Source organism: Streptomyces sp. NPDC014991 (genome assembly GCF_043080665.1).
In the GTDB taxonomy this organism is placed as follows: Bacteria; Actinomycetota; Actinomycetes; order Streptomycetales; family Streptomycetaceae; genus Streptomyces.
The window spans coordinates 120,315-176,585 of sequence record NZ_JBIBVY010000015.1 but is presented as its reverse complement, the minus strand read 5'-3'; the positions used below and the strand labels follow the sequence as shown (position 1 = coordinate 176,585).

Sequence of the window (56,271 nt, the reverse complement as noted above, 5' to 3'; positions counted from 1 at the left end):
AGGTGCCGGCGTCCGGTCCGGTGATCTTCGCGGTGAACCACTCCCACAACGTCGACGGCCCCATGGTCATGGGCGTGGCGCCCCGGCCGACGCACTTCCTGATCAAGAGGGAGGCGTTCATCGGCCCGCTGGACCCCTTCCTGACCGGCATCGGCCAGCTGAAGGTGGACCGCGCCACCCCCGACCGCGCCGCGATCACCCAGGCCCTCGGCGTGCTGGCGGCCGGGGGAGTGCTGGGCATCTTCCCGGAGGGCACGCGGGGTGAGGGCGACTTCGCCGCGCTGCGCGCCGGGCTGGCCTATTTCGCGGTCCGCGGCGGGGCGCCGATCGTGCCCGTCGCCGTACTGGGAAGCGCCGAGCGGCGCGGGCGACTGGTCAAGGCGCTGCCACCGCTGCGCTCGCGGATCGACGTCGTCTTCGGTGACCCGTTCGACGCGGGCGACGGCACCGGGCGGCGTACGCGCGGCGCGCTGGACGAGGCGACCGAGCGGATCCGCAAGCGGCTCACCAGCCACCTGGAAAACGCCAGGCGCCTGACCGGGCGCTAGGCGACACTTGAGTAGTGGATCAGCCCACGGAGGGCCGCTCCACCGATCACCACGAATGAACGACGAGGTACGGACTTCATGAACGACGACATCCAGCCCGACGGCTCGGCCGAGCACGAGTACGAGCACGGGGCTCTCGGCGACGCCGAGTACGCGGAGTTCATGCAGCTCGCCGCGGAAGAGGGCTTCGACATCGAGGACGTCGAGGGCGCCATCGAGGCGGCGGGCCACGGCCCGCTGCCCGTGCTCGCCGTCGTCGGCCGCCCCAATGTCGGCAAGTCGACCCTGGTGAACCGGATCATCGGCCGCCGCGAAGCGGTCGTCGAGGACAAGCCGGGCGTCACCCGCGACCGTGTCACCTACGAGGCCGAGTGGGCCGGCCGCCGCTTCAAGGTGGTCGACACCGGCGGCTGGGAGCAGGACGTCCTCGGCATCGACGCCTCCGTGGCCGCGCAGGCCGAGTACGCGATCGAGGCGGCCGACGCGGTCGTCTTCGTCGTCGACGCCAAGGTCGGCGCGACCGACACCGACCAGGCGGTCGTCCGGCTGCTGCGCAAGGCGGGCAAGCCGGTCGTGCTGTGCGCCAACAAGGTCGACGGCCCGAGCGGTGAGGCGGACGCGACCTACCTGTGGTCGCTCGGCCTCGGCGAGCCGCACCCGGTCTCCGCCCTGCACGGCCGCGGCACCGGCGACATGCTGGACGCCGTCCTGGAGGCGCTGCCGGAGGCGCCCGAGCAGACCTTCGGCACGGCCGTCGGCGGCCCCCGCCGCATCGCGTTGATCGGCCGCCCGAACGTCGGCAAGTCCTCGCTGCTGAACAAGGTGGCCGGCGAGGAGCGCGTCGTCGTCAACGAACTGGCGGGCACCACCCGCGACCCGGTCGACGAGCTGATCCAACTGGGCGGCGTCACCTGGAAGTTCGTCGACACGGCGGGCATCCGCAAGCGGGTCCACCTCCAGCAGGGCGCCGACTACTACGCCTCGCTGCGCACGGCGGCCGCCGTGGAGAAGGCCGAGGTCGCGGTCATCCTGATCGACGGCTCCGAGAACATCTCGGTCCAGGACCAGCGCATCGTCACCATGGCCGTGGAGGCGGGACGCGCGATCGTCCTCGCCTTCAACAAGTGGGACACCCTGGACGAGGAGCGCCGCTACTACCTGGAGCGGGAGATCGAGACGGAGCTGGGCCAGGTCGCCTGGGCGCCCCGGGTCAACGTCTCGGCCCGCACCGGCCGGCACATGGAGAAGCTGGTTCCGGCCATCGAGACGGCGCTGGCGGGCTGGGAGACGCGCGTCCCCACGGGCCGCCTGAACGCCTTCCTCGGCGAGCTGGTCTCCGCGCACCCGCACCCCGTCCGGGGCGGCAAGCAGCCGCGCATCCTCTTCGGCACCCAGGCCGGCACCAAGCCGCCGCGGTTCGTGCTCTTCGCGTCGGGCTTCATCGAGGCGGGCTACCGGCGCTTCATCGAGCGCCGCCTGCGCGAGCAGTTCGGCTTCGAGGGCACCCCGATCCACCTCTCGGTGCGGGTGCGCGAGAAGCGCGGCGCGAAGAAGAAGTGACGCCGGTACGACGAGAAGGGCGCCCCCTGGCTCTCCAGGGGGCGCCCTTCGCCGTTCGCGCGTCCGTCACGCGCCCCGGCGAGGTCCCGGCGGCAGGGCGGCCGGGCCGTACTGCGTGCCGGTGTCCTGCTGCCGCCCGAGCGTGCCGACCCGCTGCCACTGCGACTGCTGCCGGGCGCTGTAGGCCCCCGCGCTGTAGGCGCTGTAGGAGCTGCTGAACGACCCCGCCCGGTGTCCGCCGTACCCGCCCGTGCCGTCCGGGAATTCGCCGAAGGCACTGAACCTCAGCTCCTCCTCGCCGCTGCGGTCCCCCGGCAGCGTGCGGAAGGTCCTGACCCACTCCGCGTAGAGCGCGTCGTAGATCGGCGTGGCCGACGGTCCGCCGGACGGTTCGTGGGCCGTCCGGGCGGACGGCACGGAGGAGAGGGACCGGCGGAGGGGAGTGTCGTATGCGTGCACGTATGTCCCAACGACCGGATGTGCAAAGGGATGCGGCCGACGGGGTCGTAGGGCTCTGCCCGGGCGGTTCTCAGGTACCCGCGAGCGGAAGCGCCGCGGCGACCAGCCTGCCGTGGGCGGCGGCCCTGTCCAGCGCGCCGCGCAGCAGGTCCTCCCGGGGCTGGCGCCCGATCGACCCCACCGGCGCCGCGAACAGGAGCACCTGCTGGTGCTTGTTGGCGGCGGCCCGCCAGCTGTCGGTCACCTGGAGCGGCTGGTGCGCCTGCCACCAGGCCACCGGCCGGCCCCCGTCGGCCGACGGCTGGAGCACCGCGTGCAGCTGCCCCGCGGCCAGCAGGACGGACCAGCCGTGCAGCACCGGCGGGACGGACGCCAGCTCGGTCACCGGCGCGAAGCCCTGCTCGACGAGCAGCGGAAGGAAGGCGTCACCGGTCCCGGTGGTGCCCGGGCGCGCGATCGCCGACGTCGGCTCGACCACGAGCGCGGGGTGCAACTCCCCGTGGATCAGGACCAGTCCGCTGGTCACGCCGAGCACCGCCTGCTCGGGGAGGGTCGCGTGCGGCACGCCGGCGGCATCGGCACCGGTCATCTCACCGGCGGCGCCGATGGACCGGACGGCGCCCTGCAACTGCTCCTCGGTGACCTGGACGACCTGCGAGGGCAGGCAGCCGGCGTGGGCGAAGGCGAGGACGGCGGTCTCGTCGCCGACGAACAGGACGGTGCTGGTGCGCTCCTGCTCGGAGTCGCCCGGGGTGCGGCAGGACGTGCAGTCGTAACTGCCCGGGGCGTTCTGTCCGGCGAGCAGCCGGTCGGCTTCTTCGTCGCCGATCTCGGCGCGTACGGCGTCACTGACGTCGAGCATGCGCGGCACGGGTGGCTCCCTCGGAATGCGGTGCTGGGGGTCGGCCGGGTGGCTCCCGGCCGATGAGCCCCGGGGTTCCGGGCTCATGAAGAAGACAACGGGCGTCCTGTGGTGGGGGTCACGCCCCGGAGCGCACCGGTTCGGACTGCCCGCCGCGCACGGTGACGGCGGGTGTCCGTACGGGTGCCCAGCGTGAAATTCGCACCGGATGGAGGGGCTTGATCCGGTGAGGTGGGTCACAGGCCGTTCGGCCCGGTGGTCGACTCGTCCGGAAATAAGCGGACGAGGTGGGTGTCCGGAAATCGCCGCTACCTCCGGTAACCATCAACTGGCCTGGAGCGACGATGAGTTGGTTGATTCCGGTGGCCCGCCCTCCCTACATTCCTCCGCCGTGTGCAACGAGCACCGCTCGGGTACGTCCGCAGGCCGGCACCAGGCAGAGCACGACCGCCGCACCGGCGGCGGCGGACGGGGCGGGCGCGACGAACCGCGGCCATACGCGGCAGGACGCGCTCCGTCCGGGGGAGCCCGGGTTCGTGGAGAGGGAACCACATGTCCGACTGTGCTGATACCACCCGCAACACCGACCGCCCCGGCAGCACCCGCAAGGGCCGCACGACGGCCGCGCTGGCCGGAGCCGCCCTGCTGGCCCCGCTGGGACTGCTCGCCGCGACCGGCAACGCCGCCGCGGCGGACAACGGGGTGTGGGACCGCATCGCCCAGTGCGAGAGCGGCGGCAACTGGCACATCAACACCGGCAACGGCTACTACGGCGGGCTCCAGTTCTCCGCCGGCACCTGGCGCGCGTACGGCGGCACCGCCTACGCCCCGACGGCCGACCAGGCCTCCAGAAGCGCGCAGATCACCGTCGCCACCAAGGTCCAGGGCGCCCAGGGCTGGGGTGCCTGGCCGGTCTGCTCGGCCCGCGCCGGGGCCGCCGGAGCCGCCCCGGCGACCGCCTCGGGCACGTCCTCCCGGAACAGCGCGCCCCACAGCGGCGCGACGGGGAACGGCTCGACCCGGAACAACGCGACGCCGAGGAGCGCGACGACGCCGTCCGCCCCGGCCGTGACACCGGAGCGCCCGGCTGCCACCACCGGCCGCAGCGCGTCCCGCGGCGCCTACACGGTCCGCGAGGGCGACACCCTGAGCATCATCGCCGCCCGGTACGGAACCAGCTGGCAGCGGCTCTACGCCGCCAACAAGGCCGTCATCGGCGCCGATCCCGACCTGATCGTGCCCGGCCAGCGCCTCGCGCTCTGAGCCCCGCGCTCCGAGCCCCGCGCTCCGAGCCCCGCGCTCCGAGCCCGGGCCACCACGGCAGGCGGCCGCTGTCCTGACGAGGACAGCGGCTGTCCGCATCCGCAGGCAGACTGGGCCCCATGTTGGAGACCTCGGCACGCCTGCTGCGCCTGCTCTCGCTGCTCCAGGCCCACCGCGAGTGGTCCGGCGCCGACCTCGCCGGCCGGCTGGGCGTCACCCCGCGCACGGTCCGCCGCGACGTGGACCGGCTGCGTGAGCTGGGCTACCCGGTGAACGCCAGCCCCGGCACGGGCGGCGGCTACCGACTGGGCCCGGGTGCGGAACTCCCGCCGCTGCTGCTGGACGACGACGAGGCCGTCGCCGTGGCCGTCGGCCTGCGCACCGCCGCCGGCCAGGGCATCGAGGGCATCGGTGAGACCTCCGTACGGGCCCTGGCCAAGCTGGAACAGGTGCTGCCGCACCGGCTGCGCCGCCGGGTGAGCGCCCTGAACGCCTTCACCGTGCCGATGCTGCGCGGCGGACCGCCGGCGACCCCGGTCGACCCCGCCCTGCTCACCGAACTGGCCCACCTGTGCCGGGACGCCGAGCGGCTGCGGTTCACGTACCGCGACCACGACGGCGCCACGAGCCGCCGTACCGTCGAGCCGCACCGGCTGGTGTGCACCGAGCGGCGCTGGTACCTGGTCGCCTGGGACGTCGACCGGGCCGGCTGGCGCACCTTCCGCGTCGACCGCATCACCCCGAGGCCGCCGCACGGACCGCGCTTCACCCCCCGCGAACCGCCCGCCGAGGACCTCGCCGCCTATGTGTCACAAGGCGTCTCCACGGGCGCCTACGCCACCCACGCCGCCGTCCGGCTGCTGGTGCCGCTGCACGAGGCCGCCGAGCGGATCTCGCCCTCCGCCGGGACGCTGGAGGCCGACGGTGCCGACGCGTGCGTCCTGCGCGCCGGGGCCGTGAGCCTGGACGTGATGGTCGTCCACGTCATGATGCTGGGCCTCCCGTTCGAGGTACTGGAGCCCGCGGAGCTGACCGAGGCGGTCACGAGGATCAGGGACCGGCTTGATGCCGCTCTGGCTCGGGCTGCGGAGCCCGGCCCGCGTACTGCGGGTGGTGCAGGTCGAACGCCGGGGACTCCGAGCGGATCCGGGGCAGGGTGACGAAGTTGTGCCGGGGTGGCGGGCAGGAGGTCGCCCACTCCAGTGAACGGCCGTAGCCCCAGGGGTCGTCGGTCTCGACCTTCGCGCCGTGCACGGCTGTCGTCCAGACGTTGTAGAGGAACGGCAGCGTGGACACACCCAGCAGGAAGGCGCCGATCGTGGACACCGTGTTGAGCGCCGTGAAACCGTCGGCCGACAGGTAGTCGGCGTACCGGCGGGGCATGCCCTCGGCGCCCAGCCAGTGCTGCACCAGGAAGGTGGTGTGGAAGCCCGTGAACAGGGTCCAGAACTGGATCTTCCCGAGCCGCTCGTCGAGCATCCTGCCGGTGAACTTGGGCCACCAGAAGTAGAAGCCGCCGAAGACCGCGAAGACGACCGTGCCGAAGACGACGTAGTGGAAGTGGGCGACCACGAAGTACGAGTCCGTGACGTGGAAGTCCAGCGGCGGCGACGCCAGGACCACCCCGGACAGCCCGCCGAACAGGAACGTCACCAGGAAGCCCAGCGACCACAGCATGGGCGTCTCGAAGGACAGCGAGCCCTTGATCATCGTGCCGGTCCAGGTGAAGAACTTCACGCCCGTCGGCACCGCGATGAGGAACGACGTGAACGAGAAGAACGGCAGCAGCACCGCGCCGGTGGCGAACATGTGGTGCGCCCACACCACCACCGACAGCCCGGTGATCGTCATGGTCGCGCCCACCAGCGTCAGATAGCCGAAGACCGGCTTGCGGCTGAACACCGGGATGATCTCCGTGACGATCCCGAAGAACGGCAGCGCGATGATGTACACCTCGGGGTGCCCGAAGAACCAGAACAGGTGCTGCCACAGCAGCGCGCCGCCGCCGGCCGCCTCGAACACCCGGGCGCCGAACCGGCGGTCCGCCTCCAGCACCAGCAGCGCCGCCGCCAGCACCGGGAAGGCCAGCAGGATCAGGATCGAGGTGAACAGCGTGTTCCAGGTGAAGATCGGCATCCGGAACATCGTCATCCCGGGTGCGCGCATCCCGATGACGGTGGTGACGAAGTTGACCGCGCCGAGGATCGTCCCGAAGCCGGACAGCGCCAGGCCCATGATCCACAGATCCGGGCCGAGACCGGGGGAGTGGGCGGAGTCGTTGAGCGGGGCGTAGGCGAACCAGCCGAAGTCGGCCGGCCCCTCCGGCACCAGCAGCGAGCCCAGCACGATCAGCCCGCCGAACGTGAACAGCCAGTACGACAGCATGTTCAGCCGGGGGAACGCCACGTCCGGCGCGCCGATCTGCAACGGCATCAGCTCGTTGGCGAAGCCCGCGAAGCTGGGGGTGGCGAACAGCAGCAGCATGATCGTGCCGTGCAGGGTGAACAGCTGGTTGTACTGCTCGTTGCTCATGACCTGGAGTCCGGGCCGGGCGAGTTCCGCGCGCATCAGCAGGGCCATGACCCCGCCGATCAGGAAGAAGCAGAACCCCGTGATCAGGTACAGATGACCGATCCTCTTGTGGTCGGTGGTGATGAGCCACTCCACGACCAGCCGGCCGCCCCGGCCGGTGCGCACCGGGCGTGCCGTCGTCCCCGCGGCCTCGGTCCCCATCGCTCGCTCGCCCCTTCGCGTCGTCGCGCCCGGACCCGCCGCGGCACGCGGCGCGCGGGCCCGCGAGCTGCCGTCACGCCGCTCGCCGGGCCGTGCGCCCGGCACGGGGCGTACGGCGGTTGTGTGCTGAATCCGTGAAATCTCCTATGCGGCGTCAGCTTCCGTGGCACCGCGCGGGATTGCCGGGGAATCGCGCCGCGGGCCCGCCCCGATCCCCACTGGGGGCACTTTCTGACGGATAATTCGAAGCGGTCCGCCGACACGCGTGAATTCGGCTCGATTACCCCGGTAAGCCGAACAGAAACGCCCGTTCGGGTGACGGCCGGGCGTGATGTCAGCCGATGTCAGGATGGCTGAATCCGGGCCGGGAGGCTGTGACAGAGGTGTGACCGGAACCGCATACGGCTCTTACCCTGCTGTGCCCGCTTCCGTCGCCGCCCGATGCGGCCTAGCGTGGCGGCATGGCACCGATTCCCACTCCGCCAGCGGAGCCCCAGGACAGTCCGGACGGGTACGTCGGCCTCGACGCCGCACACGCCGAGCGGCTCGCCCGGGAGCGCGGTTGGCCGTCGGTACGGTCACTGCCGCCGGGCGCGGTCATCACCATGGAGTACCGCGCGGGCCGGCTGAACTTCGAGGTGCGGGACGGCCGGGTGTCCCGCGCCTGGAAGGGCTGACCCCGGGCCGGGGAACGGCCCCGGACACGGCGAAGGCCCCGCTTCCCCTCAGGGAGCGGGGCCTTCGCCGTGGCGCGGGGTGGTGGTGCGTACCGGACCCCGTCGCCGGTTCCCGCCGTCAGCCGCCTGTCAGGGGGCGGGCCGGCTGGGAAGTACCCCGGGGGAGACGGTCGGCGTGCGGCGGGCGGCGGCTGCCCACCGGGGTGACCGGGGTGCGTTCCGAACGGGCCGTGTGCGGCCCGGGGGCCAGGTGGGCCGGGCCCCGGGAGGCGCGGGTCGCGGACACCGGCTCGCGGAGCGGCGCCGGTTCCGCCGGGGTGCCGCGCGGCCGGAGCGCCACCGGCCGGACCGGGACGGCCGGCTCGGGCGCGGGCAGGCCGCCGCGGGCGCGCAAGCGGTCGCGCAGGACGAAGAGCCACAGCTCGGCGCGGGCGATCAGCGGCTCGAACCAGGGCAGGGCGAGCAGGATCAGCAGGCCCGCGGCCCAGCCGAGGAGCACGTCGCTCAGCCAGTGCGTACCGAGGTAGACCGTGGTGAGGCCGACGCCGAGCGAGGTGACCGCGGAGAGGGCCGACAGCCAGCGGCGCGCTCTCGGGGTGGAGGCCAGATACGCCAGGATTCCCCAGGTCACGACCGCGTTGGCGGTGTGGCCGCTGGGAAATATATCGCCGCCCAGACCCATCTCGTTCGAGCCGATCACGGTCGCGTAGTGCGGACCGAGCCGCCCCATGCCGAGCTTGGCGGCGCCGACGGTGATGTTCAGCAGCAGCAGCGAGGCGGCCAGGGTCAGCAGCGGGCGGAGAGTGTGCTGCCGCCAGGAGCGCCAGCCGAGCCAGGCCGCGACCATCACCGCGGTGGGGCCGCGCTGGCCGAGCACCACGTAGTAGTCGAGGAAGGCGTGGATCTGCGGCCACTGCTGGTACGGCCGGAAGAACATGACCTGCCAGTCCAGCCGGACCAGCCAGGAGGTGGTCACCACGGCCCACACGATCGCGAGGTAGAAAGCCAGGGTCGCCGAGAACAGGACGACCCGGTGCCGGCTCATCCTCGGCACATCGATGTGAGCCGGTCGTTCCGGCTCACGGTCCAGTCTGGTGAACACCCGGTCCAGACGCCGGATGAGGTCTCGTTCGGTACGCACCCAATCGACGTTACAGCGAGTGAGCTGTGTCCCCGGTCGAAACAGCGGCTTTGTGATGACGATGTGATGTGGCAAACCTCTCAAGGGCGCCCCGAATTCCAGGGATTCCGCAATCGAGCGAGGCCACTCGCGTCAATTCCTTTGATCATGCCGGGTGTTGTTTATATGGCGCTTATGAATGTGTTAACCCGGGCCTCGTGCGCATTTCTCCCGGCCGTCACCGGGGACGGGGGCCGGTCACGGCGGACCGGAGCCGTTCAGCCAGAACGCGCCGTAGACCGCCGCCGCGACCGCCGACCCCGCCGTGACCAGGGCGGCTCGCGAGGTGCGCAGCCGGGCCAGGGCGCAGGCGAGCGGCAGCAGCACCGGGAACGCGGGCATCAGCAGCCGGGGCTTGGAGCCGAAGTAGCTCGACGCGCACAGGGCGAGGGCGAGGACGGTTCCCGTGTACACCAGCAGTCCGACGGGCTGACGCCCGCGGACGCCGGTGACGTACAGCCAGATCAGCAGGGCGACGCCGATGATCAGGCCGAGGCCGGCGAGGGCCGACGGGAAGGACGTGAACTTGCCCGCCACGAAGCGGGCGAAGGCGTAGCCGCCGTCGAACCCGTTGCGCCACCCGGCCTGGACGTCCAGGTATCCGAGCGGCCCGCCGCCGGTGCGCCGCCCGACCCAGAGGACGTAGCCGGCGGCACCGAGCGGAGCGATCAGCATGCCGAGCGCGCGGCGCCAGGCGGGGGCGCACGGGATGGGCGGGGCGCCGGGTGGGCCGGGTGCGGTCGCGGGGGCGCGGATGCCCGTCGGCGCGCCTGGTGTGAGCGCCGGGGCGTGCGGGTCGGTTCGCCCGCCCGGTGTGCGCGCCGCGGCTCGCGAGGCCGTGGACGCGCCCGGCGCGCGCACCGTGCCGCGCGCTCGCACGAACGAGACCACGCCCGCCACCCACACCGCGGCGACCACCGCCACGCCCACCGGCCGGGTCAGACCCGCCAGCGCGGCGAGCGTGCCCGCGGTCAGCCACCGCCCGGCCAGGACCGCGTACAGCGCCCAGGCCGCCAGCGCCGTGAACAGCGACTCGCTGTACGCCATCGACTGCACGACTCCGACCGGCAGCACCGCCCACAGCAGCACCGCACAGACCCCGGCCCGGGGCCCGTACACCCGGTCGGCGACCGCGAAGATCCCGGCCGCCGCGGCCGTCGACGCCAGCAGGCTCACCGCGAGGCCGGCGCCCGCGTACGACAGCGGGGTGACCGTGTGCAGCAGCCGCTCCAGCCACGGCAGCAGCGGGAAGAACGCGAGGTTGGAATGGACGTCCCCGTTCGGCAGCCGCACCTCGTAGCCGTACCCCCGTTCCGCGACCCGGGTGTACCAGAGCGAGTCCCAGCGCGCCGTCAGCAGGGTGTACGCGCTCCTGCCGCGTGCGGCGCTCCACGCCGCCAGCACGGCCAGCCCCAGAGCGCGCACCGCCGCGTAGCCCAGGAGGGCGGGGGTCGCCCGGCGCAGGAGGGAGACGGGAGGCGCGGCTGCGCGCGTGGCGAGATCGGTCACGGGCTCGATTATCGACGGCCCCCGGAACGGCGACGGCCGCCGGGCGCGCCCAGGGGAGGAAGGCGTGGCGTACGCCACACGGGCCCCGTCGCGCGGGTGAGATGTCCGCCACGTGACCGCGCGGCGGACTCGCGTACGCTGACGAGTCACTCGCACGGGTTCGCGCGGGCCGGGGACACCGCTCCTCCCCGGCCGTACGGCAGGGAGTCCCCACCCTGCCGGTCCGCCCCACACGAGGGATCTTCTGGGAGGTACGTACATGTCCGGGACGACCACGGCTGCCGCAGGGCCGCGCCGTCGGGCGCCCGGAGCGGATGCCCACCCCTGGGTCGTCCTCGTCGTCCTCTGTGCCAGCCTGCTGCTCGTCGCCCTCGACGCCACCGTGCTGCACGTGGCGGTCCCCGCCGTCACCGAGGACCTCCGGCCCGGCGCCGTGGAACTGCTCTGGATCGTCGACGCCTATCCGCTGGTCTGTGCCGCGCTGCTGATCCTCTTCGGCACCCTCGGCGACCGGGTCGGCCGCAGACGGGTCCTGCTGCTCGGCTACGCCCTCTTCGGCGTGGCCTCCGCCGTGGCCGCGTTCTCGGGGACCGCCGAGATGCTCATCCTGGCCCGCGCGCTGCTCGGCGTCGGCGGCGCCATGATCATGCCCGCGACCCTGTCGATCCTCCGCCAGGTCTTCCCCGACCGGCGCGAGCGCGCCCTCGCCATCGGCATCTGGAGCGCGGTGGCGGCGGTCGGCGCGGCGGTCGGACCGCTGCTCGGCGGCTTCCTGCTGGAGCACTTCTGGTGGGGCGCGGTCTTCCTGGTCAACATCCCGCTGATGCTGGTCAGCCTCCCGGTGGGCCGGCTCCTGCTGCCCGAGTCGCGGGGGGAGCGCGACGGCCCCTGGGACGTGACCGGCGCGCTGACGGCGGCGGCCGGCCTCTTCTGCGCCGTCCTCGGTGTGCAGCGGCTCGGCGGCGGGGAGGCGGTGGCGAGTCCCCTCACCGCGCTGCCGCTGCTGACCGGTGCGGTTCTCCTCCTCCTCTTCGTACGGCGCCAGCGACGGCTCCCGTGTCCCCTGGTGGACCTGCGTATGTTCGGCCGGCCCGCGTTCAGCACCTCGGTGGGCTGCATCGTGCTGGCCATGCTCGCGCTGGTCGGCCTGGAGCTGATCGCCGCCCAGTACCTGCAACTGGTGCTCGGCCTGTCGCCGCTGGAGACCGGCCTCAGGCTGCTGCCCCTGACCGTCGCCGCGATGGCGGCGGGGCTGGCGGGCGCGCGCATGCTGCGCCGCTTCGGGCCGCGCCGGATGGTGGCCGCGGGCTTCTGCCTGACGGCGGCGGCCGTGCTGGCCCTGACGGTGATGGGCGGCGCCGACGACCCGCCGCTGCTGCTGGCCGGCTTCGTGCTGCTGGGCTTCGGGCTGGAGACCACGCTGTTCGGCGCGTACGAGTCGATGCTCAGCGAGGCCCCGGCCGACCGGGCCGGCGGCGCGGCGGCGATCGGCGAGACGTCGTACCAGCTCGGGGCCGGTATCGGCATCGCACTGCTGGGCAGCGTGATGAACGCGGCCTACGCCCCGGCGCTGCGGTCGGTGCCGGGCGTGCCGCGGGGCGCGTCGGACGCGGCGGGACACTCGCTCGGCGAGGCCTACCAGGTCGCCGAACGGCTCGGCGGGCCCGCCGGGGCCGCACTGCGCCGGGTGGCGCGGGACTCGTTCGTGCACGGCCTGCATGTGACCCTGCTGGTGAGCGCCGGCCTGTTGCTGCTGGGCGCGCTGATGGCCCTGCGGCTGCCGCGGACCATGCAGTGCGGCGAGGAGCCGGACGGAACGGGGGCCGAGGTGCCGGCGCCGCGGGAGGCGGAGGGGGCGGGCGGCCGGCCGCGGGTCTCCGCCTGAGCCGCTCTGGACGTGCGGGACACCGCACCGTAACGTCGGCCGGAGAGCTGTGACTAGCGCTGCTAGTTTTACTCCGTTCCCGTGTCCCGGAAGGTGTTCCATGTCCGCGTCCGCGAAGCTGCCCCCGTTCGATCCCGCCGACCCGCTCGGGATCGACGACCTGCTGGAGCCGGAGGACCTGGCCGTCCGGGACACCGTCCGCGGCTGGGCGGCCGACCGTGTGCTGCCGTACGTCGCCGACTGGTACGAGAAGGGCGAGCTGCCCGTGATCCGGGACCTCGCGCGTGAGCTGGGCGCGCTCGGCGCGCTCGGCATGTCCCTCACCGGCTACGGATGCGCGGGCGCGAGCGCCGTGCAGTACGGGCTGGCCTGTCTGGAGCTGGAGGCGGCCGACTCGGGCATCCGCTCCCTGGTCTCGGTGCAGGGCTCCCTCGCCATGTACGCCATCCACCGGTTCGGCAGCGAGGAGCAGAAGCAGCAGTGGCTGCCCCGCATGGCCGCCGGCGAGGTGATCGGCTGCTTCGGGCTGACCGAGCCCGACCACGGCTCCGACCCCGCCGCGATGCGCACCCACGCCGAGCGGGACGGCGGGGACTGGGTGCTCAACGGCCGCAAGATGTGGATCACCAACGGGTCCGTGGCCGGGGTCGCCGTCGTGTGGGCGCAGACGCAGGACGGCATCCGCGGCTTCGTCGTGCCCACGGACAGCCCCGGCTTCTCGGCGCCCGAGATCAGGCACAAGTGGTCCCTGCGCGCCTCCGTCACCAGCGAACTCGTCCTCGACGACGTACGGCTGCCCGCCACGGCCGTACTGCCCGAGGTCACCGGCCTGCGCGGACCGCTCAGCTGTCTCTCGCACGCCCGCTACGGCATCGTCTGGGGCGCGATGGGCGCCGCCCGCAGCAGCTTCGAGGCGGCCGTGGAGTACGCGCGGACGCGGGAGCAGTTCGGCCGGCCCATCGGCGGCTTCCAGCTCACCCAGGCCAAACTCGCCGACATGGCGGTCGAACTGCACAAGGGCATCCTGCTCGCCCACCATCTGGGGCGGCGGATGGACGCCGGCCGCCTGCGTCCCGAGCAGGTCAGCTTCGGCAAGCTCAACAACGTCCGCGAGGCCATCGACATCTGCCGTACGGCGCGGACGATCCTCGGTGCCAACGGGATCTCCCTCGAATACCCCGTGATGCGGCACGCGACCAACCTGGAGTCGGTGCTCACCTACGAGGGCACCGTAGAGATGCACCAGCTCGTGCTGGGCAAGGCGCTCACCGGGCTCGACGCCTTCCGGTGAGCCCCGTCGGGGGGGGCGGGGCCGGCAGTGGCCCCGCCTCAGCTCTGGTTGAAGAAGCCGTCGGAGCGGTGCGAGGACGCCTCACCGCTGATGATCTCGGTGTCGGCCGGGGTCAGCAGGAACACCCGGTTGGAGACACGGTCGATCGAACCGCGCAGCCCGAAGATGAGCCCCGCCGCGAAGTCCACGACGCGCTTGGCGTCGCCGGGCTCCATGTTGGTGAGGTTCATGATGACCGGGACGCCCTCCCGGAACAGCTCGCCGATGGCACGGGCGTCCCGGAAGCTGTCCGGGGTGACCGTGCCGATCCTGCGGTCCTTCTCGTCGGCCGTGTCCGTGGCCACCTTCACGCGCGGGTCGGTGACCCAGGCGTCCCCGGACTCGGAGCCCTCGGAGTAGTCGTCGTCGTAGTAGCGCTCGTCATCGTTGTCGTCGACGAGGCCGAGCCACGCACTCGCCTTGCGTACCGATCCCATGGACGCCTCCTCTCACAGCGTTCTTTCTTGCTTTCCGTATCCCTATGGTCATCCATGATGCGGACGGTGCGCCAAGTGGATAGACGCCGCGCGGGGGGTTTGTGACGGTACTGGTGCACAGCAGATCCGTCGAGAGTCCTTGTGCCCCAAGGGGCGAGACTCATACGGGTGCTGACTGAGAGTGAAATATGATGGTTCGCGGCGGACGGGTGATGCACGGTGCGTATGGGTGAACCCCAACGTCGTACCACACTACGGGCGAAACCGGCAGATCGCGCGTGGGGAATGCGGGTGGCGCACCGGCGCGCGTGCCCCGGCCCGCGCCCTGCCGTGACCACGGCCCGTTCCGGGGATCGTCATACGTGATGACGGGCTGTTCGTATCCGCTCTGACGGGGGATCAGTCGGGACCGGGGAGCCGGGACGCGCCGAGCCCCTGGCGGGCCGGGGGCCGTTCGGCCGGCTTCGCCAGGGGCTCGGGTGCGGTGGAGGGCCGAAGGCCCCGCCTCCCTAGTTCTTCAGTTCCGGAGGGGAGATCCGCGACCTGTCGATCGCGGAGCCCGTCGTGTCCCACTTCTCGAGGATCTTGTCGTAGGTGCCGTCCGCGAGCAGCTTGTTCACCGCTGCCCGGAAGGCCGGGGCCAGCGCGCTGCCCTTCTTGAACGCGAAGCCGACGTCCAGGCGGTGGAACTCGTCGAGGAACTTCAGGCCCTGCTGGTGGGCGACGGCGTAGCGCAGCCCGTTGATCGTGGACATCACGACGTCGCTGCGGCCCTGCTGGAGCGAGGACCAGATCGCGCTCGTCTCCCCGTACGTCTGCACCTGGTAGGCCTTCTTGCCCGCGTCGGCGCACACGTGCTTGTTCTCCTCCAGCGTGGCCTCGAAGGTCGTGCCGGCGGCGGTCGCGACGTTCAGACCGCACAGCTGCTTCAGATCCGTGATCTTCGAGAGCTCGCTGTCCTCGCGGGTGGCGAAGCCCTGGCCGTCGTTGATGTAGGTGACGAAGTCGATGGTCCTGCGCCGCTCGTCGGTGACGCCGAAGTTGCTCGCGCCGACGTCGTACTTGCCGCTGTCCAGGGCCGGCAGGATCGCCTCGAAACTCGCCTGCTCCAGCGTCAGCTTGATGCCCAGCACCCGGGCGACCGCCTTGGTGAAGTCGACGTCCTGCCCGGTGAGGGTCGTGCCGTCGGCGAGGTAGGTGGTGCCGGGCGGGGTGCCCCCGACGCTGACCGCGACGGTGAGGCCGGTGGTGCCCGCCGGCAGCAGCTTCGCCGCGGCCTCGTCCTTCTTCTCGGCGGAGACGACGTCCGTGGTGGGCACCTTGACGGACCTGGCCGCCACTCCGGAGGCGTCCGCGCCGCCCGGGTCGCCCGACCCGGAGCCGCAGGCGGTGAGGAGCAGAGCAGCCGAAGTGATGCTGACAAAAGGTATGAAATGCCGATAGGCGGGCGTACGCATCGGGGAGCGGTCTCCTGAAGCCGAGGGGGGTGCGACAACGCGAGGGGAGGGGTGCGCGTGTGAAGGCGGGAGAAGCGAGGGAACGCGAGTGCGCCCGCCGTGAGGGCGGGTGCGCGCAGGGGGTCAGCTCAACAGGAGGAGGACCACACGCGACCGAAGTCGATGTGGGAGCGGGTGACCAGCCACTGCTGTGGATGCATGGGCCAAGTGGAACAGTCATTCGGTTCGGCGTCAACCGAGTTGAGACGTACCGCTCACAGTACGGACAGCCTTGACAGCGGAGGGAAAAGCCCCCGTACTCTCGGGGTGCGGCCCTGCTGAGGGGCTCGGCCGCAGCGCGCCGCGCGGCGCGTCCGTGTGAAGGCACCACCCGGATCGACGACTCTCCCCCACTCCCGGCCACGCCGAGCGGGGGACTCCCCCCCGTCACGGAGCCTCGCATGTCATCCGACACCCTCGCCGAAGTGCCCACTGCCCCGAATCTGCCCGAGCCCGCGGACGTCCCGCGGATCGTCCCGCAGCGCCGGTACGGGCAGTGGGCCGCCGCCGTCGCCGTCCTCGTCCTGCTCGGCCTGGCCGTCAACTCGGTCGTGCGCAACAAGGCGTTCCAATGGGACGTCGTCGCCGACTACTTCACCTCGGACTCCGTCCTGCGCGGACTGTGGCTCACGCTGTGGCTGACCGCGGTGGTGATGATCCTCGGCTTCGCCCTCGGCACCCTGCTCGCCGCGTTCCGGCTGTCCGCCAACCCCGTGCTGCGCGCGGTCAGCTGGGGCTACGTGTGGCTGTTCCGGTCGATCCCGATCCTGGTGCAGCTGCTGCTGTGGTTCAACATCGGGGCGCTGTACCCACGGGTGTTCGGCGTGCGGACCGTCGACCTGCTCAGCCCGGTGGCCGTCGCGGTCGTCGGCCTCACCCTGCACGAGGCCGCCTACGCCGCCGAGGTCGTCCGCGGCGGGATCCTCTCCGTGGACCACGGCCAGATCGAGGCGGCCCACGCCCTCGGCCTGAGCCGGTGGCGGCGCTGGTGGCGGATCGTGCTGCCGCAGGCGATGCGTTCCATCGTGCCGCCGGCCGGGAACATGCTGATCGGCACCCTCAAGGGCACCTCGATCGTCAGCGTCATCGCCGTCAACGACCTGTTGTTCTCGGCTCAGTTGATCTACCACCGCACCTATCAGGTGATCCCGCTGCTGATGGTCGCCACTCTCTGGTACGCCGTGGTCACCTCGGTGCTGGGCGTCGGCCAGTACTACGTCGAGAAGCGTTACGCGCGCGGCACGGAGAGCGCCCGATGAGACAGCAGCTGGTGATCGTCGGAGCCGGGCCGCGGGGGACCGGCATCCTCGAACGTCTCGCCGCCAACGCACCCGACCTGGATATCGGTTCGGGTCTCGACATCCACCTGGTCGACCCCCATCCGCCGGGCGGCGGACGCATCTGGCGCGAGGAGCAGTCGCCGCTGCTGTGGATGAACTCGCACGCCGAGGACGTCACCATGTTCACCGACGAGACGGTGGCGATGGACGGCCCGGTGCGCGAGGGCCCCACCCTGCACGAGTGGGCCCGGCTGGACGGCCGTGTCTTCGCCGGCCGCCAGGTCCAGGGCCGCTATCTGCGCTGGGTGTACGAGCGGGCCCTCGCCGCCCTCCCCGCCGGTGTCTCCGTGTACCACCACCCCCGGCGTGCCCTGCGGGTCGGCGGGCCGCGCGAGGGCCGCCAGCAGGTGTGGCTGGAGGGCCTCCCGCACCCCCTCCTCGCCGACCTGGTGATCCTCACCCTCGGCCACCTGGACACCGAACCGGACGAAGAACAGGCCCGGTTGGCGCAGTACGCCCGCGAGCACGGCCTGGTGCACCTGCCGCCCGACTTCACCGCCGACAGCGACCTCTCGCCGCTCGCACCCGGCGAACCCGTCCTCGTCCGCGGGTTCGGCCTGGCCTTCGTCGACCTGATGGTGCTGCTCACCGAGGGGCGGGGCGGACGGTACGAGGGGGGGACGTACCTCCCCTCGGGGCGGGAGCCGGTGCTGTACGTCGGCTCACGGCGCGGAGTGCCGTACCACTCCAAGATCGGCTACGACTGGACCGGCGACCGTCCTCCGCTGCCCCGCTTCCTGGGTCCCGCCGAGGTGGCGGAACTGCTGGCCCGGCCCGGCGGCTTCGACTTCCGGCGCGATGTGTGGCCCCTGGCCGAGAAGGAGCTGGGCTTCGCCCACTACCACCGGCTGTTCACCGCCCACCCCGGGCGTACGGCGATGGCCTGGGCCGACTTCGAGGAGAGGTACGCGGAGGCCGGCGACCCCGCCGAGATCCGGGCGCTGGTCGCCGCGGCCGTACCGGACCCGGCCGACCGGCTCGACCTCGCCGCGCTCGACAATCCGCTGGACGGCGTCCGGTACGCCTCGCACGAGGACTTCCAGGCGGGGCTCAGGGACTATGTCGAAGCCGACCTGGACCGGCGCCACAACCCCGCGCACAGCGCGGACCTGGGCGTCTTCCTCGGGCTGCTCTCCGTCTACGGGCAGCTCGTGCGGCTCGGGGACATCGGGCCCTGGTGGCACGGGTTCTTCAGCTACCTGGCGTCCGGGCCGCCCGGCCCGCGGCTGAGGCAGATGCTCGCGCTGTCCCGGGCCGGGCTGCTGAGGTTCGTCGGCGCCGGCATGACCGTCACCGCCGAGGACGGGGTCTTCCGGGCCGCCGCCGCCACCGTGCCCGGGTTCTCCGTCGAGGCCCGGGCGCTGGTCGAGGCGCGGCTGCCCGAGCCCACCGTCGGGCGGGCCCGGGACGGCCTGCTGCGCGAGCTGCACGCCGACGGTGCCGCCACGACCCCCGACGGGCTGCTCCGGGTCGATCCCCGCGACGGCCGGATCCTCGACGGCGCCGGGCGCCCGCACCCCCGGCGCTTCGCGCTCGGCCCGTACACCGACACCCGCACCCCCGGCGCCTTCACCCGCCCGCGCACCGGCGGACCCGCCTTCCGGCAGAACGACGCCACCGCCCGGGCGGCCCTGGCCTTCCTCCGAGACCTGGCCGGCCGCCTCGCCGCCTGAACCCCTCGACTCGAAAAGGAACTCACCTGCCATGACCGTCATGGTCGACATCAGGTCGGTGCACAAGAGCTTCGGCCCGCTGGAGGTGCTCAGGGGCATCGACCTCCAGGTGCGCACCGGCGAGGTCACCGTCGTGCTCGGCCCGTCCGGCTCCGGCAAGTCCACGCTGCTGCGCACCATCAACCATCTGGAGAAGGTGGACCGGGGCGAGATCAGCGTGGACGGCGCGCTGATGGGCTACCGGCGCGCCGGGGACAGGCTGTACGAGCTGCCCGAACGGGACGTGCTCCGCCAGCGCACCCGGATCGGGTTCGTCTTCCAGAACTTCCGCCTCTTCCCGCATCTCACCGTGCTGGACAACGTCGTCGAGGCGCCGGTGTCCGCGCTGAAGCGGCCCCGGAAGGAGGCGCTGGAGAACGCGCGCCGGCTGCTGGAGCGGGTCGGGCTCGCGGACAGGGCCGGCGCCTATCCCCGGCAGTTGTCCGGCGGGCAGCAGCAGCGGGTCGCCATCGCGCGGGCACTGGCGCTGGAGCCGAAACTGCTGCTGTTCGACGAGCCGACGTCGGCACTCGATCCCGAACTGGTGGGCGAGGTGCTGGACGTCATCAGGGACCTGGCGGCGCGCGGCACCACGATGATCGTCGTCACTCACGAGATCGCGTTCGCCCGGGAGGTCGCGGACACGGTGGTGTTCATGGCCGACGGTAAGATCGTCGAGCAGGGACCGCCGCAGGAGGTGCTCGGCGCTCCGCGGGAGGAACGGACGCGGACGTTCCTGGCGAAGGTGCTGTGAGGGTGACGGCCGTGGTCGCCGGGGACGGCGCGTCCGGTACCTCGCCGGCCCTCCGGACGGCGTGGGCGGACCCTCGGCCGCGCCCGGGCGGCGGCCCGCCGTCGCGGCGGGAACGGGAACCGCGAAGGCGCCCGGCATGAGCAGTCTGCTGCACCTCGCCGCCGCCGTGGACCAGCCCGGCACCCCCGACGCCGGCACCTTCGCCGAGCTGGCCCTGCTCGCCGAGAGCGGCGGGCTGGACTTCGTCACGCTGGACGACCCCTCCGCCCGGCCCGGTCCCGACGCGCTCGCCGTGCTGTCCCGGCTGGCGCCCGCGACCCGGCGGATCGGGCTGGTGCCGGCGGTCACCACCACCCGCACCGAGCTCTGCCGGGTGCGGGCCGCCGTGGCCGCCCTGGACCGGGTCAGCAGCGGGCGGGCCGGCCTGCGGATCGACGTGTCGGACGCCGAGGGGGAGGCCCGGCTGTCCGGCCGCGGGCACGCGGCGCCGCCGGAGGCGCTGTGGCGGGAGGCGGTCGAGGTCGCCGACGCGGCGGCCGGGCTGTGGGACGGCGGGGAGGACGGCGCCGGGATCAGGGACGCGGCAACCGGCCGGCCCCTGGACCGGGACCGGCCGCACCGGGCCGACTTCACCGGCACCGCCTTCTCGGGCCGGGGCCCCTCCACCGTGCCCCGGCCGCCGCGGGGCCACCCCGTCCGCGTGGTCGACGCCACCGGCGACCACGCTCTCACGGTCGCCGCCCGGTACGCGGACGTGGCCCTGGTGCGGGCCACGGCCCCGGCCCAGGCCGCCGGCGTACGCGACCTGTTGAGGGAGCGGGCCCGCGTGTCCGGCCGGAACCCGGACACGCTGCGGGTCCTGGTCAGCCTGCTGGTGGACCTCGGCGACGGCGAGCGGGCGGCCGAGCCGGGGCACGGCGGGGGCGGCCCGCGGCCCACCGCGCGGGGCCCGCTGTACCGGGGCGGGCCGGTCGATCTCGCGGAACTGATGACCGCCTGGCATGCCGACGGTGTCACCGAGGGCTTCCACCTGATCCCCGTCGAGCCGCGCCGCGACCTGGAGCGGCTGGTCAACGGCACGGTGGCGCTGCTCCAGCACCGCGGCCTGTTCCGCACCTTCTACCCGGGCAGCACCCTGCGCGAGCACCTGGGCCTGGGCCGGCCCGCCAACCGGTACGCCGTGACCGGGGGAACGTCGTGACCGTACGGCGACAGGTGCGCAGCGCGACGCCTTCCGCACGCGATACCGGGGGTGCACCCCGCGCCCCCGTCCCGGCCCGCCGCACCCCGCTGGGGAGCGCCGGCCGCACAGGAGAGGAAACAACCGCATGACGACGGACGCACCCGACGCCTGGAAGCAGTGGCACGAGAAGCGCCTGCAGGCGGTCACGGCGCCCTACGGACCGCTCGCGCTGACCGCGACCCACTGGATCGAGGACTATCCGGAGGGTCGACTTCCGGACATTCCCGGGACCTGGGTGGCCGAAGAGGACGGGGTGGTGCTCACCGCCGGTGATGCCGACGGCCTCACCCTGGACGGCCGGCCCCTCGTGGGGACGGCCCGGCCGGCCGCCGACCGCGGCCCGGAGTCCGGGGCGCGGGTCGCGCTGGGCGAGAAGCGACTGGTCGTCCTGGTCCGCGAGGGAGTCTGGGGGGTACGGGTCTACGACCCCGGCGCCGAGGCCCGCCGCACCTTCCCGGGCATCGAGGCCGGCCCCTACGACCCGGACTGGGCGGTGCCGGCGCGGTTCACGCCGTACGACACCACGCGCACCGTACGGGTCGGCAACGCCGACGGCCGTGAACGTGGGTTCGACCTCGCCGGGGAACTGCGCTTCGCCCTGGCCGGGCGGGAGCGGACCCTGAAGGTCGCGCGGCAGGCGGACGGGGCGCTGTGGGCGGTGTTCGCCGACGCCACCAGCGGCGACACGAGCTTCCGGTTCCGCTTCCTGTTCGCCGGGGCGCCGGACGCCGAGGGGCGCACGACCGTCGACTTCAACCGCGCCCAGCTCCCGCCGTGCGCCTTCGCCGACCACTTCCTCTGCCCCTTCCCGGCCCCCGGGAACACGCTGGACGTGGCGGTTCCGGCGGGGGAGCGCCGGGTGGGCTGACCGGGGTGCGCGACCGGGGCCGGTGCGGGGCGCCTTGATGCTTTCGAGTGGTTCGGGGGTGACGGCCGAAAGGCACCCTTGTGCCGACCGGCCGTTCGGCCGAATACTCCCCCCAGCGCTTGTCAGGGGCATGCGTATTCGAATCCGGTCGGTTCCCTGGCTGCGCCTCACGGGCCCCGACCCCACGCGGGCCCCCTGACTTCCCTTGGAGGGAACGACAAGTGAGGATCAAGCGCATCACTCCCCGCAACGGTGCCACGAGACGGACCCGGCTGACCGCCGTGGCCACCGGCTTCCTGGCCGCAGCGGCGTTCGCGGCCCCCACCGCCCACGCCAGCGACCCCCACACGTTCAGCGCCACCGAGCTGACCAGTGCGAGCGACTCCGTCCGCGCGGCCGACATCCCCGGTACGGCCTGGGCGGTCGACGGCAGGACCCACCGCGTCGTCGTCACCGTCGACAGCACGGTGTCCCCGGCCGAGATCGCCAGGATCAAGCAGCAGGCCGGCGCCAACGCGGGCGCGCTCACCATCAAGCACACCCCCGGCCAGTTCAAGAAGCTGATCACCGGCGGCGACGCCATCTACGGCGGCTCCTACCGCTGTTCGCTCGGCTTCAACGTGCACAGCGGCAGCACGTACTACTTCCTGACCGCCGGACACTGCGGCGAGGTCGCCTCCACCTGGTACAGCAACTCCAGCAAGACCACGGTGCTCGGCACCAACGTCGGCTACAGCTTCCCGGGCAACGACTTCGCACTGGTGCGCTACACCAACTCCTCGGTGGCGCACCCGAGCGCGGTGGGCAGCCAGACCATCAGCAGCGCGGCCACCCCGTCCGTGGGGACGACCGTCTACCGGCGCGGCTCCACCACCGGCACCCACAGCGGCCGGGTCACGGCGCTGAACGCCACGGTCAACTACGGCAGCGGTGACGTCGTCTCCGGGCTGATCCAGACCACCGTCTGCGCCGAGGGCGGCGACAGCGGCGGACCGCTCTACGGGGGCAGCGTGGCCTACGGTCTGACCTCCGGCGGCAGCGGCAACTGCTCCTCCGGCGGTACGACCTTCTTCCAGCCGGTCACCGAGGCGCTGAGCTACTACGGGGTCACCCTGCCCTGACGGTCGCCGGGGCCCGCTCCGGTGACATGAGCCCCCGCTGGCGAGCGCGAGCGCGAGCGGGGGCTTCGCCTCGCCCGCACCCGGTCCGCCGTGGCGGCCGCGGTGGGGATCCGCCGACGGCCGACGGGGCTCCCCGGGCTGCTCCTGTCATGTTCTCGCGGTCCGTCGGGGCGGCGTTTGCGCAGGTGGGAGGGGCCCGAACAGGTGTCGTACATACGTTCGAGAATGGGGGTATGGTGGGGTGAGAGAGTTGGGAACTGATGTTCGAGAGCCGTTCGGGGCTCACGAGTGCGGGAGGTGTGCGTGCCGGGCTTCGCGCATCTGCACACCGTCTCCGGGTTCTCCCTGAGATACGGGGCGTCCCACCCGGAGCGGCTGGCCGGGCGTGCCGCGGAGCGGGGCATGGACGCCCTCGCCCTGACCGACCGCGACACCCTCGCCGGCACGGTGCGCTTCGCCAAGGCCTGCGCCGGTGCGGGCATCCGTCCGCTGTTCGGCGTGGACCTGGCGGTGGAGACGGGAGGGGACGTACGGCTGGACCGGCGGCGCACCCCGGTGCGCGGCGGTGCCTTCGTGGACGAGTCGGCGCCCCGGGCGACCTTCCTCGCCCGGGACGGTGCCCGTGGCTGGAGCGGCCTGTGCCGGCTCGTCACGCAGGCGCACGCCGGCGGGGGCACGCCGCTGCTTCCCTGGTCCGCGCACCAGGGGGACGGCCTGGTGGTGCTGCTCGGTCCGGGATCGGACGTGGGACGCGCGCTGGCCGCCGGGCGGCCCGACCGGGCGGCGGCGCTGCTGGCCCCGTGGCGCGAGGTCTACGGCGACGCGCTGCGGCTGGAGGCCGTCTGGCACGGCCGCACCGGTACAGGAACCGGTTCCCTGCGGCTCGCCGCCCGTACCGTCGGCTTCGCCGCCGAGCAGGGGATCCGGCCGGTGCTCAGCAACGCCGTCCGGTACGCCGATCCCGGCCAGGGGCCGGTCGCCGACGTGCTGGACGCCGCGCGCCGGCTGGTGCCGGTCGACCCCCGGCGCGAGCTGGACTCCGGCGAGGCCTGGCTGAAGGACCCGCAGGACATGCTGCGGGTCGCCGAGCGGGTCGTGGAGGCCGCCGGGTTCCGCCGGGACACCGCCCACCGGCTGCTGGAGCAGACCCGGGCCACGGCCGCCGAGTGCCGGGTCGACCCCGAGGACGGCCTCGGGATCGGCACCGTCCACTTTCCCGAGCCGCACCTCGTCGGCGCCGGCCTGCGCACCGCGCAGCGGACGCTCGCCTCGCGGGCGACGGCGGGGATGCTGCGGCTCGGGTACGGCGGCCGGCGAGCCTACTGGGAGCGGATGCACCACGAGCTGGACATCATCGCCCACCACGGCTTCGCCTCCTACTTCCTGACGGTCGCCCAGGTGGTCGACGACGTCCGGGAGATGGGGATCCGGGTGGCCGCGCGGGGCTCGGGCGCCGGGTCGCTCGTCAACCACCTGCTCGGGATCGCGCATGCCGACCCGGTGGGGCACGGGCTGCTGATGGAGCGCTTCCTGTCCAGGGAGCGCGTCGTGCTGCCCGACATCGACATCGACGTGGAGTCCGCGCGGCGGCTGGAGGTCTACCGGGCGATCATCGGCCGGTTCGGTGCGGAGCGGGTCGCGACCGTCTCCATGCCGGAGACCTACCGGGTCCGGCACGCGATCCGGGACGTGGGTGCCGCGCTGTCCATGGACCCGGCCGAGATCGACCGGATCGCCAAGTCCTTTCCGCACATCCGCGCCCGGGACGCCCGGGCCGCCCTGGCGGAGCTGCCCGAGCTGCGGCGGCTGGCGGGGGAGAAGGAGAGGTTCGGCAGGCTGTGGGAGCTGGTGGAGGCTCTCGACGCCCTGCCGCGCGGGATCGCCATGCATCCGTGCGGGGTGCTCCTGTCCGACGCTTCCCTGCTCGCCCGTACGCCGGTGGTGCCGACCAGCGGCGAGGGGCTGCCCATGTCGCAGTTCGACAAGGAGGACGTGGAGGACCTCGGGCTGCTCAAGCTGGACGTGCTGGGTGTGCGGATGCAGTCGGCGATGGCGCACGCGGTCGCCGAGGTGCGGCGGGCGAGCGGGGAGCGGATCGACCTGGACGCGGTGCCGCCGGATGATCCGGAGACGTACCGGCTGATCCGGTCCACCGAGACCCTCGGATGCTTCCAGATCGAGTCGCCGGGGCAGCGGGACCTGGTGGGGCGGTTGCAGCCCGCCACCTTCCACGACCTGGTGGTCGACATCTCGCTGTTCCGGCCCGGGCCGGTCGCCGCCGACATGGTGCGGCCGTTCATCGAGGCCCGGCACGGGCGGACGCCGGTGCGCTGTCCGCACCCGGACCTGGAGGAGGCGCTGAAGGGGACGTACGGGGTCGTCGTCTTCCACGAGCAGATCATCGACATCATCGCCGTCATGACCGGCTGCGGCCGGGGCGAGGCCGACCGGATGCGGCGCGGGCTGTCCGATCCGGAGTCGCAGGCGCGGATCGGGGTGTGGTTCGCCCGGCGGGCCGCGGCCAGGGGGTACAGCGCAGAAACGATTCAGCAGACCTGGGGGACCGTAGAGGCCTTCGGGTCGTACGGCTTCTGCAAGGCGCACGCGGTCGCCTTCGCCGTACCCACCTACCAGTCGGCCTGGCTGAAGGCGCACCACCCGGCCGCCTTCTACGCCGGGCTGCTCACGCACGACCCCGGGATGTACCCGAAGCGGCTGCTGCTGGCGGACGCCCGCCGGCGCGGGGTGCCGGTCCTGCCGCTGGACGTGAACGTCTCCGGAGTCGCTCATAAGATCGAACTGGTGTCTGAATCTCCGGCGGTGTGGGGGCTGCGCCTCGCCCTCTCCGACGTGCACGGCATCAGCGAGGCCGAGGCGAAGCGGATCGAGGACGGCCAGCCGTACGCCTCCCTGCTGGACTTCTGGGAGCGGGCCCGGCCCAGCAGGCCGCTGGCGGGACGGCTCGCCCAGGTCGGGGCGCTGGACGCCTTCGGCGCCAACCGGCGTGACCTGCAACTGCACCTCACCGAGCTGCACCGGGGCGCCCGGGGCGGTGGCGGCGGCCAGCTCCCGCTCGCGGGAGGCAGGAAGACCGCGCCGGCCGGCCTGCCGGACCTGACCCCGGCCGAGCGGCTCAGCGCCGAGCTGGGTGTGCTGTCCATGGACGCCTCACGCAATCTGATGGACGACCACCGGGAGTTCCTCGACGAGCTGGGCGTGGTCTCCGCGCGCCGGCTGCGCGAGGCGCGGCACGGCGAGACCGTGCTGGTCGCGGGCGCCAAGGCGGCCACCCAGACCCCGCCGATCCGCTCCGGCAAGCGGGTCATCTTCTCCACGCTGGACGACGGCACGGGACTGGTCGACCTCGCGTTCTTCGACGACTCGCACGACACGTGCGCCCACACCGTCTTCCACTCCTGGCTGCTGCTGGTGCGCGGAGTGGTGCAGCGGCGCGGCCCGCGGAGCCTCAGTGTGGTGGGCTCCGCCGCCTGGAACCTCGCCGAACTGGTGGACGTACGCCACGAGGAGGGACTCGACGGGGTCGCCGCCCGGCTGGCCGACCCCCGCACCGGCGACGGATCCCCGGCGGGATCCCCGGCGGGGGACGGCGGCGGGCCGGCCCGGGCCCGGCTCGCCGGTTCGGACGGACTGCCGGCCCCGGCGGGTTCCGCGGCCCAGGACGCGATGGACCGGCGGCGGATCCGCCTGCCCACGGGGTACGAGATGCACCCCTGGGCCGATCTGCGCCCCGCGGGCGAAGGGCCCGCGGTGGGAAGGAAACTGTGGCACCAGAGTCCGGGGAGTGCGGGATGACCATTCTCTGCGTACGTTTCCAGCTGCCGCCGGTGTACGAGGCGGCCCTGCCCGAACTGCTCGGACTGCTGGAGGAGTTCACGCCCGTCGTGGAGGCGCTGCCCCCGGACGGGGCGCTGGCCGATCTGCGCGGCGCCGAGCGGTACTTCGGGCGCAGCGCGGTGGAGCTGGCCTCGGTGATCCGGGTGCGCGCCCTCGCGCGGTACGGCGTCGACTGCGTGATCGGTGCCGGGCCGGGCCCGATGCTGGCCCGCGTGGCGCTGCGCGACGCCCGGCCGGGGGTGACCCGCGCGGTGCCCGAGGACCCCGACGGCATCGCCGGGTTCCTCGCGGACCGCCCGGTGTCCGCGCTGCCCGGCGTCGGCACGGCGACCACCCGCATCCTGGACGAGTACGGCCTGGACACCCTGGGCCGGGTCGCCGCCGCGCCGCTGTCCACGCTCCAGCGGCTGATCGGCGCGAAGGCGGGCCGGGAACTGCGCGAGAAGGCGGCCGGCGTCGACCGCGGCCGGGTCGTCCCGAACGCCGTCTCCCGCTCCCTGGCCACCGAACGCCCCTTCCCGCTGGACGAGCTGGACCCCGACCGTCATCGCAGCGCCCTGCTCTCGGCGGCCGAGGAGCTGGGCGCCCGGCTGCGCGCGCTGGAGAAGGTCTGCCGCACCCTGACCCTCACCGTGCGCTACGCCGACCGCTCCTCGACCACCCGCAGCCGGACCCTGAAGGAACCGACCGCGCACTCGGCGGCCCTGACGAGGACGGCCTACGGCATGTACGAGTCCCTGGGCCTCCAGCGGGCCCGGGTCCGTGCGATCGCCCTGCGCGCGGAGGACCTGGGGGCCGCCGAACAGGCCTCCCACCAGCTCACCTTCGATCCCGTGGACGAGAAGGTCCGCCGCATCGAGGAGGTCGCGGACCGCGCGCGGGCGAAGTTCGGGCCGCGGGCGGTGATGCCGGGGCGGCTGGCCGCCTGACTCCCTCGCCCCGGGCGTCAGTTGGCCCACGGCGGGGTGAGGCGCGTACCGTCGGCCAGCTCCGCCGCCAGGCCGACGGGGGCGGTGACCCAGGAGATCGCGGTGTGCTCGGCCGGGTTCTCCAGGGCCTCCGTCCAGAACTCCGACGCCATGGCCCTGTCCGCCGCCCTGCTCGCCGTGGCGGGTGACCTCACGCAACGCATCCAGGACGGGGTGGCGGCCCGCGGCTTCACGGATCTGCGGCCCGTCCACGGCTTCGCCTTCGCGCGGCTCGCGCCGGGCGGGGCCACCGCCACCGACCTCGCCGCGCGTCTCGGGGTGACCGAGCAGGCGGCGAGTCAGCTGGTGGACGAGATCGTACGCAAGGGGTACGCGGAGCGGCGCCGCATCCCGGGGACACGCGGGCGCGGCTGATCGTGCTGACCGAGCGCGGACGGGCGTGCACCCGGGCCGCGGAGGAGGCGGCCGCCGAGGTGGTGGGGCGATGGGGCGAACTGCTGGGCGAGGGTGAACTCCGCCTGCTGCGGGACCGGGTGGCGCGCATCGCCCCGGTGGCCCGGTCGGGCCCGCCTGGTGACGAGACGTCAGCCCGCCGGCGAGCCGGGGGCCACCGAGCCGTCGGTCACCGCCGGAAGTTTTTACTGACGCGTAACTTCACACGTCCACTACCCGCCCGTAACTTGACGAATGAACAGCATCCCGTGATCCGGATCACAGGTTGAGGCCGTGCACCTCCCTTGAGCCGCAAGGAGATCCCACGATGCTGCCCTGGAAGCGAGCGCTCAGACCCCTCGCAGCCCTCCTCCTGACCGCCGCCGTCGCCGCCGTACCCGCCGCCACCGCCAGCGCCTCGGACACCGCCGCCCCGAGCGCGGGCTGGAACGACTACACCTGCAAGCCCTCCGCCGCCCACCCCCGCCCCGTCGTCCTCGTCCACGGCACCCTGGGCAACTCGGTCGACAACTGGCTCGGCCTCGCCCCCTACCTGAAAAGCCGCGGATACTGCGTCTACTCCCTGGACTACGGTCAGCTCCCCGGCGTCCCCCTCTTCCACGGCCTCGGCCCCATAGACGAGTCCGCCGGGCAGCTGGCCGCCTTCGTCGACCGGGTGCTCGCCGCGACCGGCACCGCCAAGGCCGACCTGGTCGGTCACTCGCAGGGCGGCATGATGCCCCGCTACTACCTGAGGTTCCTGGGCGGTGCGGACAAGGTGAACGCGCTCGTCGGCATCGCCCCCGACAACCACGGCACGAACCTCGGCGGCCTCACCCGGCTGCTGCCGTACTTCCCCGGAGCCGAGGACCTGCTCAGGGCCACCACCCCCGGCCTCGCCGACCAGATCACCGGCTCCGCGTTCCTCACCAGGCTCAACGCGGGCGGCGACACCGTCCCCGGAGTGCACTACACGGTCATCGCCACCCGCAACGACGAGGTCGTCACCCCCTGGCGCAGCCAGTACCTGACCGGCCCGGACGTCCACAACGTCCTGCTCCAGGACCTGTGCCCGCTCGACCTCTCCGAACACGTCGCGATCGGCCTGCTCGACCGGATCGCCTTCCACGAGGTGGCCAACGCGCTCGACCCGGCCCACGCCACCGCCACCAGCTGCGCGTCGGTGTTCAGCTGACGGCCACCGGGACCTGACCGGCCTGAGCCGCCGGACAGGCCCCGGACAGCACCGCGGAACGTGGCGAGCCGGCCGCTCCCCGGGACCCGTGGGGGCGTCCGGAGAGCTGCCCCCAGGAAACCGTGGAACCGCCCGCCGCGGGTGGCCGGAGAAGATCCTTATGGTGCGCTTAAGGGAGGGATCAGGCTGCGCTGAGGAGGACGGCACCGGCCGGACCGGGGCGCCGCACGAACAGCACGGGCGGCGCGGACCGGCCGGCGGGGCCGCGGCTGCCGGGCGTGGGTGAACCCCGGCGGGGGCACGGTGACCGCCGCCGCCCGGGACGGGATGCCCGCCGGCGCCCGGCGCGCGCGGCGCAGGCCGCGCTCCGGTTCGGCCGGGCGGGTGCCCGAGGCCCAGTCAGGCCTGGGGCCACCAGGTGCGCGCGATGTCCCTGCGCACCTCGGGGCGTCCCGCGGGGTGCTCCTCCGCCTCCTCGCGGATCCGGCGGCCGTCCGTTCTCTTCAGGGGCTTCTGCACGGTCACGCGGCGCATGGCTGCCTCCTTCAGTGCCTACCGGGTTCCGTGGTGTCACGGAGGCAGACGCTTTGGGGGAGAGTTCCTCATCGGTGCCGGGATGTCAGTGGCGGCAGTCACGTCCGCACTGTCAGTGGCATGTGTCACTCTCTGGGCATGACGAGCAGGAAGCGGCACACGGTTGCGGTTGCCCCGGAAGTGGACTGGGATGCGCAGGCCGCCGCCTTCGACGACGAACCCGACCACGGCCTGCGTGATCCCGGGGTGCGCGCGGCCTGGGCGGCCCGGCTGCGGTCCTGGCTGCCCGGGCACCCCGCCGACGTCCTCGACCTCGGCTGCGGCACCGGCAGCCTGTCACTGCTCGCGGCCGAACAGGGCCACCGGGTGACGGGCGTCGACCGGTCGCCCGCGATGACCGGGCGGGCCCGCGCCAAGCTCGCCGGGCACGCCGCACAGGTCCTGTGCGGGGACGCCGCGAGCCCGCCGGTCGGCGCGCGCCGCTTCGACGTCGTCCTCGTACGGCACGTGCTGTGGACGCTGCCGGACCCCGCCCGCGTCCTGGAGCACTGGCGGGGCCTGCTGCGGCCCGGGGGCCGGTTCGTGCTGACCGAGGGCGTGTGGGGGACCGTCGCCCCGGTCGGGATACCCGCCGAGCGGCTCACCGCGCTGCTCCGGCCGCTCGCCGGGGACGTGCGCGTGGAGCGACTGTCCGACGACGCGCTGCTGTGGGGGAAGACCGTGACCGACGAGCGGTACACGGTGGTCGCGACGGTGTGACACCGCGGGCGCCGGCGGGTCAGGCCAGCAGCTCCTCGAAGCCGCCGTCCCGGGCCAGCGCCTCCAGGGTGTCCAGCGCCGCCACGGCGGCGGACGCGGCCCGCGGGTCCGCCCGCGCGAGCCCGCTCCCGGCGAACTCGTCCTCGTCCAGCCGGCGTACGTCCCGCCCGTCAGCGGAGCGCCACAGGTCCAGGTCGAGATCCTCCACGACCAGCTCCGTGCCGGACAGGACCGCGGGGCGGGCCACGTCGCAGTACCAGCCCTTGAGGGCACCGTCCGCGCCGCGGACCTCCTTCACGGCGTACCACCGGTCCCGCCAGTAGTACTCGGTGAACACGTCGCCCGGCTCGAAGCGCACGAACCCGAAGTCACGCACCCCCGAACCCGCCCAGCGGGCGCGTACGGCGATCCGGGTGCCGTCGTCCCGGAGCAGCTCCGCCGGGTAACGGATCTTCGTCCGGCCCCCCTTGACCAGGACGACCTCCAGCCGCCGCACGGGATCAGCTGATTTCGCGGACATAGCGCACCTCCGACGCGCACTTCCCGTAGCCGAGCCACGTGTTGACGGCGAGCATGGGAGCGTTGCCGGTGTCGTTGCCCGTGAAGGCCTCGGTGAGACCGGCGGCGCGGGCCAGGCGCAGGGAGCGGCTCTTGGTCAGCTTGGCCAGGCCCCGGCCGCGGTGGGCGCGTGCGGTGCCGGTCATGGCCGTGCCGTAACGGGTGCCGCCGTCGGTGCGGGCCACGGTGAAGGCGACCGGACGGCCGTCCACGCAGGCGACCGTGGTCAGCTCCCGGTCCAGCAGCGGATGGTTCCAGGTCTCCTCGACCCAGGCGTCGTAGTCCGTGAACTCGGCGGTCACGTCGCCCGGTTCGTCCAGCACCGTCTCCGCGTCCAGGTCGAACAGCGGCCGGGGGTCGTCCGCGAAGTCGGCGGCGGTGCGCAGTTCGACGCCGGGCGGGACCGGCGGCGCCGGGGGGAGGGTGCCGTGCGCGAGGTCAAGCCGGAGGAAGTGGGAGGAACGGCCCGGGCGGTAGCCGCGCCGCTCGGCGAAGGCCCGGCAGGCCGGCTCGTCCATCGTCCAGGAGAGCAGCCTGGTCACGCCCAGGTCCGTCAGGTACTCCTCGGCGGCCCGCACCAGCAGCCGGCCGGCGCCCCGGCGGGTCCGGTCCGGACGGACGTGGATGTTCAGACAGCCCTGGCCCGGCTCGGGGCTGTCATGGGCCAGATACACCTGGGCCGTGCCGATCACCTCGCCGTCCTCCTCCGCGACGAGCGGACGGTAGCGGGCGCCCGGATGGACCCGGGCGGCCGCGTGCCGCACCGACTCCGGGGTGCACAGGAGGTAGGGGAGGGCGAGGCGGCGGACACGGGCGAAGCCCTCGGCGTCGGCCGGGACGCCGGGGCGCAGGGCGCGTACGAGCATGGTCATGTGGGGACCGTACGGGGTGCCGACGCCGGACTGCCTCTCGATTTCTCCGCCGGGTGCGGGACAATCGGGCCGTGAGCCTGAAGATCCGCATCGATGACAGCGCGCCGCCGTACGAACAGGTGCGGGCGCAGATTTCCGAGCAGGCGCGGTCCGGCGCGCTCCCGGTGGGGTACCGGCTGCCGACCGTGCGGGGGCTGGCCGAGTCCCTGGGGCTCGCGGTGAACACGGTGGCGAAGGCGTACCGGGCGCTGGAGGGCGACGGGGTGATCGAGACGCGCGGACGCAACGGCACGTTCGTGGCCGCCGCCGGCCCGGCCGCGCAGCGGGAGGCGGCCTCGGCCGCGCAGGCGTACGCGGAGCGGGTGCGCAGGCTCGGGCTGGGGGAGGCCGAGGCGCTCGCCGCCGTACGGGACGCCCTGCGGGCCGCCTACGCGGGATAGCCCTCGCGTCGGCCCCGTGGGTCACCGCGTTCGCACGGGCTCCGGTGTCCGTGTCACCGTCAGGCCCGCCCTGCGCGCCGCCGCCGCGAACACCTCCGCGTCCCGCACCGCCGCTCCCCCGGGGTCGTTGTTGAAGTACGCGTACACGTCCTCCCCGTCGGGGAAGGTCGTAGCGACGCGGTCCACCCAGGTCTCCAGGGAGCGCCGGCCGTAGCGGGGCCAGGGCCGGGCGCGGCCCTGGTGGAAGCGGACGTACCCCCAGTCGGCGGTGCGCCACAGCGGGCCGGCCGGGCGGGCCAGGACGTCAGCCCAGCACAGGGCCGCTCCCCGGGACTCCAGCACGCGCCGCAGCTCCGGTGTCCACCACGAGTCGTGACGGGGTTCCACCGCGACCCGCGTGCCGGGCGGGAAGCGGGCCAGGCACGCGTCCAGCAGCGGTGGGTCGGCGCGCAGGGTCGGCGGGAGCTGGAGGAGGACCGGGCCCAGGCGGTCGCCGAGGCCCGCCGCGTGGGTCATCAGGCGGTGGACCGGCTCCTCCGGGTCCTTCAGGCGCTTGATGTGGGTGAGGAAGCGGCTGGCCTTGACCGCGACGACGAAGTCCGGCGGGACGCGGACGCGCCAGGCGGCGAAGGTGTCGTACGACGGCAGCCGGTAGAACGCGTTGTTGATCTCCACCGTCGCGAAGAGCCGCGTGTACTCCTCCAGCCACAGCCGCGTCGGGACACCCGCCGGGTAGACGAGGTCCCGCCAGTCCTTGTACTGCCACCCCGACGTGCCGACGAACACGGTCATACCCTCATGAAAGCATCACAGGTACAGGCCCGCGTCCGCTCCCTCCCGCGCGCCCGGCACGGACGTCGGTGTGGTGCCCCGGCGCAGCGCGTACAGCTCGGCCAGGGTCGCCCCCTCGCGGCCGACACCCTCCTCGGTGCCGAGCCAGTTCACCGCCTCCCGGTGGGTCAGCGGGCCGACCTCGATGCGGGCCAGGCAGCGGCCGGGGCGGACCACGGCCGGATGCAGGCGCTCCAGGTCCTCGTTGGTGGTGACGCCCACCAGGACGTTGCGGCCCTGGCCGAGCAGACCGTCGGTGAGGTTCAGCAGCCGGGACAGGGCCTGGCCCGCCGTGTGCCGGGCCTCGCCTCGGATCAGCTCGTCGCAGTCCTCCAGCAGCAGCAGCCGCCAGCGGCCCTTGCCGGCGCCGTCGTCCTCGCCGATGGCGATGTCCATCAGATAGCCGACGTCGGAGAAGAGGCGTTCGGGGTCCAGGACGCAGTCCACCTGGCACCAGTCCCGCCAGGAGCGGGCCAGCGTGCGCAGCGCGGAGGTCTTGCCGGTGCCGGGCGGGCCGTGGAGCAGGAGCAGCCGGCCCGCGATGTCCTCGGGGGTCGTCTTCATGAGGCGGTCCATCGCGTCCGCCACCGGCGCCGTGTAGTTGGGCCGGACCTCCTCCCAGGTGCCCGCCGAGATCTGACGGGTGGTGCGGTGCGGGCCGCGCCGGGGGGAGACGTACCAGAACCCCATCGCCACGTTCTCCGGCTGGGGTTCGGGCTCGTCGGTCGCGCCGTCCGTGGCCTGGTCGAGGATCCGCTTCGCCAGTTCGGCACTGGTCGCGGTGACCGTGACGTCCGCGCCGCGGTTCCAGCGGGAGACCAGCAGGGTCCAGCCCTCGCCCTCGGCGAGCGTCGCGCTGCGGTCGTCGTCGCGGGCGACCCGCAGGACCTGGGCGCCCTCCGGCAGCAGGGTCGCGCCCGAGCGGACCCGGTCGATGTTCACCGCGTGCGAGTACGGCTGCTCGCCCGTTGCGAAACGGCCGAGGAACAGCGCGTCGACGACGTCGGACGGCGAGTCGGAGTCGTCGACGTGGAGCCGGATCGGCAGAGCGTCGTGCGGGTTGGCAGCCATGCCGCCATGATCCGGCACGGATGCGCTCCGCGCACGGCATTTCCGCCGCTTGTTCCGGGTGTCCCGGGACCGTTGCCGGCGTTCCGGCCGACACCTGCCCGCCGCCCGGCTCCCCCCGTTACTGTGGTCCTCGATGGGACGCCCTGGCGGGGACGCGCGAAGGCGGCGGTGGCGGCTCACCGCCCTGCTCGGCGCGGGCCTGGCCGCGCCGGCCCTGGTGCTCACCCTGCTCGGCACGCCGCCCGGCGGCACCGCACGAGACGGCGACATGCCGCACCGCACCCCGGCCGCCCCGGCCGGGACACCCGAACCGTACGTCGGCTGGGGCTTCACGCACACCCGGTACAGCGCCGACCAGGGTTCGCCGGCCGCCACCGCGCGCGTGACACGACTCCTAGGCCGGGACGGCGGGCTGGCGCAGAACCAGCACATCATGGGCTGGGGCGCCGACAACCCCGAGCCGGCCAGGGGTCGTTACGACTTCGGCGCGCTGGACCGGCGTATGGGCCTCGTCCGCGCCTCCGGCGGCACCCCGGTGATCACGCTGTGCTGCTCCCCGGACTGGATGAAGGGCGGTGCGGCCGGCGCCGGCCGCACCGACTGGAGCCGGGCCGCGCTGGAGAGCGCCCCGCGGCCCGGCCACTACCAGGACTTCGCCGACCTCGCCGCGACCGTCGCCCGGCGCTACCCGGACGTGCGGCACTTCATCGTGTGGAACGAGTTCAAGGGGTTCTGGAACGACGCCGAGTCCCGCTGGGACTACGAGGGCTACACCCGGATGTACAACCTCGTGTACAAGGCACTGAAGAACGTCGACAAGGACATCATGGTCGGCGGCCCGTACCTGGTCATGGACAGCGTCGACCCGGGCGACCAGAACGCCTCGACCGCGCTCAGGGGCCCCTGGGGCGCCATGGACCAGCGGGTCCTGGACGCCTTCGCCTACTGGAACACCCACCGGGCCGGCGCCGACTTCACCGTGGTCGACGGCTCCAGCTACACGCGCGACGACGCACTGCTCCCGGACGAGTTCGCGGCCACCGCCAAACTCACCGCCGTCGGCGCCTGGGTACGGCGGCTGACCCGCGACCTGCCCCTGTGGTGGGCCGAGTACTACGTCGAGCCCGGCGACGGCGGCGGCGAACGCACCGGCTGGAGCGAACCGCACCGCGTCGCCGTCCAGGCCACCGGCATGATCGCCATGGTCACGGGCGGCGCCGGCTCCGGCTTCTACTGGAACCCGCAGGAGCGGACGGGCCCGTGCCCCGGCTGCCTGTGGACCCCGACCGACACCGCCGGCGGCGGCCGGGAACTCCCCCTGTACAACCTGGTGTCCCGGTTCGCGCGGGCGTTCCCGCCGGGCACCCGGTACGCGACCGTGTCCGTCGCCCCGGACGACGCACCCCACCTCCGTGTCCTCGCCACCTCGAGTACCGTCCTCGTCGTCAACACCCTCGCCCGGCGGATCAGCGCGCGCGTCGACGGCAGGCGGTTCGAGATGGGCGCGTACGAGGTGAAGTGGCTCGACCGCTGAGCCACCCCAGCCTCACTTCAGTGTCACGAACCGCTGCACCAGCGAGGCCAGCACCAGTCCCAGCAGCGGCAGCGTGAACCAGAAACCGCCCTGGACCAGCCGCAGCCGGCGCACACCCGGCCGCATCGCGACCCGGACCAGCTCGCGGGCGGCCAGCAGCAGGACCAGGACGACGGCGGCGAGCGCACCGGCCACCGACCACGGTGTCCACGTCACCTGCGGTCCGGCCGGCCCCGGATCCGGCTCGGGCACCGGCCCCGCGGGCCGCCCGCGCAGCGCGTACAACGTGACGTCCTCGTTGACCAGGACCCTCGTCAGCTCCCGCCGGCCGTCCAGGTGCCGGACCAGCCGGGGCCGCCAGGCCGCCGGGTAGCCCGCGTCCAGCTCCAGGTACGTCACCTGGCTGCGGTCGACCATCAGGTACGAGTGCGGCCCGGCGTCCTCGAGAGCCTTCACCAGGCCCGCCACCAGCCGGGGGTCGGCCGGTGCGAGCGTCGGCACGTAGGTCACCCGCTCCATGTCCCGCGCGCCCCACGGCAGTGCCGGCGTCACGTCGGCGACCGGATCCTGGCTCAGCCACAGCAGCCGTACCGTCGGCCGGTCGTGGGCGTACACCCAGTCCATGGCCGCGACCTCACCGGGCCGGACCCGTTCGAACGGCTCGTTGCCCCAGCGGGCCACCAGGAAACCGCCCATCAGCAGCAGCCCGGCGAGCAGCGCGGCCGGCGGGGCGAGCCGCACCCCGCCCTTCCGTGCGGCGGCACCGGTGCGGGGGAAGAGGGCGAGCCCGCCGAGCAGGGCCGCGCCCGGCACCGCGAACATGAAGACGCGCAGCGCCATCTCACCGCCGTACGACTGCATGCCGAAGCCGAGGAAGGGGACGAACGCGAGGATCGGCAGGGACCGCTCCCGGTACCGGTGCAGGCGCCGCCGCCACCAGCCCCAGCAGGCCAGGCCGAGCACCGAGCCGGCCAGCAGCACACGGGTGTACAGCACCAGCTTGTGGGTCGCGCTGCCGCCCTGGATACGGCCGGAGACGGAGGTGGAGACGTTGCCGCCGATCCCGCCGACCCCGCCGAAGAGTTCGTCGAAGTGCCCGGACCAGTACGGCTCGGCCATGAAGCCGACCCAGACCGCGGCCAGCACCCCGAACAGCAGAGGCAGACCGCGCAGTTCGGACCGGCCGGACAGGACGAGGGCCGTGAGCACGCCCAGCATCATGAACGGGGTGAGCTGATGCGCGGGCACCGTCGCCGCGTAGAGCGCCATCAACACGAGCAGCAGCACGGCACGTTGACGGCGCCCGGCCGGCTCCGTCCCGGCCTCGCCCGGGCGCCGTCCCGTCCAGATCACCCGGGGCGGCCGGAACCAGACCAGCAGGACGGCCACGAACACCAGGTACAGCAGGTAGGTGAAGCCCTGCGGGGAGAAGTAGTCCTGGCCGACCCAGCCGCTCAGCGCGAAGATCCAGATGCCCGTCCACTTCGCCCGCCAGCTCGCCCGCATGGACCGCGTGAGCAGGAACATCGGTGCGAGATACGCGAGTTGCACGGCCGTCGGCCACCAGCGGATGACCTCGGTGAAGTCGGTGATCCCGCCCACCCGGCCGGCGAACGCGACCAGCGCGAAGAAGCCCGGCCAGCTCCAGCGGGCGTCCAGATCCGGTACGGCGGAGCCGGTCCGGTCGATGTGGTCGAGGAAGCCGAGGTGCTGCCAGGCCGTCGGGAACCGCGGCTCCATCTCGATCACCGCGGGCAGCGCGTGCATGCAGACCACGGTCGCCAGCAGGGTGAGCAGCAGCAGCGCCCGGTGTTCGCGGCGCAGCCGGAGCAGCGCGGCGAACACGGTGACCAGCAGGGCAGCCCCGGCCAGAGTCGGCAGCGGCAGCACCGAGACCAGCCCGAGCCCGCCCATCCGGTCCAGGTCCGCCTCGCCGAGCCGCAGCGCGGGCACCCAGTACAGCACCAGCGCGGCCATCAGCAGGCACCCGAGAAGCACTCCGGCCCACGTGTCGCGGTCGCGCACCCACGCCGGGCCGGGCCGGCGCGCCGGGACGGCCGGGGTGCCCCCGCCGGAGCGCCGCCGGGAGCAGGCAAGCGGCGCCAGGTCGGAGAGGTCACCGTCCGGTGCCGTGGTGTCCGGCACGGCGGCGGGCGTGGACCGCACCGTCCGCCACAGCTTCGGCGCGGCGATGGCCACCACCACCGCGAGGCTGGAGATCTCGGCGACGCCCGCGCCGGTCAGCCCCAGCCGGGGCAGGAGCAGCACGGTCAGGCCCAGCACCAGCACGCACAACAGTCCCTGCAGCCAGGCGAGTCCGGCGGTGCGGCTCTGTGCGCGCAGCACCGCGAAGTGGGTCTCCAGCACGGTCCGCAGTACCGTGCCGACCGCGAACCAGCGCAGCAGCGGGGTCGCCGCGTCCGCGTAGCCCTCACCGAACACACCGAGGATCAAGGGCGCGCCGGCGAACAGCAGGCCCGCGACCGGCAGCATGATCCGGGCCATCCGCTTCAGCGCGGCGCGGGTGTCGGCGGCCAGCCGCGCCGGGTCGTGCGAGCCCTCGACGGTGAGGGAGGCGCCCATGTTGATGGCGAGCAGGTTGGTCGTGCCGCCGATGGTGGCGGTGATGTAGAAGTACGCGTTCTCCTCGGAGCTGACCCGCGTGGCGATGATCACCGGCACGAGGTAGACCACGGCGAGGGAGAACAGGGCACCGGTGTAGTCCCCGGCCAGGAACCTGCCGATCTCCCTCGGCGTCGGCGGCCCGGCCCGGTTCCGGGTGGCCCGCACGTGCCGGGGGACCAGCCGCCGGAACACCAGCCAGCCCAGCGGCACCACCGAGGTGGCGATCGCGGCCACCCAGGACACGAACACACCGGTTGTCGGCAGGGCGACGGCGAACGCGGCGAGCAGGGCCAGCTTGACCGCCGAGAACACGGTGTTGCCGACCGGCACCCAGAGCGCGCTGCGCAGCCCGGTGAGCACGCCGTCCTGGAGGGTGAGGACGTTCCAGGCGGCGACGGCCAGGACGAACCCGAGCCCGTTGAGGGTGCCGTGCAGGAAGCGGTACGACGGCCCCCACGCGTCCAGGGACAGCAGGAAGATCCCGGCGGCGACCGCCACGACCAGCGAACCGCCCGCGTAGGTACGCAGCACGAGCCGCCCGGTGCGGTCACCGGAGACGGGGATGAAACGGGCCAGGGCGCCGGTCAGGGTCACCGCGGTCAGCCCGGCGAGGAACTTCATCGCGGCGATGGCGGCGGAGCCCTGCCCGACCGCCGACTCGGAGTAGTAGCGCGCCGCGGCCAGCCAGAAGCCGAGCCCGAGGACGGCGGAGATGCCGGTGTTGAGCATCAGCGCGTAGGCGTTGCGGAACAGCGGGCTGCCGCGGCCGCCGGCGGACCGGCCGTTCCCGGGTGCCGTGGCGCCGGGTGCCGCCGTCCCGGTCGCGGTCCTCGCGGTGGTCGTGTCAGACACGGCCGCGGGTGGCCTTCCGGTGGACCTGGCGGGCTCTGCGGACGAGGGCGTAACCCTTGGTGAGGACGCGCTCCCCGGCGAAGTCCCGGGCGAGGACGCGGCCTTCCAGGAGCCGCCCGAACTCCTCGGCGCCGGTGCCGCGGCGGACCGTGACACGGCGCAGCGCGTAGGGGCCCTGGCGGCGGTGGGCGAGCGTATTGCCGACGGCGAGCGCCTGGGCGTACCCGGCCGCGCGCACCGCCTGGCGGACCCGGCGGCTGGAATAGCCGTACGGGTAGGCGAACGACACCGGCGGGGCGCCGAGTTCTTCGGTGACGATCCGCGTGCAGCGGTCCAGTTCGGCGCGCAGGCGGCCGTCGGGGAGCTGGTCGAGCTGGGGGTGGGTGTGGCTGTGCCCACCGACCTCGACACCGGCGGCGGCCAGTTCACGCACCTGTGGCCAGTCGAGCATGGTGTCCGGGCCGCCGCCGGTGTCGTGGGCACCCCGGAGCCAGCCGGTGGAGACGAACAGAGTCGCCGGGAAGCCATGTCCCGCGAGGACGGGCAGCGCGTGGCGGTGCACGCCCTCGTAGCCGTCGTCGAAGGTGATCAGTACCGGCCGGGCGGGCAGCGGACGGCGACGGCGCCAGCCGGCCGCGAGGTCGGCGGTGGTGACCGGGGTCAGCCCCAGGCCGCCGATGAGCGTCATCTGCTCCGCGAACGCCTCCGGCGCGACCGACAGGGTCCGGGTGGCGTCGTTGGGGGCGGTCGCGACGGAGTGGTACATGAGGATGGGAACGGGGGAGTCACTCATCAAGACCCCCGGGGGCCGGTGTCCACGGGGGCGCCTGGAGGGGGGCCCGGGGTGGCGCCTGGGCCGGTTCGCGGGCCGGCTCCGGTTCCTGGGCCGGTGTCGGAGGGAACGCCGTACCGGCCGCTCGCCGGGCCCGCAGACTGCCCAGCGCGTAGCCGGCGGCGGCGCTCAGCAGCCCGGCGACGATCGCGCCCGCGCGCCCGGCCCCGCCCGGCCTGCCGAGCAGCGCGTCCCTGACTGCCCGCGCGACCCCGGCCGGCAACACCCGTGTCACGTACCGGCGTTCGGACTCCAGGCCCTTGCCGGCGCCGACGCTGCGGGCCACCAGGGCCTTGGACAGGCCCTCGGCGTAGGTGCGGCCGCGGAAGTAGGCGAAGTGCTCGCGGGGTGCGGGCACCCGGTGGTGGATCACCGCGCGGTCGTCGATGAGCAGGACGGCGTCGGGGCGGGCGCGGCCGAGGCGGATGCACAGTTCCGTCTCCTCGCAGCCCAGCGGGCGGCGGTCGCCGTCGCGGCCGATGCCGGTGGCGAAGCCGCCCGCCGCCTCGAACGCCGCACGCCGGAAGGAGGCGTTGCCGCCGAGGACGTTGCGGACCCGGACCCGGCCGGGCGGCAGCCCCTTGTAGGTGCAGCCCACCACCCAGTCGAACTCCTCCGGGAACCAGGCCGGCCGCCGGCCCGACGCCCAGACGGGTACCGTACGGCCGCCGACCGCGAGGACACGCGGGTCGGCGTACCCCTCGGTGAAGCGGCGCAGCCAGTCCCGTTCGGCCACGGCGTCGTCGTCCAGGAAGGCGATCACCTCGCCCCGGGAGGCGGCGATGCCGGTGTTGCGGCCCGCGGAGAGGCCGCGCGGACCGGCGTTGGCCAGGACCCGGACGCCGTCGCTCTCCTCGTACGCGCGTTCCAGCCGGGCCCGCAGGGCCGGGTTGTGGTCCACGACCAGGAGCGTCTCCAGCGCCGGATGCGACTGGGCGCGTACCGAGGAGACCGCCGCGAGGATGTCCTCCCAGCGGTCCTCGGTGTACACGCAGATCACGACGGAGATGCCGGGACCGGTCAAGACGCCTCTCCCCGGACCGTGTCGAGCAGCGGCGAGCGGCGTCCCCGGCGGCGCAGCTCCCGCCGGTTGGAGCGTTCCCGCAGGATCACCCTCAGCACCCGGAACCCGTCGCGTACGGCCCGCAGGTTGCTCGTGCCGTGGATGCGCAGGTACTCGTGGCTCGGTATCTCCTGCACCCTCAGTCCCGCCTTGACCACTCTGATGTTCATCAGCGTCTCGACCTCGAAGCCGGTGCAGTCGAGGTCGATCCTGTCGAGGCAGTGCCGCCAGAACGCGTTGTAGCCGTAGCACAGATCGGTGTAGCGGGCGCCGAACTTGCGGTTGACGGTGGCGCACAGCGCCCGGTTGCCCAGCTTGCGGACGAAGGTCATGTCGTCGGTGCCGCCGCCGTTGGCGAAGCGCGAGCCCTTGGCGAAGTCGGCGCCGGAGACCAGGGCGGAGACGTAGGACACGATCTCCCCGCCGTCGGCCGAGCCGTCCGCGTCGACCATCACGATGATGTCGCCGGTGCAGGCCTCGAACCCGGCGATCAGGGCATCCCCCTTGCCCCTGCCCCGCTGTTCGACGACCTTGACCTCCGGCCGGAGGGAACGCGCCACGCCGACGGTGCCGTCCGTGGAGTTGCCGTCCACCAGGACCACTTCGTGTATCCAGTCGGGCAGACTCTTGAAGACGTAGGGCAGGTTCTCCGCCTCGTTCATGGCGGGAATGACCACGCTCACCGGCACGGTGATCGCCAGGTGGGAGGAGATGGGCCGGTAGTCGGCGGCGATCAGCGGATCTTGGCCCGGACCCGGCGGGCGCAGGACGGAACTCATGAGTGTTTCCCTCTCGTCCGGTGGACCGCCCGCCCACGGGCGGTCCGGCTGTATGTCCGGTTCGAAAGGGGGGTTCTCGTCTTCGGCACGGCGGGCCGGTCTCCGGGGCGGTACCCGGTACGGTCTCCGTGTGCGTGGACGGGCTGGCAAAGCTGGCCGGTCCGCCGGGGAACGACGGCAGCCGGTCGCGCGGCACGACTCGGTCACGGTTGTGGTCACCGAGCAGGCACCCCCCTACCGCGCCCCGCGCCGGACGCACCGTGGCCCTGAGCCCTCCCCTGGAGCCGGGCCGGCGGACCGGTGCGGGTGAGATGTATGACGGTATTGACGGTCGCACCCGACAGGCAAGACACGGAAGAGTGCCCCACCTTCATCCTGGTTCGGCCGTTGCACCACCTTGGACCATGCCGGTCACTTTTGTGTGTGTTTTCCGGGAATTCGTCCCCGCAACGGCATCACGAGGAGCGGCAGCAGGCTCAGGACGGCCACCACGGCCACTCCGCCACGGACCGACCACCGGTGCGTCGCCAGCATGGTCTGGGCGACCAGCATGTCCACGGCGATCGCGCCCGCGAGGGCGGTGAGTGCGCGGCCGTAGGGATCCAGTCCGCGCAACGCCGCGCCGATCGTCATGGCCGGCGCCGCGAGCAGGAAGAACAGGGTGAACGGGGCGCGCAGGGGTGAGGCGGTGTCGAGTAGCGCGAGCACCGCGCCGGTCCCCGCCACGGCGGTCGCGGCCCCGGCGAGCAGTGGCGGCAGCAGCCGTCCCGGCCCTGGCCGGAAGTGTGCCTCGGTGCGTGTTCTGGTGCGTGAGGTCCGCATTGACGACTTCGCCCCCCGACGCGGCGGATGCCGGGCTTCAATGTGGCGCAGACCGCGGTGGGCGTCAAGAAGGCCCTCTCGCGGGGCGCTTGCGCTCTCCGGTGACGACGATATGACATGCACATGCAATAGATGAGCGGTGAATGTCTTGAGCCGATCCTGTTGAGATCACAAAAGTTTTGGCATGGACACTTCCCGTCAACACGCGTAGTTGGTACCACGGTTGAGGCAGAGATCCTGCTAAAGGGAGGTTCCATGAGACGTTCCCGACTTACCGGATTCCTCACTTCACTCCTCCTCGCCGCCGGCCTCGGTCTCACCGGGGCCGCTTCGGCGCACGCGTCCGACACGGCCGCGGCCGGTGGCTACGTGGCACTCGGCGACTCCTACTCCTCCGGGGTGGGCGCCGGGAGTTACATCAGCTCGAGCGGCAGCTGCGACCGGAGCACGAAGGCCTACCCCTACCTGTGGAACGCCGCCCACAGCTACTCCTCGTTCGCCTTCAACGCCTGCTCCGGCGCCAGGACGGACGACGTGCTCGCGAACCAGCTCGGCTCCCTCAACACCGCCACCTCGCTGGTGTCCCTCACGATCGGCGGCAACGACGCCGGGTTCTCCGACGTCATGACGACCTGTGTGATCCAGTCCGACAGCGCCTGCCTCTCCAGAATCGACACGGCCAGGGCGTACGTCGCCAACACGCTCCCCGGCAAGCTGGACACCGTCTACAACGCGATCAGCGCCAAAGCCCCGTCCGCCCGGGTGGTCGTCATCGGCTATCCCCGCTTCTACCTGCTCGGCCAGACCTGCCTCGGCCTTTCAGAGACCAAGCGGTCCGCCATCAACGGCGCGGCCGACTACATCGACACCGTCATCAAAGCCCGCGCCAGCGCCCACAACTTCGCCTTCGGCGACGTCCGCAACACGTTCACCGGCCACGAGATCTGCTCCGGCGACTCCTGGCTGCACAGCGTCAACTGGCTCGACATCGGCACCTCGTACCACCCGACCGCGGCCGGCCACTCCGGCGGCTACCTGCCGGTGCTCACGAACGCGGCCTGACCCGTTCGGGCTCGCCCGGCAGTGCGGCGGAGACCCGGTCCGACCGGGTCTCCGCCGCCGTCGTCCCCAGCGGAACAGCTCAGCCGAGCGTGGACGCGGCCCCCTTGAGCACCAGAGCCGTACCCAGCGCCACCACGACCAGCGCGGACGCGAACGGCACGGTACGGCGCGCCAGCGTGGCCAGCGGATGCGCGGTCCAGCGCGGACGCCGCTCGAGCACCCTGGCCGCGCCGGAGCCCAGCCGCACGACGGCGAACCCGGCCGCGGTGAGCGTCAGGGCGAGACCGGCGCCGTAGGCCACGACGAGCAGCAGCCCGAACCAGGCCTTGCCGAGCGCGGCGGCACCGACCAGCACCACCACGGCCGACGGACTGGGCACCAGCCCGCCGGCGAACCCGAGCAGAAGCGTCCCGCGGAGAGTGGGCGCCGTCGGGTGGGTGTGCGTATGTCCGCCGTGGGTGTGCGTGTGACCCGCGTGGGTGTGCGCGTGACCGTCATGGCTGTGGGCGTGTCCGCCGTGGCTGTGGGTGTGTCCGTCGTGGGTGTGCGGGTGGGGGTGGGTGTGGCCACCATGGGTGGATTCCACATCGTCGTGGTGGTGAGGGTGTGGGGCGGTACCGTGACCGGCGGCGCCCACAGCCACCAACTCCCGTCGCACCGCCCCCTCGGGGGCGACGGCGGCCGTACGCGGCCGGTTGTGCCAGGCCCGGCGTGCGAGGGTGACACCCGCCGCGAGCACCAGGACGCCGCTGGCGAGACCCAGCCAGGCGATCACCGCCGGCGTGGCGGCGGACCCGGCCGTCACGAGCAGGCCCAGGGCGACCACGCCGAGCGTGTGGGTGACGGTGACCGAGGCGGCCAGCGGCAGCACGTCCCGCGGCCGGGCCCGGCCCCCGCGGGCCGCCGCCGAAGCGGCCATCAGGGTTTTGCCGTGTCCCGGCGCGAGCGCGTGCAGCGCACCCAGGACGACCGCGATGAGCAGCGCCAGCGCCGCGAAGCCGACGGTGAGATCACGCCGGGCCACCAGATCGTCCAGGGCCCGGGTCCAGCGGTCGGCCCCCCGGGGCAGCACGCCGGCGCCCGGAGCCTCCTGCCGCGCCGTGTCCCCGGCGAGCGCCGGACCGCCGGGCCGCAGCCGCACGGAGGCCGTCGCGGTGTCGGCGGGCGAGGACAGCAGGTCCTTCGGATAGGTCGTCAGTTCGTGCGAGACCGACGTGCGCGGGACGTCCGTCGCGGTCAGCGTCATCCGGTCGCCACGCGCGGTGATCTCCCGCCAGCCAGGACCGCCGGCGGCACCCGCGCTGTGGAAGCGCAGGGTGACGGCACCGGCGCGGGGGAGCGCGGCGGTCAGCCGGCACTCCACACGCAGGGTGTGCAGCCCGGCCTGGCCGGGGCGCGGGCGCGCGGTGGCTCGGGCGGCCGTCAGGGCCGCCGTACGCCCGTCCACGGTCAGGGCGCTGTCCGCGGCGGCCCGCGCGCACCGCTGCCGCGCCCACCCGCCCAGCCCCAGCCGCTCGATCTCGGGCCCGGCCTGGGTGGCCGGGATCTCGGCGAGGTCCTCCACATGGTCGACCCGGAGCTGCCCGGGAGCCGCGACGAGGCCGTCGTAGCGGTTGACGGTGAAGTTGCCGAGGGGGTGCGCGCTCGCGGTGCCGGCCGGGAGGAGGGCGAGCGCGCACACGGCGACAAGGAGGAACAGCGGGCGTGGCTTCACTCGGTCACCTCCAAGGCCTTGCGGGCCGCGGCGGAACCCAGCGGGGAGAAGCCGGGGTTCAGCTTCAGGGCGGACGTCAGCGAGGCGCGGCCGGCCACCCGGTGGCCCGTGGCCAGCTCGATCACACCCCGGTGGTAGCGGAAGGCGGCGTTGCGGTAGCCGGTGGCGGTGGCGCGGCGGGCGTACGGCAGGGCCTCGGTGTCACGGCCGCCGACGTGCAGTGCCCAGGCGAGGGCGTCCGCCGTGTGCACGGTGTGCCGGCGGGCCCATTCGGCCCGGGCCGCGCGCAGGGCGGCGGCCCTGTCTCCGTGGTCGGCGGCGGCCAGCGCGGTGTCCAGGTCGGCGTCGACGCCGTTGGCGCGGGCCAGCGCCGTCCAGGCGTCGACGAGCGCGTACTGCCGCCGGGCCCGCGCCCGGTCGCCGGCCGCGCCGCGCGCCTCGTACAGCTCGCCCAGTACGACGAGCGGGCCGGGCACCGGATACCGTGCGACCACCGCCTCCATCCCCTTGATCGCCGCGGCCCGGTCGCCGCGGGCCGCCTGCGCGCGGGCCCGGCCCTCCAGCGCCGGGAGGTAGCCGTCGTCGGCGGCCAGGGCGCGGGCGTAGCAGGTGAGGGCGGACCGGTAGTCGCCCTGGTTCCAGGCGAGCTGGCCGAGCTGCGTGGCCACGTACGCGGTGTCGCCCGGTGAGGTGGCCGCGGACAGCGCCTGTTCGAGGACCCGGCGGGCCGTGGTGACGTCCCCGCGCAGCTCACGCACGTACGCGTACCGGGTGAAGACCGGTACGCCCGGTCTGCGCGCGTCGGCGGTCGCCGCGGCCTTCGCCGCGTCGGCGTAGCGGCCGAGTTCGACCAGGGCGTCGATACGGGAGGACAGGGCGCGTTCGCTGTACGGGTTCCGCCGCAGTGCCGCGTCCGCGAACGTCAGCGCGTCCGCGAAGTCGTGCCGGGCCGCGGCGAGCGCGGCGCGGCCGGCCAGGGCCTGGTCGCTGTCCGGTGCCAGGGCCAGGGATCGCCGCAGCGCCTGCTCCGCCTGTGGATAGCGGGCCGGATCGCCCTTGGTGCGCGCCTGCTCCACGTAGGCCAGGCCGAGGGTGGCCCAGCCGCCGGAGTCCTTCGGCTGGGACCGCAGATGCGCCTGGAGGGCGGTGATGCTCGCGTCCAGGTCCGCGCCGCCCAGGACACCGGGGTCGACGGCGTCGGCCACGACCGGCACGGTCGCCGGCGCCCGCTGCGCGCCGAGGGCGATCGCGCCGCCGGTCAGGGCGACGGCCACCAGGACGGCGGACCCGGCCAGCCGTGCGGCCCGCCACCGCCGCCCGGCCTCCCCGACCCACCGCACGGCGGCGACGCGCCCCCCACCACTGCCGTCCTCACCGACACCCTCGCGCGCACGGCCCACCGGGCGCTCACCGCCGCCCGTGCTCTCCTCGGCCCCTCCCGCCTCACCGGTCTCGGGCGTTGCCGTTCGCGGTGGCGGGGGTGCTGCCGGCCGCTCCTCGTTCTCTTCGTGCTGCCCGCGCGGGCCCATGCCTGTTCCTCCGTCGGTGGGGTGGGAGGCGCGGCCCGCCGTGGGGGAGGGGGGAACACGGGCCGCGCCGGTCTGGTGGGGGTGGGTGCGGGGTCAGTACGCGCGCTGCATACGCCGGCGCCACCACGCGAACGCGGTGCCGAGCAGCAGGATCGCGGCCGCACCGGAGGCCGCCGAGGCGGCGATCAGCATGGTGTCGCCGGAGCCGCCGGCGGAGGACCCGGCCGGCTGGAGCGCGTCCCCGAGCTGGCTGCGCACGTCCGTCCCCGCGGTCGTGCCCTTGGCGAGCCGGCCGCGTGAACCGGCCGTGGGCTCGGCGACGTACGGGAAGTACTTCTCGAACTTCCTGTCGTTCTTGTCGACCGCGTCACCCAGGTCGTTCTTGGAGCCGACCAGTTCGCCCTCGACGACCTGGAGCGCCGCGTCGATCACGTCGTCACCGAGCCGGCGACCGTTCGGGAACCCCGCGTTGTCACCGTCCAGCACGCCCAGCCGCTTGGGATGCATGCTCGGCGCAACCGAGGTGTTCAGCCGCAGTTCCTCCGAAGCCCGCACGTTCGGGGGCTGGTTGAGGCCCTTGACGCCCTTGAGGAAGACGTCGACGAGGTCGTTGCGCGGCTCGGCGGGCGCCTTGATCTTGTAGATGGACTCGATGAGCTTCGGCAGCTCCGGGTTGGTGACGTTCTTGGCGAACTGGGCGTCGTACGCGGGCTGTGACGCGTTGAACCTGTCCTTGTCCTTCTGCGGGTTGACGACCTCGTTCACCAGCGGATTGCCCAGGCGCGAGACCTGGCTGTAGTAGCCCTGGGCGTTGCGGCGCTGGGTGGTCGACCAGATGCCGACGACCGGCTGGTGGGCGGACTCGCGGATCAGGGCGTTGGGCACCTGGAGGGCGATGGTGTTGACGTTGTAGCCCTTGAGGGTGTCCCGGCCGACCTCGCTGAGATTGCCCCCGTACAGCAGGTCGAAGACGCGCAGGTCGGCGAAGAACGGGTCGTCCGCCTGCCCGGCGAACGTGGTGGCGCCGCCCGCCGTCCGGTAGACGGCCTGCGAGCGAAGTTTGCCGTAGTCCGGCATGGACGCCTTGCCGACGTTGGACGGCGCCACCGGGGCGTCGTCCGCGAGCTTCGTCCTGGACGCCTCGTGCCCGTTCTTCAGGCGGATGAGGTCGATGTCGTAGGTCTGGGTGATGTTGAGGTCGGGGTCGGCCAGGTTGCTGACCGGACCCGTGTTGTAGAGGAAGGTGTTCCCGTTCTTCGTGTGCGTCTTGAAGGTGTAGCGGAAGACCGAATCGCCCTGCGCGTCCCCGTTGTTGTCGATGTGCAGGTCGTACTGCGCGTCGTCCGCGAACGTGTAGAAGTTCGGTCCGCCCGCCGGATCCTCGAACGGGATCCAGTTCGCCACGATCGTCGTCGTGTCGGGTTTGTCCGGGCTGACGAACGCGTACAGGTCGGTGTTGTCGTACTGCGGGGTCCCCGAGATAAGTGGCGCTTCCCGGTGGGAGGAGGCGGAGGCCGCCCCGGGTTCCAGCGTGGCGACGCCGGCGGCTGCGAGCCCCCCGGCGGCCAGCGCGCCACAGATGAGCGAGACCAGGCCCTTGCGTCCTGTGCCGCTCCTGGAGAAGAGAGGTGTCATGCCGTCCGTCCTCAGTTCCGTCTTGCCTTGACGGACGGATATACGGAGCGGTCACGCCATTCGGATTGGTCTCGGCGGAAAAACTTTTCGGCGCCGGGCGGCCCGCGTTTTCGGCCCGCTGATCCGTATGTTCTCCGGGAGGTGTGTCTCGGTGCGGATGCGCGGTGTGCGAGGAAGGGCCGGCTGCGGACACGGGGAGGGTGCCCGCATGCAGGCGGACGACCTGCTGGTGCTCGTGGCGCGCGGTGACCAGCGGGCGTTCGAGGACCTGTACGGACTGGTCTCCGGGCCTGTGTTCGGACTCGTCCGGCGGGTGGTGCGCGACCCCGCCCAGTCCGAGGAGGTCGCCCAGGAGGTGCTGCTCGAACTGTGGCGCTCCGCCGCCCGTTTCGACCCCGGCCGGGGCAGTGCCCTCTCCTGGGTCCTCACCCTCGCCCACCGCCGGGCCGTCGACCGGGTGCGCAGCGCCCGCGCGGCCGGGGAACGCGAGCAGCGCGAGGCCCTGCGCGCCGGGGAACCCGCGTTCGACCAGGTCGCCGAGGAGGTCGAGGCCGGCCTCGAACGCGAGTGGGTGCGCCGCTGCCTGAACCGGCTGACCGCCCTTCAGCGCCAGTCCGTCACCCTGGCCTACTACGACGGCTACACCTACCGTGAGGTGGCCGAGCGGCTCTCGCTGCCGCTGGGCACGGTCAAGACGCGGATGCGCGACGGGCTCACCCGGCTGCGCCAGTGCCTGGGAGGCGCCGTATGAGCATCCTCGGCAGACTGGTGCGCCGCGAGGACCCCCACTCGCTCGCCGCGCCCTACGTGCTGGACGCCCTCGAACCGGGCGAGCGGCGCCGCTTCGAGAAACATCTGGCGGGCTGCGACCGCTGCGCCGCCGAGGTGCGGGATCTTGCCGAGGACGCGGTGCGGCTCGCCTGGTCAGCGGCGGTTCCCGCGCCGGCCGCCCTGCGCGAGAGGGTGCTGGCCGCCGTGCGCGCCACCCCGCAGGAGCAGGCGCCGGCCCCGGAGGTCGCGCGCCGGCTGCCGCCGCACGTCTGGGGCGTCCAGTCTCCGCCGGGGCGCGCACACGCCCCTCGCAGGCGCCCCCTGTTCGCGCCGTTCGCCACGGCCACGGCCACCGCCGCCCTCGTCGTCGCCTCCCTCTTCGCGGTGCAGGCGCACCGCACCGGGGACCGGCTGGCCGCCGAGCAGAGCCGGGCACGTGAGATCGCCCACGTTCTGGCCGCTCCGGACGCCCGTGCGGCGAACAGCGAGGACCCGCGGGGCCGCAGGATCGGAGTGATCGCTTCCGCCTCCGGACGGGAAGCCGTCGTCACCCTCAGCGGGTACGGCGCCCCGGCCGGTGGGCGCGTACACCAGCTCTGGCTCATGCGTCCCCGCGCGCAACCGCGCTCCCTGGGGCTCTTCGCGGGCGACACGCCCTTGGTCGCGCGAGGTCTCGACACCTCCTCGACGTCACTCGCCGTGACCGTCGAACCTGACGGCGGCTCAGCCCGGCCCACGGGTCAGCCGATTGTCCAACTCACCCTGGAATCGGTCGGATTCGGAGAGTAGTCGGCGAGGGATGGTCAACCGCCTTACAGGGAAGGTGAATCGTGTGGCCGAGATACACGCGTGCTCCACCGGGGCGATAGGGTTACCCTGCCCGGGCCGGGTGGACTCGTACGGGTGGGGAGTGACATGGAGCAGATAACAGTGCGCAGCAGGGCCAGGGTCCCTGCGATCACCTGCGGGAGCAGCGCGACCAGTTCGCGCCTCGACCGCCATCTGTCGGTACTGGCGGGTCCCGCCATACCGCAGCGGGAGACGATCGAGGCGACCTCGCTGATGCGTGAACTGACGGCGCGTAGCGCCGTGCACGAGCGCAGTGACCGGGGCAGGCGGGTCAGTCGCGTCTCCCTCTTCGCGCCGCTGCGCCGGCTGCGCCGTTCGTTGTTCGGCGGCCACTAGCGGTCACCGAGCGGTCACCCGCCCACCGAAGCGGCCCCTGCGCGGGGATGCCCGCGCTCAGGCCGCCACACCGTCCCGGCGCAGTGCTGCGATCTCGTCGTCCGTCATTCCCACGGCGCGCAGCAGCGCCCCGGTGTGCTGCCCGAGCGCGGGCACGTCGCCCATCCGTGCCTCGCCCCCGCCCGGCAGTGTGATGGGCGGCAGCAGCGCCCTCAGCGGCCCGGCCGGCGAACCCACCTGACGCCACCGCTCCCGGGCCGCCAGCTGCGGATGTTCCGCCAGCTCGTGCAGATCCCGCAGCCGCGCACAGGCGATGCCGGCCTTCTCCAGCCGCGCCAGGGCCTCCTCGGTGCCCAGCGCCCCCAGCGCCCGCGCGACCAGGGCGTCGGTCCGCTCCCGGTGCGTCACCCGGGCCGCGTTGGTCGCGTACGCCGGATCCGTGCCCAGCTCGGGACGGCCCATGACCTGTCCGGCCAGCCGCCGCCACTCCCGGTCGTTCTGCACCGACAGCAGCACCCGCCCGCCGTCCGCCGTCGGATAGGCGTCGTACGGGGCGATGACGGCGTGCGCGAGCCCGGTGCGCGCCGGCGGCTCACCTCCGTGCATCGCGTGGTGCAGCGGGTGCCCCATCCACTCGGCCAGGGCCTCCAGCATCGACACCTCCACCGGCCCGCCCCGCCCGATCGTCCCGCGCCGCACGAGAGCGGCCAGGATCCCCGAGAACGCGTACATGGCCGCCGCGATGTCCGCCGCCGGGATCCCCGCCTTCACCGGCTGCTCCGGCGTCCCGGTCACCGACACCAGCCCCGCCTCGCACTGCACCAGCATGTCGTAGGCCCGCTTGTCCGCGTACGGCCCCGAGCCGCCGTAGCCCGAGATGTCCACGGCGATCAGCCGCGGGTGCGCGGCGCACAGCGTGGCCGCGTCCAGGCCGAGCCGGGCCGCCGCGCCGTGCGCGAGGTTCTGCACGAACACGTCCGCGTCCGCGACCAGCCGCCGGACGACGTCGAGGCCGCGCGGGTCCTTCAGGTCCAGGGCGAGGGACTCCTTGCCGCGGTTGCACCACACGAAGTGCGAGGCGAGACCGCCGGCCGCCGTGTCGTAACCGCGCGCGAAGTCGCCGCCGTCGACCCGCTCCACCTTGATGACCCGGGCGCCCAGGTCGGCGAGCTGCCGGGTCGCGAAGGGCGCGGACACGGCCTGTTCGACGGCGACGACGGTGATGCCCGCCAGGGGCAGGGGCTGCGCGTACGGGTCCATCGGCTGATCCATGCCCGGATCATGGCCCCTGACCGGCGTCTTTGTCAGCAGTGCGGCCTCACTCGCCCCGCGCGTACCTGCGCACCGCGAGCGGCTGGAACAGCACGGTCGGAGCGAGGCTCCAGGCATGTTGACCGGCATCATCCGGGTCAGGATCGCCGGCCCCGGGTTGTTGCGCACCCGGCGCAGCTGCCGGCCCGCCATCGGCAGTCCGTCGTACGCCAACGCGCTCATGCGGCAGCCTCCCCGCTGCCGGCAAACTCTCCGGTGAGCCGCAGGAAGACGTCGTCGAGGGTGGGTGGCCGGATGCTCGCGTCCAGCAACAGCACGCCCGCCGCGTCCAGTACGCGCACCAGGCGGGGCAGGGTCAGGGCCGGGTCGGTGGTCACCGCGCCGACGGTGTTCCGCTCGTGGTCGAGCACGGGCTCGGCGCCGGTCGGCCGGTTCAGCACGGCCGCGGCCCTGGACAGGGCCTCACCGTCCGCGACCACCGCCTCCGCGCGCGATCCGATGAGCGCCTCGAGTCCGGCGGGCCACCCGGTGTGCGCGACCCGTCCCCGGTCCACCAGGGCGATGCCGTCGGCGAGCTGGTCGGCCTGGAGGCGGTGTTCCAGCGGGCGCTGGAGCGGGTGCTGGACGCGTTCGGACCGGCACCGGCCGGTCAGCGTGCGGCGGGGCTAGAGAAGCGCGAACTGGCCGTCCGGGCCCTCCTCGTGGTGGTCCAGGACCGAGGCGGGGCGGCGGGACGGCTCCGGTGGCGGGAGGACGCCGGCCTCGCGCAGGTCGGCCGCCGTGACCGGTGACGTCATCCGCAACCCGGCCCGCAGCGGACGCAGTTCCGCCAGCAGGGCCAGGACCGTGATCAGCTCCAGCAGTTCCGACGTCCAGGCCTGCGGCCAGGTCACCGGGCGGATCGCGGCGAGGGTGCCGGCCCCGGGCGGGGCGGTGCGGGCCGCGAACCAGGTCTCCAGCACCCGTGCTCCGGCCACCTCGACGTCCCAGGCCTCCGGCGGCACGGGAGAGACGCGGCCCTCGTCGAGGTGCAGCGTCTCCTCGTCACGGTCGTAGTGGAGGGCCGACGGGCAGCTCGGCAGGGGCGCGCGGACGTAGGGGCGGCGACCGCCCGGCAGCTTGGGGCGTTCGCCGTCGCGGCGCAGCAGCCGCAGTATGCGGCGGCCCAGGTCCACGCCCGCGGACCACACTTCGGGGTCCGCCGTCAGCGGGACCGTGAGGCCCGGGCGGACCGCCGCCAGGATCCACGCCAGCACGTCCGGTGCCGTCGGGGCCGCGCCCAGCCGGGCCGCCAGGTGGTCCGGCAGGCCGGGCGCCAGGTTGGGTTCCGTGCCCCCGGGGCGGCGGTAGAGCGGCCGGACGCGGCCGGTGCGCAGCAGGGGCAGCACCGACGTCGCCAGCAGCGGGGTGCCGGCGTCGCCCGTCTCCACCGTGAACACCTGGTGCGCGTCCGCCACCCGCCACAGCTCCGGGCGGGCGGTGTCGATCAGCCGGTGGTCCGGGATCAGCCACTGCTCGTCGAAGGGGGCGGTCAGCACCCGGACCGGCTCCGCGCAGGGGCCCTCGGCGCGTACCAGCCGTTGCGTGCCGCCGGGCCGGCCGGGCAGCTGGCCCACCGCCGAGGTGAGCGTGCGGGCGCGGCTCGGCTCGAACAGGGCCTCCCGGTCCGGCCCCACGGCGTTCATCAGGGCGTCCCAGCGGGCCCGCAGGGACGCCGGGTCCGGTGCCACCGGCCAGGCGCGGCCCAGCCGCAGGGGTGCGACCGACCACGGCATGAGGTCCGCCAGCAGCGGAGCGTCGTCGTGCGTCACGCCGGGCATCGTACGACAGCGCTCCGGCGGGGCGGGGGCCGTGTGCGACAGGCGGCCGCGCAGCGGGGACGACCGGCCGGGGCGGGCCGGCGGGTGGCCCGGGACGGCCGTGACGGGCCCGAGGGAATCCACGGCCGCGGCGGTCAGGGCGGGGACGCGCCGCAGGACGCGGGGGATGACACCGCGGGGTGTGCGTCTCCTGTGTCGTCCGGAGCCCAGGCGCCTCTTGAACGTCTCGTCGCCCGCCCCGATGACTTGCCGCACCGGTTGGAACAGTGATCCGCCGGACCGTCGCTGTACGCCCTCGCGGGTCGCCCCGCAGCAACTGGACGCCCGGGGGAGGGTCGGTTACGCGTTCGATGAGACCGGCCTCGTACGAACGAGCGCTCGCAGCATCGCGGCGCCCGCCCCCACCGCTGCGAGGTGCAGGACCGCCGCGAGCACGAGGTTTTCCGGGAGCGCCGCGTCGGCCGGTCGCGCGACCGCCAGGTACAGGGTGAACGGAAGCTTCCAGCCGCTCCAGGCGAACAACGAGCCCGAGCCGAGCCAGCCGAACACCATCGGGCCCCATCGGGGAACTCGTGCGGGCCGGCCTCGAACGGCAGCGCAGACGGCGGCGGACGCCACGAACGCCCAGAGCCCGAAGAGCCCGGACAGCACATACCAGGCGAGGTCGCGCTCGCCGCGGTGGGTGACACCCGCGGTGCCGCCCACCGCCCAGTACAGCCAGACGAGACCGACTGCGGCGCCGACCACGGCCATCCACGGCAGCGCCCTCGGCGAGCCCTCCCCGCGGTCCCCGAGCCGACCCGCGAAGGCGTCCGGCCAGCGCCGCCGCATGTATGCGGGCAGCGCGAGGGCCAGACCCAGCCCCATGCCCACGAAGCCGATCTGGATCAGCGCGGCCTCCCAGACCGGCATCGTCCGGCCTGCGTCGCTCCCACTCCGCGGACTGCCTTCCGTCGAGCCGAGCAGCGAACCGAGAACGGCGTACGGCAGCACCGGGACGAGGAACCCCGTCCCCACCCAAGCGGCGAAGGCCAGCGGCGCTCCCGGTATGCGCATACCCCACGGCCGCACCAGCGCGAGCGCCACCGCGATCCCGGTCCCTGCCATACCGATCGTGGCGCTGTTGAGCACCACCCACTCCGCTCGGCCGAACCCGGTCCCGACCGGCAGCAGTCCCAAGAGCGAACCGACCACCCACGACACCTTGATCAGCAGGTAGGGCGTCAGCGCCAGCGCTGCCCCGTACGCCGCGACCCGCCCGACCCGATCCCACCGGTCCACATGAACCCCCAACGCCCGCAACGGAGTTCAAGTCTCGTTCACCACTGCCACCACGGGCGTCAACCACCGGGCGCAGCCATGTCATCACTCAGGAGGAGAGAGAATCAGCCTACGGGCGCGCATGTACCACCGGAGCACGAGGAGCCGCCGATCCAAACCCTCAGCCGCCGGATGCAGCGCCCGGTCGCACCCTGGTGACTGATCCCTAGGCGTCCAGGGTGACGGTGAACGAGAAGCGGTCGCCCCGGTAGTGGATGACGGCCACGTCCAGCACCCGGCCCTCGGCGTCGTAGGTCACGCCCGTGTAGTGCAGGATCGGGCTGAGCAGCGGGACCTCCAGCAGGCGGGCCGTCTCGGGGTCGGCGAGGCGGGCCTCCACGGTGTCCGTGATCCGGCTGATGTCCGCTCGCACCACGTCCCGCAGCACCTTGGTCATCGGCCACCGGACGAGGTCGTCCGGGTCGATGAGCGCGGCCAGGTCGGGACGGATGTGGTTGACGGCGTGGTTGGTCGGTTCGCCGGTCTTCTCGTCGCATCGCAGACGGTGGTACGCCGTCACCTCCGCGAGGTCCGGGAAGTACTCGGCGAGCCCGGCGGGCACGGGCACCGGGCCGTGGGCCAGCAGCTCGGCCGTCATCCCGGACTGCTGGGCCACGATGGCGTCCACCGAGCCCAGCAGCCGCACGGGTGCCCCGCGCCGGACCCCGGGCTCGATGAACGTGCCGCGCCGCCGGTGCCGGCTGATCAGCCCCTCGTCCTCCAGTTCCTTCAGCGCCTGCCGCATGGTCAGCACGCTCACCCCGTAGTGCCGCGCCAGCCGCTCCTCGGTGGGCAGGCGCAGCGGGTCCTGCGGGGAGCGGCCCAGTATCGAGGCGCGCAGCGACTGCGACACCTGGTACCACAGCGGCAGCTTGCGGTTCAGGACGATCGAATCCGGAGCGAAGGAGGTCACGCGGCTATCCGTACCTGTCGATGAACGGTCGGCGCAATGCGGCCGTCACACCCGGAAGTGGCGCTCGAGCCCCCGCCACACGTCGTCGTA

48 protein-coding genes and 3 pseudogenes (2 of these 51 running past the window's edge) are annotated in these 56,271 nt (G+C 73.4%); 24 read left to right on the top strand and 27 right to left on the bottom strand.

Annotation, left to right across the window (positions count from 1 at the left end):
• Together ACF1BE_RS23610 and der are read left to right on the top strand one after the other, a co-directional pair.
• Window positions 1-548, top strand: partial view of a lysophospholipid acyltransferase family protein gene (locus tag ACF1BE_RS23610; protein WP_392200994.1) — the 3' portion only. 106 nt of this gene lie to the left of the window's left edge; the window shows 548 of its 654 coding nt (coding positions 107-654); the start codon falls outside the window, past its left edge; it ends in the stop codon at window positions 546-548.
• Between the two features lie 78 nt (window positions 549-626).
• Window positions 627-2,108: a ribosome biogenesis GTPase Der gene (gene der / locus ACF1BE_RS23605; protein WP_392200993.1), complete on the top strand. Its 1,482-nt coding sequence runs from the start codon at window positions 627-629 to the stop codon at window positions 2,106-2,108.
• Window positions 2,109-2,174: 66 nt separating this feature from the next.
• Here der and ACF1BE_RS23600 read toward each other — a convergent pair whose 3' ends face one another.
• The gene (locus ACF1BE_RS23600) at window positions 2,175-2,567 is read right to left on the bottom strand and encodes a hypothetical protein (protein WP_392200992.1); all 393 of its coding nucleotides are present in this window, start codon (window positions 2,565-2,567) and stop codon (window positions 2,175-2,177) included.
• Window positions 2,568-2,637: 70 nt separating this feature from the next.
• Entirely contained in the window at window positions 2,638-3,438 is an 801-nt protein-coding gene (locus tag ACF1BE_RS23595; protein WP_392200991.1) for a hypothetical protein, read from the bottom strand.
• Between the two features lie 543 nt (window positions 3,439-3,981).
• Here ACF1BE_RS23595 and ACF1BE_RS23590 point away from each other — a divergent pair.
• Together ACF1BE_RS23590 and ACF1BE_RS23585 are read left to right on the top strand one after the other, a co-directional pair.
• On the top strand, window positions 3,982-4,692 hold the full coding sequence (locus ACF1BE_RS23590) for a transglycosylase family protein (protein WP_392200990.1): 711 nt from the start codon (window positions 3,982-3,984) through the stop codon (window positions 4,690-4,692).
• A gap of 119 nt (window positions 4,693-4,811) precedes the next feature.
• Window positions 4,812-5,852, top strand: coding sequence for a helix-turn-helix transcriptional regulator (locus tag ACF1BE_RS23585; protein ID WP_392200989.1), 1,041 nt, complete (start codon window positions 4,812-4,814; stop codon window positions 5,850-5,852).
• Here the strand turns inward: ACF1BE_RS23585 and ctaD are convergent.
• Complete coding sequence (ctaD, locus tag ACF1BE_RS23580) at window positions 5,743-7,425, bottom strand: cytochrome c oxidase subunit I (protein WP_392200988.1); 1,683 nt, start codon at window positions 7,423-7,425, stop codon at window positions 5,743-5,745. The two genes, ACF1BE_RS23585 and ctaD, sit on opposite strands and share 110 nt — an antisense overlap.
• Window positions 7,426-7,886: 461 nt before the next feature.
• Here ctaD and ACF1BE_RS23575 point away from each other — a divergent pair, with 461 nt between their 5' ends.
• Window positions 7,887-8,102 carry an I78 family peptidase inhibitor gene (locus ACF1BE_RS23575; protein WP_392200987.1) on the top strand — a complete coding sequence of 72 codons (216 nt, stop codon included), beginning with the start codon at window positions 7,887-7,889 and terminating at the stop codon, window positions 8,100-8,102.
• Window positions 8,103-8,220: 118 nt separating this feature from the next.
• Here the strand turns inward: ACF1BE_RS23575 and ACF1BE_RS23570 are convergent, their stop codons facing one another.
• Together ACF1BE_RS23570 and ACF1BE_RS23565 are read right to left on the bottom strand one after the other, a co-directional pair.
• Window positions 8,221-9,243: a phosphatase PAP2 family protein gene (locus ACF1BE_RS23570; RefSeq protein WP_392200986.1), complete on the bottom strand. Its 1,023-nt coding sequence runs from the start codon at window positions 9,241-9,243 to the stop codon at window positions 8,221-8,223.
• Between the two features lie 237 nt (window positions 9,244-9,480).
• Window positions 9,481-10,791: a mannosyltransferase family protein gene (locus ACF1BE_RS23565; RefSeq protein ID WP_392200985.1), complete on the bottom strand. Its 1,311-nt coding sequence runs from the start codon at window positions 10,789-10,791 to the stop codon at window positions 9,481-9,483.
• Window positions 10,792-11,050: 259 nt separating this feature from the next.
• Here ACF1BE_RS23565 and ACF1BE_RS23560 point away from each other — a divergent pair, with 259 nt between their 5' ends.
• The gene (locus ACF1BE_RS23560; RefSeq protein ID WP_392200984.1) at window positions 11,051-12,676 is read left to right on the top strand and encodes an MFS transporter; all 1,626 of its coding nucleotides are present in this window, start codon (window positions 11,051-11,053) and stop codon (window positions 12,674-12,676) included.
• 100 nt (window positions 12,677-12,776) lie between these two features.
• Complete coding sequence (locus tag ACF1BE_RS23555; RefSeq protein ID WP_392200983.1) at window positions 12,777-13,967, top strand: acyl-CoA dehydrogenase family protein; 1,191 nt, start codon at window positions 12,777-12,779, stop codon at window positions 13,965-13,967.
• A 38-nt stretch (window positions 13,968-14,005) separates the two neighbouring features.
• On the opposite strand, the gene ACF1BE_RS23550 is transcribed toward ACF1BE_RS23555, so the two are convergent.
• Both ACF1BE_RS23550 and ACF1BE_RS23545 read right to left on the bottom strand, forming a co-directional pair.
• Complete coding sequence (locus ACF1BE_RS23550; protein ID WP_356821894.1) at window positions 14,006-14,443, bottom strand: cell division protein SepF; 438 nt, start codon at window positions 14,441-14,443, stop codon at window positions 14,006-14,008.
• Between the two features lie 509 nt (window positions 14,444-14,952).
• Window positions 14,953-15,900, bottom strand: a complete 948-nt coding sequence (locus ACF1BE_RS23545) for an ABC transporter substrate-binding protein (RefSeq protein ID WP_392200982.1) — start codon at window positions 15,898-15,900, stop codon at window positions 14,953-14,955.
• 440 nt (window positions 15,901-16,340) lie between these two features.
• Here ACF1BE_RS23545 and ACF1BE_RS23540 point away from each other — a divergent pair, with 440 nt between their 5' ends.
• The 8 genes from ACF1BE_RS23540 (at window position 16,341) to ACF1BE_RS23505 (ending at window position 27,761) form a co-directional block, all read left to right on the top strand.
• Entirely contained in the window at window positions 16,341-17,198 is an 858-nt protein-coding gene (locus tag ACF1BE_RS23540; RefSeq protein ID WP_392200981.1) for an amino acid ABC transporter permease, read from the top strand.
• The gene (locus tag ACF1BE_RS23535; RefSeq protein ID WP_392200980.1) at window positions 17,195-18,952 is read left to right on the top strand and encodes an FAD/NAD(P)-binding protein; all 1,758 of its coding nucleotides are present in this window, start codon (window positions 17,195-17,197) and stop codon (window positions 18,950-18,952) included. Before ACF1BE_RS23540 ends, ACF1BE_RS23535 begins: the two co-directional genes overlap by 4 nt.
• A gap of 31 nt (window positions 18,953-18,983) precedes the next feature.
• A complete protein-coding gene (locus tag ACF1BE_RS23530) occupies window positions 18,984-19,745 on the top strand; it encodes an amino acid ABC transporter ATP-binding protein (RefSeq protein ID WP_392200979.1) in 762 nt (253 codons plus the stop codon).
• A 136-nt stretch (window positions 19,746-19,881) separates the two neighbouring features.
• Window positions 19,882-20,946 (top strand): LLM class flavin-dependent oxidoreductase, encoded by a 1,065-nt coding sequence (locus ACF1BE_RS23525; RefSeq protein WP_392200978.1) that lies wholly within the window; start codon window positions 19,882-19,884, stop codon window positions 20,944-20,946.
• Between the two features lie 127 nt (window positions 20,947-21,073).
• The gene (locus ACF1BE_RS23520; RefSeq protein WP_392200977.1) at window positions 21,074-21,856 is read left to right on the top strand and encodes a DUF1684 domain-containing protein; all 783 of its coding nucleotides are present in this window, start codon (window positions 21,074-21,076) and stop codon (window positions 21,854-21,856) included.
• 221 nt (window positions 21,857-22,077) lie between these two features.
• Window positions 22,078-22,977 carry a S1 family peptidase gene (locus ACF1BE_RS23515; RefSeq protein WP_392200976.1) on the top strand — a complete coding sequence of 300 codons (900 nt, stop codon included), beginning with the start codon at window positions 22,078-22,080 and terminating at the stop codon, window positions 22,975-22,977.
• 303 nt (window positions 22,978-23,280) lie between these two features.
• Window positions 23,281-26,790 (top strand): DNA polymerase III subunit alpha, encoded by a 3,510-nt coding sequence (locus ACF1BE_RS23510; RefSeq protein WP_392200975.1) that lies wholly within the window; start codon window positions 23,281-23,283, stop codon window positions 26,788-26,790.
• Window positions 26,787-27,761, top strand: a complete 975-nt coding sequence (locus ACF1BE_RS23505; protein WP_392200974.1) for a hypothetical protein — start codon at window positions 26,787-26,789, stop codon at window positions 27,759-27,761. Before ACF1BE_RS23510 ends, ACF1BE_RS23505 begins: the two co-directional genes overlap by 4 nt.
• A gap of 17 nt (window positions 27,762-27,778) precedes the next feature.
• Here ACF1BE_RS23505 and ACF1BE_RS23500 read toward each other — a convergent pair.
• Window positions 27,779-27,895 (bottom strand): annotated as a pseudogene (locus ACF1BE_RS23500) (cupin domain-containing protein); the annotation flags it as partial.
• Window positions 27,896-27,911: 16 nt separating this feature from the next.
• On the opposite strand from ACF1BE_RS23500, the pseudogene ACF1BE_RS23495 reads away from it, so the two are divergent.
• Window positions 27,912-28,338, top strand: a pseudogene (locus tag ACF1BE_RS23495) (MarR family transcriptional regulator).
• A 183-nt stretch (window positions 28,339-28,521) separates the two neighbouring features.
• A complete protein-coding gene (locus ACF1BE_RS23490) occupies window positions 28,522-29,388 on the top strand; it encodes an esterase/lipase family protein (RefSeq protein ID WP_392200973.1) in 867 nt (288 codons plus the stop codon).
• Between the two features lie 399 nt (window positions 29,389-29,787).
• Here the strand turns inward: ACF1BE_RS23490 and ACF1BE_RS23485 are convergent, their stop codons facing one another.
• On the bottom strand, window positions 29,788-29,922 hold the full coding sequence (locus ACF1BE_RS23485) for a hypothetical protein (RefSeq protein ID WP_392200972.1): 135 nt from the start codon (window positions 29,920-29,922) through the stop codon (window positions 29,788-29,790).
• A gap of 138 nt (window positions 29,923-30,060) precedes the next feature.
• On the opposite strand from ACF1BE_RS23485, the gene ACF1BE_RS23480 reads away from it, so the two are divergent.
• On the top strand, window positions 30,061-30,681 hold the full coding sequence (locus tag ACF1BE_RS23480; RefSeq protein ID WP_392200971.1) for a class I SAM-dependent methyltransferase: 621 nt from the start codon (window positions 30,061-30,063) through the stop codon (window positions 30,679-30,681).
• A 19-nt stretch (window positions 30,682-30,700) separates the two neighbouring features.
• On the opposite strand, the gene ACF1BE_RS23475 is transcribed toward ACF1BE_RS23480, so the two are convergent.
• Window positions 30,701-31,201, bottom strand: a complete 501-nt coding sequence (locus tag ACF1BE_RS23475; RefSeq protein WP_392200970.1) for a DUF402 domain-containing protein — start codon at window positions 31,199-31,201, stop codon at window positions 30,701-30,703.
• Window positions 31,182-32,111, bottom strand: a complete 930-nt coding sequence (locus ACF1BE_RS23470) for a GNAT family N-acetyltransferase (RefSeq protein WP_392200969.1) — start codon at window positions 32,109-32,111, stop codon at window positions 31,182-31,184. The genes ACF1BE_RS23475 and ACF1BE_RS23470 overlap by 20 nt, the downstream gene beginning before the upstream one ends.
• 71 nt (window positions 32,112-32,182) lie before the next feature.
• Here ACF1BE_RS23470 and ACF1BE_RS23465 point away from each other — a divergent pair, with 71 nt between their 5' ends.
• The gene (locus tag ACF1BE_RS23465) at window positions 32,183-32,551 is read left to right on the top strand and encodes a GntR family transcriptional regulator (RefSeq protein WP_392200968.1); all 369 of its coding nucleotides are present in this window, start codon (window positions 32,183-32,185) and stop codon (window positions 32,549-32,551) included.
• Between the two features lie 21 nt (window positions 32,552-32,572).
• Here ACF1BE_RS23465 and ACF1BE_RS23460 read toward each other — a convergent pair whose 3' ends face one another.
• Together ACF1BE_RS23460 and ACF1BE_RS23455 are read right to left on the bottom strand one after the other, a co-directional pair.
• Window positions 32,573-33,343, bottom strand: a complete 771-nt coding sequence (locus ACF1BE_RS23460; RefSeq protein WP_392200967.1) for a DUF72 domain-containing protein — start codon at window positions 33,341-33,343, stop codon at window positions 32,573-32,575.
• Window positions 33,344-33,358: 15 nt separating this feature from the next.
• On the bottom strand, window positions 33,359-34,453 hold the full coding sequence (locus ACF1BE_RS23455) for a DUF5925 domain-containing protein (protein WP_392200966.1): 1,095 nt from the start codon (window positions 34,451-34,453) through the stop codon (window positions 33,359-33,361).
• Between the two features lie 133 nt (window positions 34,454-34,586).
• Between ACF1BE_RS23455 and ACF1BE_RS23450 the strand changes: the two genes are divergently transcribed.
• The gene (locus ACF1BE_RS23450) at window positions 34,587-35,987 is read left to right on the top strand and encodes a xylan 1,4-beta-xylosidase (protein WP_392200965.1); all 1,401 of its coding nucleotides are present in this window, start codon (window positions 34,587-34,589) and stop codon (window positions 35,985-35,987) included.
• A gap of 12 nt (window positions 35,988-35,999) precedes the next feature.
• Here ACF1BE_RS23450 and ACF1BE_RS23445 read toward each other — a convergent pair whose 3' ends face one another.
• The 5 genes from ACF1BE_RS23445 to ACF1BE_RS23425 form a co-directional block, all read right to left on the bottom strand.
• On the bottom strand, window positions 36,000-39,464 hold the full coding sequence (locus tag ACF1BE_RS23445; RefSeq protein ID WP_392200964.1) for a lipopolysaccharide biosynthesis protein: 3,465 nt from the start codon (window positions 39,462-39,464) through the stop codon (window positions 36,000-36,002).
• Entirely contained in the window at window positions 39,457-40,257 is an 801-nt protein-coding gene (locus ACF1BE_RS23440; RefSeq protein ID WP_392200963.1) for a polysaccharide deacetylase family protein, read from the bottom strand. The genes ACF1BE_RS23445 and ACF1BE_RS23440 overlap by 8 nt, the downstream gene beginning before the upstream one ends.
• On the bottom strand, window positions 40,250-41,320 hold the full coding sequence (locus ACF1BE_RS23435) for a glycosyltransferase family 2 protein (protein WP_392200962.1): 1,071 nt from the start codon (window positions 41,318-41,320) through the stop codon (window positions 40,250-40,252). Before ACF1BE_RS23435 ends, ACF1BE_RS23440 begins: the two co-directional genes overlap by 8 nt.
• Entirely contained in the window at window positions 41,317-42,138 is an 822-nt protein-coding gene (locus tag ACF1BE_RS23430; RefSeq protein WP_392200961.1) for a glycosyltransferase family 2 protein, read from the bottom strand. Before ACF1BE_RS23430 ends, ACF1BE_RS23435 begins: the two co-directional genes overlap by 4 nt.
• Before the next feature lie 411 nt (window positions 42,139-42,549).
• On the bottom strand, window positions 42,550-42,960 hold the full coding sequence (locus ACF1BE_RS23425; protein ID WP_392200960.1) for a hypothetical protein: 411 nt from the start codon (window positions 42,958-42,960) through the stop codon (window positions 42,550-42,552).
• Window positions 42,961-43,215: 255 nt separating this feature from the next.
• Here ACF1BE_RS23425 and ACF1BE_RS23420 point away from each other — a divergent pair, with 255 nt between their 5' ends.
• Window positions 43,216-44,022 (top strand): SGNH/GDSL hydrolase family protein, encoded by an 807-nt coding sequence (locus ACF1BE_RS23420; protein WP_392200959.1) that lies wholly within the window; start codon window positions 43,216-43,218, stop codon window positions 44,020-44,022.
• Window positions 44,023-44,101: 79 nt separating this feature from the next.
• Here ACF1BE_RS23420 and ACF1BE_RS23415 read toward each other — a convergent pair whose 3' ends face one another.
• The 3 genes from ACF1BE_RS23415 to ACF1BE_RS23405 all read right to left on the bottom strand — a co-directional run bounded on the left by ACF1BE_RS23415 (window position 44,102) and on the right by ACF1BE_RS23405 (window position 48,900).
• Window positions 44,102-45,736: a nickel transporter gene (locus ACF1BE_RS23415; protein WP_392200958.1), complete on the bottom strand. Its 1,635-nt coding sequence runs from the start codon at window positions 45,734-45,736 to the stop codon at window positions 44,102-44,104.
• Window positions 45,733-47,265 carry a tetratricopeptide repeat protein gene (locus ACF1BE_RS23410; protein ID WP_392200957.1) on the bottom strand — a complete coding sequence of 511 codons (1,533 nt, stop codon included), beginning with the start codon at window positions 47,263-47,265 and terminating at the stop codon, window positions 45,733-45,735. The genes ACF1BE_RS23415 and ACF1BE_RS23410 overlap by 4 nt, the downstream gene beginning before the upstream one ends.
• Window positions 47,266-47,358: 93 nt before the next feature.
• Window positions 47,359-48,900 carry a DUF4331 domain-containing protein gene (locus ACF1BE_RS23405; RefSeq protein WP_392200956.1) on the bottom strand — a complete coding sequence of 514 codons (1,542 nt, stop codon included), beginning with the start codon at window positions 48,898-48,900 and terminating at the stop codon, window positions 47,359-47,361.
• Window positions 48,901-49,108: 208 nt separating this feature from the next.
• On the opposite strand from ACF1BE_RS23405, the gene ACF1BE_RS23400 reads away from it, so the two are divergent.
• From ACF1BE_RS23400 to ACF1BE_RS23390, 3 genes are all read left to right on the top strand, one after another.
• Window positions 49,109-49,651 (top strand): sigma-70 family RNA polymerase sigma factor, encoded by a 543-nt coding sequence (locus tag ACF1BE_RS23400; protein WP_392200955.1) that lies wholly within the window; start codon window positions 49,109-49,111, stop codon window positions 49,649-49,651.
• A complete protein-coding gene (locus ACF1BE_RS23395) occupies window positions 49,648-50,460 on the top strand; it encodes an anti-sigma factor domain-containing protein (protein ID WP_392200954.1) in 813 nt (270 codons plus the stop codon). The genes ACF1BE_RS23400 and ACF1BE_RS23395 overlap by 4 nt, the downstream gene beginning before the upstream one ends.
• A gap of 126 nt (window positions 50,461-50,586) precedes the next feature.
• Window positions 50,587-50,856, top strand: a complete 270-nt coding sequence (locus ACF1BE_RS23390; RefSeq protein WP_356821838.1) for a hypothetical protein — start codon at window positions 50,587-50,589, stop codon at window positions 50,854-50,856.
• A 57-nt stretch (window positions 50,857-50,913) separates the two neighbouring features.
• Here the strand turns inward: ACF1BE_RS23390 and ACF1BE_RS23385 are convergent, their stop codons facing one another.
• The 6 genes and pseudogenes from ACF1BE_RS23385 to hmgA form a co-directional block, all read right to left on the bottom strand.
• Entirely contained in the window at window positions 50,914-52,128 is a 1,215-nt protein-coding gene (locus tag ACF1BE_RS23385) for a CaiB/BaiF CoA transferase family protein (RefSeq protein WP_392200953.1), read from the bottom strand.
• A gap of 218 nt (window positions 52,129-52,346) precedes the next feature.
• Window positions 52,347-52,715 (bottom strand): annotated as a pseudogene (locus tag ACF1BE_RS23380) (daunorubicin/doxorubicin resistance ABC transporter ATP-binding protein DrrA); the annotation flags it as partial.
• A 78-nt stretch (window positions 52,716-52,793) separates the two neighbouring features.
• Entirely contained in the window at window positions 52,794-53,948 is a 1,155-nt protein-coding gene (locus ACF1BE_RS23375) for a type ISP restriction/modification enzyme (protein WP_392200952.1), read from the bottom strand.
• A gap of 339 nt (window positions 53,949-54,287) precedes the next feature.
• Window positions 54,288-55,229: a hypothetical protein gene (locus ACF1BE_RS23370; protein ID WP_392200951.1), complete on the bottom strand. Its 942-nt coding sequence runs from the start codon at window positions 55,227-55,229 to the stop codon at window positions 54,288-54,290.
• Between the two features lie 205 nt (window positions 55,230-55,434).
• The gene (locus ACF1BE_RS23365; RefSeq protein WP_392200950.1) at window positions 55,435-56,181 is read right to left on the bottom strand and encodes a GntR family transcriptional regulator; all 747 of its coding nucleotides are present in this window, start codon (window positions 56,179-56,181) and stop codon (window positions 55,435-55,437) included.
• Window positions 56,182-56,226: 45 nt separating this feature from the next.
• Window positions 56,227-56,271 carry the final stretch of a homogentisate 1,2-dioxygenase gene (gene hmgA / locus ACF1BE_RS23360; protein ID WP_392201014.1) on the bottom strand. The gene runs 1,266 nt beyond the window's last position, so only the last 45 of its 1,311 coding nucleotides appear in the window; its start codon lies beyond the right edge, outside the window — the gene reads right to left on this strand; it ends in the stop codon at window positions 56,227-56,229.

Excerpts from the sequence above, each read along its gene's own strand:
- der (WP_392200993.1), top strand. The coding sequence starts at position 627 with ATGAACGACGACATCCAGCCCGACGGCTCGGCCGAGCACGAGTACGAG.
- ACF1BE_RS23590 (WP_392200990.1), top strand. The coding sequence starts at position 3,982 with ATGTCCGACTGTGCTGATACCACCCGCAACACCGACCGCCCCGGCAGC.
- ACF1BE_RS23585 (WP_392200989.1), top strand. The coding sequence starts at position 4,812 with ATGTTGGAGACCTCGGCACGCCTGCTGCGCCTGCTCTCGCTGCTCCAG.
- ctaD (WP_392200988.1), bottom strand. The coding sequence starts at position 7,425 with ATGGGGACCGAGGCCGCGGGGACGACGGCACGCCCGGTGCGCACCGGC.
- ACF1BE_RS23575 (WP_392200987.1), top strand. The coding sequence starts at position 7,887 with ATGGCACCGATTCCCACTCCGCCAGCGGAGCCCCAGGACAGTCCGGAC.
- ACF1BE_RS23560 (WP_392200984.1), top strand. The coding sequence starts at position 11,051 with ATGTCCGGGACGACCACGGCTGCCGCAGGGCCGCGCCGTCGGGCGCCC.
- ACF1BE_RS23555 (WP_392200983.1), top strand. The coding sequence starts at position 12,777 with ATGTCCGCGTCCGCGAAGCTGCCCCCGTTCGATCCCGCCGACCCGCTC.
- ACF1BE_RS23550 (WP_356821894.1), bottom strand. The coding sequence starts at position 14,443 with ATGGGATCGGTACGCAAGGCGAGTGCGTGGCTCGGCCTCGTCGACGAC.
- ACF1BE_RS23545 (WP_392200982.1), bottom strand. The coding sequence starts at position 15,900 with ATGCGTACGCCCGCCTATCGGCATTTCATACCTTTTGTCAGCATCACT.
- ACF1BE_RS23540 (WP_392200981.1), top strand. The coding sequence starts at position 16,341 with ATGTCATCCGACACCCTCGCCGAAGTGCCCACTGCCCCGAATCTGCCC.
- ACF1BE_RS23535 (WP_392200980.1), top strand. The coding sequence starts at position 17,195 with ATGAGACAGCAGCTGGTGATCGTCGGAGCCGGGCCGCGGGGGACCGGC.
- ACF1BE_RS23530 (WP_392200979.1), top strand. The coding sequence starts at position 18,984 with ATGACCGTCATGGTCGACATCAGGTCGGTGCACAAGAGCTTCGGCCCG.
- ACF1BE_RS23525 (WP_392200978.1), top strand. The coding sequence starts at position 19,882 with ATGAGCAGTCTGCTGCACCTCGCCGCCGCCGTGGACCAGCCCGGCACC.
- ACF1BE_RS23520 (WP_392200977.1), top strand. The coding sequence starts at position 21,074 with ATGACGACGGACGCACCCGACGCCTGGAAGCAGTGGCACGAGAAGCGC.
- ACF1BE_RS23505 (WP_392200974.1), top strand. The coding sequence starts at position 26,787 with ATGACCATTCTCTGCGTACGTTTCCAGCTGCCGCCGGTGTACGAGGCG.
- ACF1BE_RS23490 (WP_392200973.1), top strand. The coding sequence starts at position 28,522 with ATGCTGCCCTGGAAGCGAGCGCTCAGACCCCTCGCAGCCCTCCTCCTG.
- ACF1BE_RS23485 (WP_392200972.1), bottom strand. The coding sequence starts at position 29,922 with ATGCGCCGCGTGACCGTGCAGAAGCCCCTGAAGAGAACGGACGGCCGC.
- ACF1BE_RS23480 (WP_392200971.1), top strand. The coding sequence starts at position 30,061 with ATGACGAGCAGGAAGCGGCACACGGTTGCGGTTGCCCCGGAAGTGGAC.
- ACF1BE_RS23475 (WP_392200970.1), bottom strand. The coding sequence starts at position 31,201 with ATGTCCGCGAAATCAGCTGATCCCGTGCGGCGGCTGGAGGTCGTCCTG.
- ACF1BE_RS23470 (WP_392200969.1), bottom strand. The coding sequence starts at position 32,111 with ATGACCATGCTCGTACGCGCCCTGCGCCCCGGCGTCCCGGCCGACGCC.
- ACF1BE_RS23460 (WP_392200967.1), bottom strand. The coding sequence starts at position 33,343 with ATGACCGTGTTCGTCGGCACGTCGGGGTGGCAGTACAAGGACTGGCGG.
- ACF1BE_RS23455 (WP_392200966.1), bottom strand. The coding sequence starts at position 34,453 with ATGGCTGCCAACCCGCACGACGCTCTGCCGATCCGGCTCCACGTCGAC.
- ACF1BE_RS23450 (WP_392200965.1), top strand. The coding sequence starts at position 34,587 with ATGGGACGCCCTGGCGGGGACGCGCGAAGGCGGCGGTGGCGGCTCACC.
- ACF1BE_RS23440 (WP_392200963.1), bottom strand. The coding sequence starts at position 40,257 with ATGAGTGACTCCCCCGTTCCCATCCTCATGTACCACTCCGTCGCGACC.
- ACF1BE_RS23430 (WP_392200961.1), bottom strand. The coding sequence starts at position 42,138 with ATGAGTTCCGTCCTGCGCCCGCCGGGTCCGGGCCAAGATCCGCTGATC.
- ACF1BE_RS23425 (WP_392200960.1), bottom strand. The coding sequence starts at position 42,960 with ATGCGGACCTCACGCACCAGAACACGCACCGAGGCACACTTCCGGCCA.
- ACF1BE_RS23420 (WP_392200959.1), top strand. The coding sequence starts at position 43,216 with ATGAGACGTTCCCGACTTACCGGATTCCTCACTTCACTCCTCCTCGCC.
- ACF1BE_RS23410 (WP_392200957.1), bottom strand. The coding sequence starts at position 47,265 with ATGGGCCCGCGCGGGCAGCACGAAGAGAACGAGGAGCGGCCGGCAGCA.
- ACF1BE_RS23405 (WP_392200956.1), bottom strand. The coding sequence starts at position 48,900 with ATGACACCTCTCTTCTCCAGGAGCGGCACAGGACGCAAGGGCCTGGTC.
- ACF1BE_RS23400 (WP_392200955.1), top strand. The coding sequence starts at position 49,109 with ATGCAGGCGGACGACCTGCTGGTGCTCGTGGCGCGCGGTGACCAGCGG.
- ACF1BE_RS23395 (WP_392200954.1), top strand. The coding sequence starts at position 49,648 with ATGAGCATCCTCGGCAGACTGGTGCGCCGCGAGGACCCCCACTCGCTC.
- ACF1BE_RS23390 (WP_356821838.1), top strand. The coding sequence starts at position 50,587 with ATGGAGCAGATAACAGTGCGCAGCAGGGCCAGGGTCCCTGCGATCACC.
- ACF1BE_RS23385 (WP_392200953.1), bottom strand. The coding sequence starts at position 52,128 with ATGGATCAGCCGATGGACCCGTACGCGCAGCCCCTGCCCCTGGCGGGC.
- ACF1BE_RS23375 (WP_392200952.1), bottom strand. The coding sequence starts at position 53,948 with ATGCCCGGCGTGACGCACGACGACGCTCCGCTGCTGGCGGACCTCATG.